The 54,886-nt window shown below is 71.3% G+C and carries 39 protein-coding genes and 1 pseudogene (1 of these 40 running past the window's edge); 21 read left to right on the top strand and 19 right to left on the bottom strand.

Annotated elements, in window-relative coordinates; all coding sequences use genetic code 11:
- The 8 genes from ABZU25_RS18020 to ABZU25_RS18055 form a co-directional block, all read left to right on the top strand.
- Window positions 1–1,015, top strand: partial view of an SPFH domain-containing protein gene (locus ABZU25_RS18020; RefSeq protein ID WP_355030469.1) — the 3' portion only. Its footprint begins 92 nt before the window's first position; only the last 1,015 of its 1,107 coding nucleotides appear in the window; its start codon lies off the left edge, out of view; the stop codon is at window positions 1,013–1,015.
- Between the two features lie 152 nt (window positions 1,016–1,167).
- Window positions 1,168–1,971 (top strand): hypothetical protein, encoded by an 804-nt coding sequence (locus tag ABZU25_RS18025; RefSeq protein WP_355030470.1) that lies wholly within the window; start codon window positions 1,168–1,170, stop codon window positions 1,969–1,971.
- 527 nt (window positions 1,972–2,498) lie between these two features.
- Entirely contained in the window at window positions 2,499–3,488 is a 990-nt protein-coding gene (locus ABZU25_RS18030; protein WP_355030471.1) for a hypothetical protein, read from the top strand.
- A gap of 227 nt (window positions 3,489–3,715) precedes the next feature.
- Window positions 3,716–4,714, top strand: a complete 999-nt coding sequence (locus ABZU25_RS18035; protein ID WP_355030472.1) for an L-histidine N(alpha)-methyltransferase — start codon at window positions 3,716–3,718, stop codon at window positions 4,712–4,714.
- A 13-nt stretch (window positions 4,715–4,727) separates the two neighbouring features.
- Complete coding sequence (locus ABZU25_RS18040) at window positions 4,728–6,230, top strand: class I SAM-dependent methyltransferase (RefSeq protein WP_355030473.1); 1,503 nt, start codon at window positions 4,728–4,730, stop codon at window positions 6,228–6,230.
- 58 nt (window positions 6,231–6,288) lie between these two features.
- Window positions 6,289–9,018 carry a hypothetical protein gene (locus ABZU25_RS18045; RefSeq protein WP_355030474.1) on the top strand — a complete coding sequence of 910 codons (2,730 nt, stop codon included), beginning with the start codon at window positions 6,289–6,291 and terminating at the stop codon, window positions 9,016–9,018.
- A complete protein-coding gene (locus tag ABZU25_RS18050) occupies window positions 9,015–9,404 on the top strand; it encodes a hypothetical protein (RefSeq protein WP_355030475.1) in 390 nt (129 codons plus the stop codon). The genes ABZU25_RS18045 and ABZU25_RS18050 overlap by 4 nt, the downstream gene beginning before the upstream one ends.
- 26 nt (window positions 9,405–9,430) lie before the next feature.
- Entirely contained in the window at window positions 9,431–11,695 is a 2,265-nt protein-coding gene (locus tag ABZU25_RS18055) for a transglycosylase domain-containing protein (protein ID WP_355030476.1), read from the top strand.
- A gap of 147 nt (window positions 11,696–11,842) precedes the next feature.
- Here the strand turns inward: ABZU25_RS18055 and ABZU25_RS18060 are convergent, their stop codons facing one another.
- Entirely contained in the window at window positions 11,843–13,690 is a 1,848-nt protein-coding gene (locus tag ABZU25_RS18060) for a thiamine pyrophosphate-requiring protein (protein WP_355030477.1), read from the bottom strand.
- A 118-nt stretch (window positions 13,691–13,808) separates the two neighbouring features.
- On the opposite strand from ABZU25_RS18060, the gene ABZU25_RS18065 reads away from it, so the two are divergent.
- Genes ABZU25_RS18065 through ABZU25_RS18075 form a run of 3 tightly spaced genes read left to right on the top strand, consistent with a single transcriptional unit; the run spans window position 13,809 to window position 18,054 of the window.
- Window positions 13,809–14,630: an RNA methyltransferase gene (locus tag ABZU25_RS18065; protein ID WP_355030478.1), complete on the top strand. Its 822-nt coding sequence runs from the start codon at window positions 13,809–13,811 to the stop codon at window positions 14,628–14,630.
- 47 nt (window positions 14,631–14,677) lie between these two features.
- On the top strand, window positions 14,678–16,129 hold the full coding sequence (argG, locus tag ABZU25_RS18070) for an argininosuccinate synthase (RefSeq protein ID WP_355030479.1): 1,452 nt from the start codon (window positions 14,678–14,680) through the stop codon (window positions 16,127–16,129).
- 38 nt (window positions 16,130–16,167) lie between these two features.
- Window positions 16,168–18,054, top strand: a complete 1,887-nt coding sequence (locus tag ABZU25_RS18075; RefSeq protein ID WP_355030480.1) for a PucR family transcriptional regulator ligand-binding domain-containing protein — start codon at window positions 16,168–16,170, stop codon at window positions 18,052–18,054.
- Window positions 18,055–18,155: 101 nt separating this feature from the next.
- Here ABZU25_RS18075 and ABZU25_RS18080 read toward each other — a convergent pair whose 3' ends face one another.
- A complete protein-coding gene (locus tag ABZU25_RS18080) occupies window positions 18,156–19,505 on the bottom strand; it encodes a hypothetical protein (protein WP_355030481.1) in 1,350 nt (449 codons plus the stop codon).
- Window positions 19,506–19,587: 82 nt separating this feature from the next.
- Here ABZU25_RS18080 and murD point away from each other — a divergent pair, with 82 nt between their 5' ends.
- The gene (gene murD / locus ABZU25_RS18085; RefSeq protein ID WP_355030482.1) at window positions 19,588–20,934 is read left to right on the top strand and encodes a UDP-N-acetylmuramoyl-L-alanine--D-glutamate ligase; all 1,347 of its coding nucleotides are present in this window, start codon (window positions 19,588–19,590) and stop codon (window positions 20,932–20,934) included.
- 27 nt (window positions 20,935–20,961) lie between these two features.
- On the opposite strand, the gene ABZU25_RS18090 is transcribed toward murD, so the two are convergent.
- Window positions 20,962–21,927 (bottom strand): hypothetical protein, encoded by a 966-nt coding sequence (locus ABZU25_RS18090; protein WP_355030483.1) that lies wholly within the window; start codon window positions 21,925–21,927, stop codon window positions 20,962–20,964.
- Window positions 21,928–22,065: 138 nt separating this feature from the next.
- On the opposite strand from ABZU25_RS18090, the gene ABZU25_RS18095 reads away from it, so the two are divergent.
- Window positions 22,066–22,290 (top strand): hypothetical protein, encoded by a 225-nt coding sequence (locus tag ABZU25_RS18095; protein WP_355030484.1) that lies wholly within the window; start codon window positions 22,066–22,068, stop codon window positions 22,288–22,290.
- Window positions 22,291–23,250: 960 nt separating this feature from the next.
- Here ABZU25_RS18095 and ABZU25_RS18100 read toward each other — a convergent pair.
- Window positions 23,251–24,237, bottom strand: coding sequence for a BadF/BadG/BcrA/BcrD ATPase family protein (locus ABZU25_RS18100; RefSeq protein WP_355030485.1), 987 nt, complete (start codon window positions 24,235–24,237; stop codon window positions 23,251–23,253).
- 207 nt (window positions 24,238–24,444) lie between these two features.
- On the opposite strand from ABZU25_RS18100, the pseudogene ABZU25_RS18105 reads away from it, so the two are divergent.
- The 5 genes and pseudogenes from ABZU25_RS18105 to ABZU25_RS18125 all read left to right on the top strand — a co-directional run.
- A pseudogene (locus ABZU25_RS18105) lies at window positions 24,445–25,383 on the top strand (MurR/RpiR family transcriptional regulator); the annotation flags it as partial.
- Window positions 25,384–25,559: 176 nt separating this feature from the next.
- Window positions 25,560–26,309, top strand: a complete 750-nt coding sequence (locus ABZU25_RS18110; protein WP_355030486.1) for an SIS domain-containing protein — start codon at window positions 25,560–25,562, stop codon at window positions 26,307–26,309.
- 26 nt (window positions 26,310–26,335) lie between these two features.
- The gene (gene ngcE, locus ABZU25_RS18115; protein WP_355030487.1) at window positions 26,336–27,772 is read left to right on the top strand and encodes an N-acetylglucosamine/diacetylchitobiose ABC transporter substrate-binding protein; all 1,437 of its coding nucleotides are present in this window, start codon (window positions 26,336–26,338) and stop codon (window positions 27,770–27,772) included.
- A gap of 16 nt (window positions 27,773–27,788) precedes the next feature.
- A complete protein-coding gene (locus tag ABZU25_RS18120) occupies window positions 27,789–28,697 on the top strand; it encodes a sugar ABC transporter permease (protein ID WP_355030488.1) in 909 nt (302 codons plus the stop codon).
- Complete coding sequence (locus ABZU25_RS18125; protein WP_355030489.1) at window positions 28,697–29,623, top strand: carbohydrate ABC transporter permease; 927 nt, start codon at window positions 28,697–28,699, stop codon at window positions 29,621–29,623. The genes ABZU25_RS18120 and ABZU25_RS18125 overlap by 1 nt, the downstream gene beginning before the upstream one ends.
- Before the next feature lie 4 nt (window positions 29,624–29,627).
- On the opposite strand, the gene ABZU25_RS18130 is transcribed toward ABZU25_RS18125, so the two are convergent.
- Window positions 29,628–31,325: an ABC transporter ATP-binding protein gene (locus ABZU25_RS18130; protein WP_355030508.1), complete on the bottom strand. Its 1,698-nt coding sequence runs from the start codon at window positions 31,323–31,325 to the stop codon at window positions 29,628–29,630.
- 50 nt (window positions 31,326–31,375) lie between these two features.
- Entirely contained in the window at window positions 31,376–33,103 is a 1,728-nt protein-coding gene (locus ABZU25_RS18135; protein ID WP_355030490.1) for an ABC transporter ATP-binding protein, read from the bottom strand.
- 120 nt (window positions 33,104–33,223) lie between these two features.
- Here ABZU25_RS18135 and ABZU25_RS18140 point away from each other — a divergent pair, with 120 nt between their 5' ends.
- From ABZU25_RS18140 to ABZU25_RS18150, 3 genes are all read left to right on the top strand, one after another.
- Complete coding sequence (locus ABZU25_RS18140; RefSeq protein ID WP_355030509.1) at window positions 33,224–34,933, top strand: bifunctional 3'-5' exonuclease/DNA polymerase; 1,710 nt, start codon at window positions 33,224–33,226, stop codon at window positions 34,931–34,933.
- A 114-nt stretch (window positions 34,934–35,047) separates the two neighbouring features.
- Window positions 35,048–35,539 (top strand): hypothetical protein, encoded by a 492-nt coding sequence (locus tag ABZU25_RS18145; RefSeq protein WP_355030491.1) that lies wholly within the window; start codon window positions 35,048–35,050, stop codon window positions 35,537–35,539.
- A 182-nt stretch (window positions 35,540–35,721) separates the two neighbouring features.
- Entirely contained in the window at window positions 35,722–36,315 is a 594-nt protein-coding gene (locus ABZU25_RS18150; RefSeq protein ID WP_355030492.1) for a nucleotidyltransferase family protein, read from the top strand.
- A gap of 750 nt (window positions 36,316–37,065) precedes the next feature.
- Here ABZU25_RS18150 and ABZU25_RS18155 read toward each other — a convergent pair.
- From ABZU25_RS18155 to ABZU25_RS18215, 13 genes are all read right to left on the bottom strand, one after another.
- On the bottom strand, window positions 37,066–37,713 hold the full coding sequence (locus tag ABZU25_RS18155; protein WP_355030493.1) for a DJ-1/PfpI family protein: 648 nt from the start codon (window positions 37,711–37,713) through the stop codon (window positions 37,066–37,068).
- A 31-nt stretch (window positions 37,714–37,744) separates the two neighbouring features.
- On the bottom strand, window positions 37,745–38,701 hold the full coding sequence (locus ABZU25_RS18160) for a helix-turn-helix domain-containing protein (RefSeq protein WP_355030494.1): 957 nt from the start codon (window positions 38,699–38,701) through the stop codon (window positions 37,745–37,747).
- An 86-nt stretch (window positions 38,702–38,787) separates the two neighbouring features.
- On the bottom strand, window positions 38,788–40,197 hold the full coding sequence (locus ABZU25_RS18165; RefSeq protein WP_355030495.1) for a GH1 family beta-glucosidase: 1,410 nt from the start codon (window positions 40,195–40,197) through the stop codon (window positions 38,788–38,790).
- Entirely contained in the window at window positions 40,194–42,425 is a 2,232-nt protein-coding gene (gene yicI, locus ABZU25_RS18170) for an alpha-xylosidase (RefSeq protein ID WP_355030496.1), read from the bottom strand. Before yicI ends, ABZU25_RS18165 begins: the two co-directional genes overlap by 4 nt.
- Window positions 42,422–43,309, bottom strand: a complete 888-nt coding sequence (locus ABZU25_RS18175) for a carbohydrate ABC transporter permease (protein ID WP_355030497.1) — start codon at window positions 43,307–43,309, stop codon at window positions 42,422–42,424. The genes yicI and ABZU25_RS18175 overlap by 4 nt, the downstream gene beginning before the upstream one ends.
- 1 nt (window position 43,310) lies before the next feature.
- Window positions 43,311–44,279, bottom strand: coding sequence for a sugar ABC transporter permease (locus ABZU25_RS18180; protein ID WP_355030498.1), 969 nt, complete (start codon window positions 44,277–44,279; stop codon window positions 43,311–43,313).
- Between the two features lie 67 nt (window positions 44,280–44,346).
- A complete protein-coding gene (locus tag ABZU25_RS18185) occupies window positions 44,347–45,651 on the bottom strand; it encodes an extracellular solute-binding protein (protein WP_355030499.1) in 1,305 nt (434 codons plus the stop codon).
- 78 nt (window positions 45,652–45,729) lie between these two features.
- Window positions 45,730–46,761, bottom strand: a complete 1,032-nt coding sequence (locus ABZU25_RS18190) for a LacI family DNA-binding transcriptional regulator (protein WP_355030510.1) — start codon at window positions 46,759–46,761, stop codon at window positions 45,730–45,732.
- 1,183 nt (window positions 46,762–47,944) lie between these two features.
- The gene (locus ABZU25_RS18195; RefSeq protein ID WP_355030500.1) at window positions 47,945–48,853 is read right to left on the bottom strand and encodes an amidohydrolase family protein; all 909 of its coding nucleotides are present in this window, start codon (window positions 48,851–48,853) and stop codon (window positions 47,945–47,947) included.
- Window positions 48,850–49,659 (bottom strand): metal-dependent hydrolase, encoded by an 810-nt coding sequence (locus ABZU25_RS18200; RefSeq protein WP_355030501.1) that lies wholly within the window; start codon window positions 49,657–49,659, stop codon window positions 48,850–48,852. The genes ABZU25_RS18195 and ABZU25_RS18200 overlap by 4 nt, the downstream gene beginning before the upstream one ends.
- 102 nt (window positions 49,660–49,761) lie before the next feature.
- On the bottom strand, window positions 49,762–51,393 hold the full coding sequence (locus ABZU25_RS18205; protein ID WP_355030502.1) for a serine/threonine-protein kinase: 1,632 nt from the start codon (window positions 51,391–51,393) through the stop codon (window positions 49,762–49,764).
- A gap of 119 nt (window positions 51,394–51,512) precedes the next feature.
- The gene (locus ABZU25_RS18210; RefSeq protein ID WP_355030503.1) at window positions 51,513–53,585 is read right to left on the bottom strand and encodes a serine/threonine-protein kinase; all 2,073 of its coding nucleotides are present in this window, start codon (window positions 53,583–53,585) and stop codon (window positions 51,513–51,515) included.
- An 83-nt stretch (window positions 53,586–53,668) separates the two neighbouring features.
- Window positions 53,669–54,886 (bottom strand): glycosyltransferase family 4 protein (locus ABZU25_RS18215; RefSeq protein ID WP_355030504.1); only part of this gene is annotated, 1,218 nt, incomplete at its 5' end.

Consider the following 54,886-nt stretch of genomic DNA (forward strand, 5'->3'; position numbering starts at 1 on the left):
GGACGTGGTGGAACGGCTCGGCAAGTACAAGCGCACGCTCAGCCCCGGCCTCAACCTGCTGGTGCCGTTCATCGACGCGGTTCGGACCAAGGTCGACATGCGCGAGCAGGTGGTCAGCTTCCCGCCGCAGCCGGTGATCACCTCGGACAACCTCGTGGTCTCGATCGACACGGTGCTCTACTTCAAGGTGGTCGACTCGGTCCGGGCGACCTACGAGATCTCCAGCTTCCTCCAGGCCATCGAGCAGCTCACCGTCACCACGTTGCGTAACGTGATCGGCTCGCTCGACCTGGAGCGGGCGTTGACCAGCCGGGACGAGATCAACAGGCACCTCTCGGGCGTGCTGGACGAGACCACCGGCCGCTGGGGCATCAAGGTGACCCGGGTGGAGATCAAGGCGATCGAACCGCCGGCCAGCATCCGCGACTCGATGGAGAAGCAGATGCGCGCCGAGCGGGACCGCCGCGCGGCGATCCTGACCGCCGAGGGGCACAAGCAGTCGGTGATTCTGACCGCCGAGGGCGACAAGCAGTCCGCGGTGCTGCGGGCCGACGGTGACCGGCAGGCCCGGATCCTGCAGGCCGAGGGCCAGGCGAAGGCGATCCGGACCGTGTTCGACGCGATTCACCAGGCCAATCCGAGCCAGAAGGTGCTCGCGTACCAGTACCTGCAAGCCCTGCCGCAGATCGCCCAGGGCAGCGCCAACAAGGTCTGGATCATCCCGGCCGAGCTGACCAAGGCCCTGGAGGGGATGGGTGGCGCGCTGGGTGGTTTGAGCCAGATGGTGGGGGACCTTCCCGCACCGGAGGCGGCCGAGCACGCGAGCCAGGTCGAGCGCGAGGCCGCGGAGGCCGCGCAGGCCGCGGCGGACGCCGCCCAGCAGATCCACGACGAGGTACGCGTCGCCGAGGCGCAGGCCACCGGCGGCACCAAGCCGCAGGGGCTGCCCGCGCCGGAGCCGGTGTCTCCGGCCAGCCTGACCGAGGACCCGGCCGACCAGCGCGAGCGCGCTTGATCCAGGACGCCGGCCGTCCGGCCGGGATAAATGCGAGAAAGACTCATGGGGCGCTCCGAGGCCTGCCACGATCGGTCCTAGGACGGGTGGTGACCAGGCAATCGGGGCGCCCCGGCGCGTTCCGCACCACTCGCGGACGAGCGAGGTGACGCATGAAGGATCCGGCGAATCGGATGTGGTCCTCGGCCCCGGTGCCCGGCGCGCACGACCCGGTCGCCCCGTTGGGGTCCCGCAGCACCGGTGGCGGCTTCGGCGTGTTGCCGTTCGTCGACGAGCCAACCGCGGGCGGCCCGGCCACGAACGCCAGTTGGGCGTGGTCGGTGCGCCGGTTCGCGCGGGCGGCCGTGTGGCTGCTGCCCGCGTACGCCATCCTGTACGGCGTGGTGGCGATGGCCAGTGACGGCGGGGTGGGCAACGACCCCTATCCGGCCGACGGCCGGGCGGCCTACCTGATCGGTTGGGTGGCCGCGGTCTGGCTCGGCCTGCTCGCGCTGCTGGCCCTCACCGGGCTGCTGGCCGCGACCCGCAGCCGCCGGGTGGCCGCCGCCGGGCTGCTGGTCAGCATCGCCGGCACCGTGCTGATGCTGCCCTTCGCGGGGCTCGCCGAGCAGACGCCGGTCTTCGGGACCACCGCGCGGTCGCTGGTCCTGCTCGGCGCGACGTTCTACAGCGTGGGCTGGTTCCTCACCGGGTGGGCGGTGGCCCGCTCGGGCACCTTCAGCCTCGGCGACGGCGCCATGCTGATCATCGCCGCGCCCCTTCTCGGCCTGGGCGGTGCGCTGATCGGTTCACTCCAGACGTTCGGCGCGATCTTCGTGCTGATCGCCGGCATCGGCATCGGCTACCGTTCCGGCCGCCTGATGCCCCGGGAAACCGCCCGCGACGCGGCCAGCGCCAGCCTCTCCACCCCGGCCCCGCCACCCACCGCCTCGGGCGGTCCCATTTCCGCCGCCTGATTCGTTCCGGCGAAACCCCGCCGCGGTGCCGGGCGACGGATGGCGCATAAGACGGAACGGCTTTGTCCAGGGCCGGACAGCGGCGGAAAATGGCCGTCTCCGAACTGTCGGATCCTTGACGCCTCCGTGCTGGTCGGCGCAGGCCGCTGCCGGCCATTGTCGAAGCCGCTACCGCCATTCGTCGATAGCGGCGAGATGGCTGGCGGTTCGCCACTGACGACCATTCAGTCGACGTGCGGCGGCGCGCCGTCGCTGGTGAGGGCACGGGTGGACGCCCCGGGTCGCGCCGCGGCAGCGGCTCGGCATCGGTCCAGTCGTCGTGACACCAACTCCGCCGGGCGGGGATCCACCCAGGGCCCAGGCGTGTGGCTCCGGAAAGCACACAGCCCATGCCGCCCCATCCCAACGGCGCGGGTCGGGTCCGTTTGGACATTGTCGGCGGACGCATCGCGGACGCGATGCGTCGATGGGCCGTGCCACCATTGGTGCTCAATTCCCGGCGATGTCGACATTCATGGAGCAATATCGTGGCTGCGCTTCCCCGATTGACCGTGCTGCTCTGCGATAGTGATGACGCTGCCGCGGGGCGGCTCTACCAGGAACTGACCTCCAGCCCGCTGGTGGAGCGGGTGGTGGCGGTTGGGACTCTCGCCGACGCCGCTCGCGAGGCCGGCACTGGCACATTCGACGTGATCGTCGTTGATCCGCTCAGCACCGATCTGGCGCAGGCCGGTCGGTTCGCGCTGTCCCGCTCGGGCGAGGGGGCCGCCGTGGTGCTCTACGTCGACCTGGCGCGAGTGGAGAAGCAGGCGGCGGCGTTCTACCACGGCGACCGGAGCCGCCTTCGGGACGCGTTCACGCTCGACAAGCGAACGCCGCCCGACATGCTGGCGGCGGAGGCCGATGTGGTCCTGACCAGCTGCCAGGCGTTCCGGCTGCTCGCCACCAGCAGATCCAACGCGGACCGGCTCATCGACGAGGTGCGCGACCGGGCGACCAGCAGCGGCGACGACGAGTTGGAACGGCTGGTCGACGACGTGGATCAGGCACGGATTCTGGAACACGTCCGACCCGACGCGGGCCTGGTGCGGCCGAAGGTCGCCAGCAACAGCGTCTTCCTGTCGTACCGGTTCAAGGAGGAGGACGGGTTTGTCCGGGGCCTCAGCGGATTGTTGGAGGACAACGGTTTTACCGTGATCACCGGTCGGGCCGCGGACGGGTACGTCGGAATGGCGGTGCTGAACCGGATTCGGGAGTGCGAGTTCTTCGTCTCGTTGATGACCCGGTCCCGGCAGTTCGCCGAGCCCGGAGAGAAGTTCGCGACCAGCGCCTGGCTGATCGAGGAGAAAGGAGCCGCCCTCGCCTTCAGTAAGTACATGGTGCTGCTTGTGGAGGAGGGGGTGGACGACATCGGCGGGCTGCACGGCGACTGGCAACGGCACGAGTTCACCGCGCCGACGTTCACCACGGCGGCACGGGCCGCCGTGCAGCAGTTGCGCAACCGCAGCGGCCGGTAAGACTGAGTCGTGCCGGGACGATTTCACACTTCGGTCACAGAGTTGACCGTTCGGTTGAATAACGCAGTCTGATGGCCAATGGCGGTGGGCCTTTATGTCTGCTAGTCCTAGCGGAGGAGGTGCTGTGCTTGCAGATCGTGAAACAACTCAGCCGTAAACAAGCCATTGTCCAGCGTCATTGCCCTACCATCAGGTCGACGGCAGCTCTGACTTCGTCGGAGGACGTTGTGGCAGAGACGATCGGCGAGGCGGGCACGGGTGCCAACCCACGAGCGCAATCAGGTCCGCCGGGTGACCCGACCCGGTGCCGGCCACCGCACTTCGAGTGTGAGCGGCACCGCCGCGCCGCGCTGGCGGCCATCCACGCCGGTCAGCTGCCACTCAAGTTCGCGTACGCCGGAAGCGCCGCCCACACCCACGACGCCTACGCCCGCACCGACGACTACCTGAGCATGCTCGCCTCCGCCCGCCACGAAGCCGAAGCCCTGCTGGCTGCGCAGACGCTGACGGCCGGCGCGCTGGCCGTCGCGGAGATCGGCCCGGGCAACGGCAAGCGCAGCAGCGCCTTCCTCAACCGGCTGACCACTCTTGGCCACCCCTGCCGGCGCTACCTCGCGTTGGACTTCAGCGCCACCCTGCTCGCCATCGCCTGTCACCGGTTGGCCCACTTCGCGGGCGGCCAGATGAGCGTTGACTCTCACGTGTGGGACATCGAGTCTGGCGCTTCGCAGGGCGTCGAACGGTGGCGGCCGGGGCCTGAGCCGGTGGTCGCCTGCCTGCTCGGGCACACCCTCGGCAACCTGGAATGCCCGACCGCAGCCCTGGCCAACATCCGCGCCTCACTGCGCCCGCGCGACGTGCTCGTGCTGAGCGTGGTGGTGGGCCGGCCGGACGAGCCGGCGGAGACGGTGCTGGCGCCGTACCGCTGCCCGGAGTTCCGCGACGCGGCCCTGGAGCCGCTGCTCGCCGCCGGCCTGCCCGAGGTCGACCTGGATTTCGTGCTGCGCTGGGGGGACGGCGCGGTGACCGGCGAGGCGGTGCTCCGACGACCGGGTGTCCTGGATGGCACCCTGCTGCCGGCAGGCCATCGCATTCGCTGCTTCCAGTCCCGCAGGTTCAGCTATCCCGACGTCATTGCCGCCGTCAGGGACGCAGGTTGGCGCATCCGGCACGCCGCGTTGGCGTCCGGCAGCCACCATTTGGTGATCACGGCGTCGCGATGGTGAGGGAGTGGCGGACATGACCGAGCGAAAGGTGGCGCCGGAGAGGGTCACACCCGCTGACCTGATCGACCGGGCGCGTCGGGCCAGCCTCTTCTATCGGGCCTCCTACGAGGGGACCGACCCCAACTGCGTGCGGCTACCCGGCGCGGCGATGGACGAGTTGGTGCAGGGGCTGGTCGCCGGGGTGCACGACGAGCTGTGCCAGATCGTCCCGTACACCACGGCCGGTCGTCCCGCCGATCCGTTCTCCCGGGCGATGTTCCGCCAGCTGGCGCGGCGCGTGACGGTGCGCCGCATGTACCTCGTGCCGGGCGAGGACGTGGGCACGGGGGAGATCGACGAGCAGTTGGCAGAGGACCGTGAGCACGATCTGGACGCGGTCATGGTGCCGGTCTTCATCGCGGGCGAACTCCCGTTGGTGCCGATGACCGACATGTGGCTGATCGACGGCCAGGTGGTGGTCCGGCAGGAGGTGGGCGGGGACGGTCTCGCGTCCTGGGTGGTCAGTGGCCACTCGGAGGAGGTGACTCGGGCCCGCCTGCTCTGGGATCGTCTGATGAGCCGGTCCTGCCTGCCCGACCGTGGCCGGCCTCGGCGGCCCGGCCCCGAGCTGACCCGCTGGCTGCTCCAGTCGGCAAACATGCTGTACGCGATGGCGCCGATGTCCTGCGGGCCGTCGCACCTGGACAAGACCAACTGTTCCTGGTATCACCAGTCGTGGCAGTACCTGCGCCTGTTCGACATGGTCAGCAGCCCCCAGTGGCACGCCGAGTTCTACGCGCAACAGTTGGCTCAGGCGATCCGCGGGGGCGCGCGCCGGGTGATGATCAGCGGCACCGCCGACTACACCCTCCTCGCCTTCCTGCTGGAGGCGGTGCGGTCGGCGCTCGGCGGCATCCCCCCCGACCTGGACGTGCACGTGCTCGACAAGTGTCAGACACCACTGCTGGCCTGCGACTGGTACGCCAAGCAGATCGGTGCCCGGGTCCAGGTGCACCAGGCCGACGTGACCTGCCCCGACGCGGTTGCTCGGCTCGTCGAGGGCGGCCGATTCGACCTGGTGCTGGCCGACGCGTTCCTGACCCGGTTCAACCGCGCCTCGGCGGACGCGGTGATCGGCAGCTGGTCCGCGCTGCTGAACCCGGGTGGTTCGGTGATCACCACCGTCCGGCTGCATCCGGGCAACGAGTGGCCGAGGGACGACGAGGACCAGGACGGCCGCCACCGGGTGTCGGATCTCGTCGACGATTTCGAGCTGCGGTTCCGGGAGCGGGCCACCGGTTGGCGTGGACTGCTCTCGGTGGAGCTTGACGATCTCGCCGAGGCGGCCCGCCGTTACGCGACCCGGATGGCCAGCCACGACCTCGGTGACGCCGAGGAGGTGCGGGCGGCGTTCAGCCGGGGTGGCTTCCAGGTGTCCGATTCGGACGTCAAGGCCGTCGACGGTGAGCTGGTACGGACCCAGTACCTCCGACTGCGGGTGGACCTGCCCTGCGACAGCGGAGGGACTGGCGGTTAGCATCAACATGTCGTGGTGACCTCGTTGACCCACGGTGATCGCCGAAGGGGGGGGGTCGGTGCCCGACTATTCGCCCTGGCCGGCCGTCAAGGCTCTCAGCCCCGAGGTGGGCGCGTACGAGTTGCTCACCGCGGCCCACAAGGACCTCAACGCGCAGACCGCCATGCTGGACGAGCGGCCCGCCGCGCTGCGGGTCGTCAGCGCCTCGACGGAGTTCCGCGACAGCGTGGGGCACGAGCTGGTCATCCGGGTGGAGGCGATGGGGCAGCCCACCGAGGTGCGGCTCTCCGAGAAAGACGTCCGGGCCACCGCCTTCGGGGACGGCAAGCACGGCGTGACGCCGCTGGTGCTGCTCTCGTACGCCCTGCAGAAGGATCCGTTCGCTTCCGGCTGGCGGCCCCGCCGAGTCGGGCACGCCGAGCCGCCCTCGGCCAGCGCGATGGCGTACTACTCCCGGCTGGACCGGTTGACGGACAGCTCCACCCAGGTCGAACGGCAGCTCGAGGCGGGCCGGGACGTGGTGGTGATCGGCGAGCACGGCTGCGGGAAGTCGGCGCTGGTTGCCAACGTCGCCGACAAGCGGCTCGCGGCCGGCGACGGCGTCGTGTGGCTCAACCTCGCCGACCCGGCCGACGGTCCAGAGTCGATCGTGTTGGCCCTGCTGGAGCAGTCGCGCAGTCGTACCGGCTGTTACCTGCTCGTCCTGGAGAACCTGCACGCGAACCCGCTGGTGCTCAACGAGTTGTTCGACTGTGTGACCCGGCTGCGCTCGGACTTCGGGCTCCACGTGCAGGTGCTCGCCACGAGCTGGAAGTCGGCCGGCCCCAACCTCGCTGGCGGTGAACCCACCCGCGAGCTGCGACAGGTCCTGGCCGAGGGACGGCCGTTGATCAGCCAGCTGCTTGTGGAAAACAGCATCAGCGAGGCGCACTGGCCGACGATCCAGCAGCTGGCACAGGATGACGTGCACATCGCGTTGACCGCTATCGACCTCTACGGCACCCGCGGCACCGTGCCGACCGAGGCGGACCTGGAGGCGTATTACACCCGGCAGATGACCGGCGACGACCAGCGCGAGGTGCTGTATCGCGTGGCCTGCCTGGGCGTACTGGAGTTGCAGATGGCCACCCGGGAGGCGGGTCCGTTACTGGCGACGCTGCAGCGGTTGCGCGACGACGGCCTCATCTACCAGATCGACGGCGCGTACCTGATCGGCTCCCGCCGCCGAGCGCAGCTCGTGATGAACCACGCCCGCCAGCACTGGGAGGCCGATCGCCGGTGGAACAGCCCTGAGCGCAACGTGTGGCTGCATCTACAGCGCGGCGGGGAGCGCCTGATGAAGGCGACGCTGAGCCGGCTGGACCAGTTGGTCTCGCCGGACACGGCGCGGACCGAGACGCTGCACCTGCTGAGCACCTGGGAGACGCTGATCCGGCTCGGCCGGACGTTACGGAAACGAACCGCCGACGACCCGTCCTGGGGGGACAACTCCGGCGCCGCCGTCTTCGCCGCGAGCGCGCTCAACCAGCTCAACCATGTCGACTCCTGGTTGAAGATCGCCGGTGGGGTGCGGACCCGCTGGCACTACGACGTGCCCGGCTGCGGGCTGCCCGAGCCCGTGGACCGGGTGACTGCCGACTGTGCGGACTTCGACCAGATCCGGCAGTCGATGGCGACGGAAGACGCGATCTTCGGGGCGGCGCCGCACCTCGCCGGCATGCCCGCCGAGCAGCTGGACACCGCGCGGATGTACCGCAACTGGGTGCTCGGTCTCCTGCTCGGTTTCGAGGGTTCCGCGCCGGCCGTCCACCAGGATCAGAAACGGATCGACCGGCTGGTCGAGGTGGCCCGCGAGGCCCAGGAGGAGGACGGCAACTTCTACCCGGCGCGGGTGCCGTGGGTGACCGCCCGGGTGGTCCTCGGTCTGTGTCAGGCCAACCTGCGGGTGGACCACCCGGTGGTCCGGGACGCCTGCAACTGGCTCCTGCGGTCGGTGTCCGAGGGTGGGCCGTTCGACAACTGGTGGCGCAGCGGCACCGGAACGTGGAACCGCGAGGAGGCCACCACCGCCATGTGTCTCAGCGCCCTCGTGCGCGCCGGGGTGCCGATGCGGCCGGAGATGAAGACCGCGCACGCCCGGCTGATGGGGCGCGAGGGGGAGTGGACCACCGAGGGGCGGGAGATCGACATGGCTCAGGTGCTGGAGGCGACGCTGCTCTGCACCGGCGCCGCCAACGGCACCAGGGAACACCTGAAGACGCTGTTCCACCGAATGACCACCGAGCGGAAGAGCCGGGCACTGCTGTCCACCGCGCCCGAGGAGCGGCTGCGCATTCCCTTCGTGGCCGCCCAACTCGCCGACATCGTGTGGCGGATCGTGCAGTTGGAGAGCCTGAAACTGTTCGGCGACGTCATCAATCAGGGTCGGCCGGAGCCGTCCGAGCTCTCGGAAGTGGCAGTGGCGCCACAGACTGTCGAGTCGTCCTCCACCGGGGCGACCCTGACCAGGCGCCATCTGCGTGCCTGGCAGCGGGGGTGTGAGCAGATCGAGGGGACCATCCGCGACCGGATCACCAGGCGCGACGGACCGGTGCGGACGCCCGCGGTGGAGAAGGTGATCAGCGAGCAGTTGGCCTACCGTGCTCAGCTCACGGAGCTGGCCAGCCGGCTCGACGAGCATGCCGACCGAGAGTTGTTGGAGCAGATCGACGCCCTCGGTAGCACGGTCTGCGGTGTCGCGTGGCCGGATCTGCCGTGGCCCGACTTCGGGCCGGAGGAGGACGCGTGAGCATCGCGGTGCCAGCGCCGTCGACGCTGAACTTCCTGGCCGGGCTCTTCGCCGGGGCCGGGATCAACATGCTCACGTCCGTCTCCACGGGCCCTCCGGGCACTGACGTCTCCACCGGCAAGATCGCGCTGGATTCGGCGCTCTGGGTGGTCGCCGCCGGCTTCCTGACCTGGGCGGCGCACCTGTTCCAGGCGGCCGAACGCGACGCCGACCTCTACATCGATCGTGACTTCAGCGAGCCCGAGAAGCAGGAGATCCGGCAGGAGTACCTGCGCCGGGCGCTGCGGCGCGCACGGCTGCCGTTGGCGATGACGGTTCTGGCGCTGGTGTGCGCCGTGCTCCTGTTGCCCGGTTTCATCCGCTGGAGCGGCGTACTGGGTGGTTGACGGTCGGCCCGCTGCCACGGTTGTCGGTGAATTGCCTGACAATTGCCGCCCAGGCTGGCCGATTTCCGAACTTCGTGGCAATCCTGGGGAACATGGCCGCCTCCCGATCGCCGCTGTCGCGGCTGTTCACCGTGCTGCTCGCCGGCGTGTTGGCCGGGCTAGCCCTGGCAGTCGCCGCGCTCCCGGGCAACCTGTTGCTCGGGCTCAGCGCCCGCGCCGCGCTCGGGTCGTACGCCGCGTTGCCGGACTCGCTGAAGACCCCGGCCACCCCGCAGCGCTCGTACCTCTACGCCAACGACGGCAAGACGTTGATCACCACGTTCTACGACGTGAACCGCACCGACGTCCCGTTGTCCGAGATCGCCCCGGTGATGCGGCAGGCGATCGTGGCGGCCGAGGACCGGCGCTTCTACGACCACGGTGGGGCGGACCTGCGCGGCCTCGCCCGGGCACTGGTCGCCAACGTCAAGGGCGGCGGCACCGAGCAGGGCGGCTCGACGCTGACCATGCAGTACGTCCGTAACGTCCTCAAGACCGACCCCACCCGCACCGCCGAGGAGCGCGCCGCCGCCACCGACCCCACCGTCGGGCGCAAGATCCAGGAGATCCGGTACGCGAGTGCACTGGACAAGAGCCTCGGCAAGGACGAGATCCTCGACCGGTACCTGAACATCGCCTACTTCGGCTCCGGCGCGTACGGGATCGCGGCGGCCAGCCAGCGGTACTTTGGCAAGCCGCCGGCGCAGCTGACCCTCGCCGAGTCGGCAGTGCTCGCCGGCCTGGTGCAGTCCCCGGACGCGTACAGCCCGATCAGCGGCGACAAGGACGAGGCGCTGGCCCGCCGGTCGTACGTGCTGGACTCGATGGTCGCCACCGGCGCGATCACCGCCGCGCAGGCCGCCCAGGCCAAGGCGGAGCCGTTGACCCTGCACCCCACCGCCCAGCCCAACGGCTGCACCGCCGTGTCCCAGGGCCACGACGACTGGGGTTACTTCTGTGACTACCTGCGGCGGTGGTGGGTCGCCCAGCCGGCGTTCGGGGCGACCGTCGCGGAGCGCGAGCAGGCCCTGCGCTCCGGGGGCTACACAGTGGTCACCTCGCTGGACCCGAAGATCCAGGCCACCGCGCAGCAGCAGGCCACCAAGGTCTACTCCTACGACAACAAGCGCGCCCTGCCGATCGCGGCGGTCCAGCCGGGTACCGGGCAGGTGTTGGCGATGGCGGTCAACCGGCACTACAGCCTGGCCGACAACCCGGGCGGGCAGCCGAACCACCCCAACACCGTCAACCCGTTGATCTCCGGCGGAGCCAGCGTCGACGGGTACCAGGCGGGTTCGACGTTCAAGCTGTTCACCATGCTCGCCGCGCTGGAGTCGGGCCGTACCCTCTCCACCGGCTTCGACGCGCCCGCCAAGCTGCCCACCCGGTACGCCGCCGAAGGCCCGGGTAGCTGCGCCGGCCACTGGTGCCCGGCGAACGCCAACCCGGACTGGATGGACGGGTACCGGATGATGTGGGACGGCTTCGGCCGCTCGGTGAACACCTACTTCGTCTGGTTGGCCGAGCAGGTCGGCCAGGACAAGGTCGTCGAGATGGCGCAGCGGCTCGGCATCACCTTCCGCGCCGACTCGGACGCCGCCTTCGCGAAGAACAACGCCGCGAACTGGGGTTCGTTCACCCTCGGCGTGGCCGCCACCACCCCGCTGGACCTGGCCAACGCGTACGCCACGGTGGCCGCCGAGGGCACCTACTGCACCCCGGTGCCGGTGGTCTCGGTGACCGCGGCGAACGGGGAGAAGGTGCCGGTCGGGCAGCCGTCCTGCAAGCGGGTCCTCGACGCCGACGTCGCCCGTGCCGCGACCGACGCCGCGCGCTGCCCGGTGGGCCAGCAGTCGGCGTTCGGGCAGTGCAACGGCGGCACCGCCACCGGGGTGAACGACATCCTCGACGGCCGGCCGGTGGCCGGTAAGACGGGCAGCTCGGAGCAGAACTCCACCGAGACGTTCGTCGGTTTCACCCCGCAGGTCGCGGTGGCCGGCATCGCCGCCAACCCCGACGACCCGGCCGACTCGGTGGGCTCGGCGGTACAGGGCAAGGTGATCGACGCGGTGGCCCGGGTCATCGCCACCGCCGTGCAGGGACAGCCGGAGAAGGCGTTCGTGGCGCCCAGCCACGAGTTGGCCGGCGACCCGCACCGCCCGGTGGAGCGCCCCGCGGTCCCGGACCGTCAACAGCCACCCACCGAGGACCCCCGCTCGGCCCTGCAACGCTGGCTCGACCGCCGCGGCTGACCCCCTGAACCCCGCACCCCGCGCCAAGATCCGCGCAACTTCCCGGATGGTGCTGCCTGCGGCGCGCGGGAGGCAGCACCATCCCTGATGTTGCGCGGATCTTGGTGCGGAGGTCGCTCGCGAGGTGGACAGGGCTGACGCAGCCGGTCAGCCCTTGCGGCGACGGGGGCGGTAGCTGGCCAGGGTGGCCGGTAGGCCGCGTCGGACGATCCCGGCCCAGTCGGTGTCACCGCGCAGCACCGCCGCCGCGGTCTTGCGGGCCTGTTCGACGGTGAAGTGCGGCGGCAGCATCAGCTCGGCGGGATCGACCAGGGCGTTGATGACCACCGGTCGATCGGCGGTGAGCGCCCGCTCCCAGACCGCCGGCACCTGCTCCGGAGAGTCGACAAGCTCACCGTGCAGCCCGAGCACCTGGGCCCACTGGTGGTAGGCGATGTCCGGCAACTGCTGGCTGTCCGGGAACATCGGCGTCCCCTCCGTGGAACGCTGCTCCCAGCTGACGAACGCCAGATCCCGGTTGTTCAGGACCAGCACCACGAATCGGGGGTCGGCCCAACTGCGCCAGTACTTCGCCACGGTGATCAGCTCGTTGACGCCGTTCATCTGCATGGCGCCGTCACCGATCAGCGCGACGAGCGGTCGGTCCGGGTGGGCGAACTTGGCGCTCAGCGCGTACGGCATGGCACCGCCCATGGACAGCAGGGTGCCGGACAGGCTGGCCAGCATCCCGGGGCGGACCTGGAGGTGACGGGCGTACCAGGCGGTGGTGGTGCCGCAGTCGACGGCGAGCAGCACGTCGTCGGGCAGCCGCTCGTTGAGGGTGTGGAAGAGCAGTTGCGGGTTGACCGGGTCGGCGGTCTGCTCGGCCAGGTCGCGTTGCACGTGACGCCACGCGGAGGTGGCCTCGGCGATCTCCGCCCGCCAGGCGGTCGGCCCGGGTCCGGGGCCCAGCTCGTTCAGCAGCGCCCGCAACGTGGGGCGGGCGTCGCCGGTGAGGTTCACCTCGGTCGGGTACCGCAGCCCGAGCTGGGTGCCGTCCAGGTCGATCTGCACCGCGCGGGCCTGTCCGGGCGGCGGGTAGAACTCCGAGTACGGCATGTTGCTGCCCACGATCAGCAGTCGGTCGCAGCCGGTCATCAACTGCCAGCTCGGTCGGGTGCCGAGCAGCCCGATCGCCCCGGTGACCCAGGGTTCGCGATGGTCGACGACTGTGAAACCGAGCAGGGCGGTGGCCACCCCGGCGCCGAGTCGATGGGCGATCTCGCGGACCTCCTCCTGCGCGCCCAGCGCGCCCTGCCCGACCAGCATGGCCACCCGCTGTCCACCGCTGAGCACCTCGGCGGCCCGGCGCAGGTCGGCCTCCGGCGGCACCGTGGGAGTGCTGCTCGGCACGTTGCTGGTCTGGTAGTAGCCGTGCGCGTGGGGCGGGTTCGGGATGGCCGGCTCGTCCTGGATGTCCAGGGGGAGGATCAGGGCGGTGACGGTACGCCGGGCCAACGCGGTGCGGCACGCCCTGTCGACAAGGTGGCGTACCTGCGCCGGGTGGTCGAGCTGAGCGAGGAATGCCGCTGCCACGTCCTTGTAGAGGGCGAGTAGGTCGACCTCCTGGTAGTAGCCGCCGCCCTCGGCGGTGGTCGCGGTGTGCCCGACCAGGGCGATCACCGGTTGGTGGTCGAGCTTGGCGTCGTACAGGCCGTTGAGCAGGTGGATGGCGCCCGGCCCGCTGGTCACCAGGGCGCAGCCCAGCGGCCCGCCGCCGTACTTGACGTGTGCCGACGCGGCGAAGCCCGCTGTCTCCTCGTGGCGGACCTGGATGAACTGGGCGCGGCCACTTGTGCGTTGCAGCGCGGACGTGAGGCCGTTGATGCCGTCCCCGGGGTAGCCGAAGTAGCGGTGTACGCCCCAGCTGAACAGTCGCGACACGATGTGGTCGGCGACGGTGGGGTGCCGGGGTAGAGCGCCGGCTTCGCCCGCTTCGGCGTGCTCTGTGCTCACCTGGCTGGTCCTTCCCGTCGGGTCCGGTACTCCGCCGGTCGTTCCCCTTCTCGTCCGGACAAAACACCCCACCGGTGGGCATCGGTGGGCGAGGTGCGCCGTCCGGCAGAATCGTCGGGTGCCCGTCCACCAGATCACCGACCCTGACGACGACCGCATCGCCGACTACCGTGCGCTGACCGACGTCGAACTGCGCACCCGCTGGGAGCCGCCGCACGGCCTGTTCATCGCCGAGGGGGAGCTGGTGCTGCGCCGGGCGTTGCGGGCCGGCTACCCGGCCCGGTCGTACCTGGTCGACGCCAAGCGGATCGACCAGCTCGCCGACCTCGACACCGGCGACGCGCCCGTCTACGCCGCGACGCAGGACGTGCTGCAACGGGCCACCGGCTTCCACGTACATCGGGGGGTGTTGGCGTCCTTCCATCGCCGGCCGCTGCCGACGGCGGCCGAGGTGCTCGCCGCCGCGCGTCGGGTGGTGGTCCTGGAGGACATCAACAACCACACGAACCTGGGTGCCGTCTTCCGGGGCGCCGCCGCACTCGGCATCGACGGGGTGTTGTTGTCGCCGACCTGTGCCGACCCGCTCTACCGGCGCAGCGTCCGAGTCAGCATGGGCGAGGTCTTCGCGGTGCCGTACGCCAAGTTCAGCCGGTGGCCGGCGGGCCTGGAGCAGGTGCGGGAGGCCGGCTTCACGGTGCTGGCGTTGACCCCGGCGGCGGAGGCGTTGCCGATGCAGCGGCTCTCGGCGGCCCAGCGGGCGCGGGCGGCGTTGCTGTTCGGTGCCGAGGGCCCGGGGTTGACCGGCGCGGCGCAGAGCGCCAGTGACGTACGGGTGCGGCTCCCGATGCGACGCGGTGTGGATTCGTTGAACGTCGCAGCCGCCGCGGCGGTCGCCTTCTGGGAGCTGGGTCGCGACGACCCGCTGGACGACAGCGATTAATCCACTCCGGCTTGCATGTCCATGCGCTCTGTTGCATAATTTTCCCCGTGTCCAAGGTTCTCACCTCCCTGCCCACCGGCGAACGTGTCGGCATCGCCTTCTCCGGCGGCCTCGACACCTCGGTCGCTGTCGCGTGGATGCGCGACAAGGGCGCCGTGCCCTGCGCCTACACCGCCGACATCGGCCAGTACGACGAGCTTGACATCGCTTCGGTGCCCGGCCGCGCGCTCAGCTACGGCGCCGAGGTCGCCCGGCTGGTCGACTGCCGCGCCGCCCTCGTCGAGGAGGGCCTGGCAGCGTTGACCTGCGGGGCCTTCCACATCCGCTCGGGCGGACGGGCGTACTTCAACACCACCCCGCTCGGCCGGGCCGTGACCGGGACCCTGCTGGTGCGGGCGATGATCTCCGACGACGTCCAGATCTGGGGCGACGGCTCGACGTTCAAGGGCAACGACATCGAGCGGTTCTACCGGTACGGCCTGCTGGCCAACCCGCAGCTGCGCATCTACAAGCCGTGGCTCGACACCGCCTTCGTCACCGAGCTGGGTGGGCGCAAGGAGATGTCGGAGTGGCTGCTAGAACGCGGCCTGCCATACCGGGACAGCACCGAGAAGGCATACTCCACCGACGCCAACATCTGGGGCGCCACCCACGAGGCGAAGACCCTCGAGCACCTCGACACCGGCATCGAGACGGTCAACCCGATCATGGGTGTCCGGTTCTGGGACCCGTCGGTGGAGATCCCGACGGAGGACGTCACCATCGGCTTCGACCAGGGCCGCCCGGTGACGATCAACGGCAAGGAGTTCGGCAGCCCCGTCGACCTGGTGCTGGAGGCCAACGCCATCGGCGGCCGGCACGGCCTCGGTATGTCGGACCAGATCGAGAACCGGATCATCGAGGCCAAGAGCCGGGGCATCTACGAGGCGCCCGGCATGGCGCTGCTGCACGCCGGGTACGAGCGGCTGGTCAACGCCATCCACAACGAGGACACCCTGGCGAACTACCACAACGAGGGTCGCCGCCTGGGCCGCCTGATGTACGAGGGCCGCTGGCTGGACCCGCAGGCGCTGATGCTGCGCGAGTCCTTGCAGCGCTGGGTCGGCACGGCGGTCACCGGCGAGGTGACAGTGCGGCTGCGTCGGGGCGAGGACTACTCGATCCTGGACACCACCGGCCCGGCCTTCAGCTACCACCCGGACAAGCTGTCGATGGAGCGTACCGAGGACTCGGCATTCGGCCCGTCGGACCGGATCGGTCAGCTCACCATGCGCAACCTGGACATCGCCGACTCGCGGGCGAAGCTGGAGCAGTACGCCAACCTCGGCATGGTCGGCGGCGCGACCCCGCAGCGGATGGTCGGTGCCGCGCAGGCGGCCTCGACCGGGCTGATCGGTGCGATGCCGGAGGGCGGCGCGGAAGCCATCGCCTCCCGGGGTGTCACCTCCGCCGACGACGAGGCACTCGACCGGGCCGCCATGGAGTTCGGCGTCGACTGAACGAACCCGCGCCGACCCTCAGTGACGTCGCCCGACGAATGTCGAGATCCGGCGTCACGGAGGGTAGCGTGTCGGCCGTGTTCCCTACCGTGCGTGAGGTCCTCGCCCTGGACCCGGTCCGCCACGGCGCACCGCGCATGGTCGCCGGGGACGCCGGGCTGGACCGGCCGGTCCGCTGGGTGCACGTCGCCGAGGTGCCGGACATCGCCACCCTGCTCGGCGGCGGCGAGTTGGTGCTCACCACCGGCATCGGCCTCCCCGGGGACGACGCCGGGCTACGCGCGTTCATCGGGGACCTGGCCGACGTCGGCGTCTCCGGGCTCGTCGTCGAGTTGGGCCGCCGCTACCTCAGCGGGGTACCCCGGGTGATGGCCGCCGCCGCCGAGCGGCGCGGGCTGCCCCTGGTGGAGCTGCGCCGCGCCACCCCGTTCGTGCGGATCACCGAGGCGGTACACGCCCTGATCGTCGACGCGCAGCTCACCGAGCTGCGCGCCACCGAGGAGATCCACCAGCGCTTCAACGACCTGTCCGTCGAGGGCGCCGACGCCGCCGAGGTGATCCGGCAGGCCGCCGAGCTGTCCGGTTGCCCCGTCGTGTTGGAGAACCTGTCCCGTCAGGTGCTGGGGTACGACCCGGCCGGGGAGAGCGCCGAGCCGCTGCTGGACGGCTGGGAGCAGCACTCCCGGCGGATCCGACCGGCCGGTCGGACCGCGTACGACAGGGACAGCGGCTGGCTGGTGACCGTCGTCGGCGCCCGGGGGCAGGACTGGGGGCGGCTGCTGCTGCGCTGGCCGGCCAGCGGCGACGTGCCCAGCGCCCAGTCCAGCGAGCCGACCGTCGGCCCGCCCACCCGGTTGACCATCCTGATCGAGCGGGCCGCGTCCACCCTCGCGCTGGGGCGGTTGATCCGCCGCGACGCCGAAGGGCTGGAACGGCAGATTCATCGCACCCTGCTCACCGCGCTCCTCGACCACTCCCGACCGGTGGACGAGGTCGCGCTGCGGGCCAAGGCGCTCGGCGTGGTGCTCGACCGCCGGCACCTGGTGGGCGTGATGGTCCGACACCGGGCTGAGGACCCGGCCGGGGAGAGCGGCCCGGAGGCCGCGCAGGCCCGGCTGCGGGACCTGTCCGAGGCGGTCGGTCAGGCGCTGCGCGAGGCGAAGCTGACCGCGCTCACCAGCGCGGTCGACGACAATTCGGTGGGTGTGCTGCTGGCCCTGACCGACCCGGCCGCCGAGGACCGCGCGCTGTCCGCGTTCGCCAGCGCACTACGCCGAGTACGCCTCGACGCCGGCACGGGCCGGGCGACGACCGGTGCCGAGGCGTCCCGGACCGGGTCCGGCGCTGCCGGGTCCCGGGCGCTGTCCGGGGCCGACGCGTCCAGGTCGGAGTTGGGCGTGGAGGTGTCCCGGACGGCGTCCCCTGTCGAGACCGGCCGGCTGGCTGATCCGACCCGAGGGGCCGGAGGCGGCTCGGGTGGGGTGATCGTGGCTGCCGGATCCGGGGTGGGCAGCCTGCGCGAAGCCCGACGGTCGCTGGTCGAGGCGCGGCAGATCGCCGAGGCGGCCAGCCGGGATCGGCGTGACCTGCCGGTCTTCCGACTGCCGCACGTCGGCCTCGCGGGGCTGCTGCATCTGCTGCGCGACGAGCCCCGGTTGCAGACCTTCGTGGAGCGCGAACTCGGTGCCCTGCTGGAGTACGACGCCCGCCACCCCCGGGAGCGGCTGCTCGACACCCTGCGCACGTACCTGGAGCAGGGTCGCAACAAGTCCGCCGGTGCCGCCGCCGCCCACCTGTCCCGACCGGCCTTCTACGAACGCCTGGCCCGCATCGCCCGCATCCTCGACGTCGACCTCGACTCGGTAGAGGCATCCCTGTCCCTACACGTAGCGCTACTAGCCCTACAAGCAGTCCGCACCCCCTAACCTCCACCCCCTTGCTCGCGTTGATCAAGAGGTTTGCGTCAGAAATCCCGCTCTCGGTGACGCAAACTTCTTGATCACCAGAGGGTGGGGGAGGGGTGGGGTTAGAGGAGGGGGGTCAGGGCCTTGGCGTAGGTGGGGGGGATGTGGTTGGGGCCGCCCGGGGTGAAGACGTCCGAGTGGGCCACCGCGGACCAGGCTGTCGCCGGGACGGCTTCGACCAGGGCTCTGATCACCGGGGCGTCGCGCCACTGGTCCTGTTCGGCGAGCAGACCGAGGGCCACCACCGACTCCTCGACCTCGCCCACGCACTCGAACGGCTTGTGCCCGTCCACGCCCAGCAACTCGCGGTAGCCGGGGATCTGCTCCGGGTCGGCGAGCAGATCCCCGCCGAAGATGTGGGTGATCCGCTCACGCGGCATGAAGGGTGCCATGGCCAGGAAGACGAAGCGGCACTTCGGGCAGTCACGGCACCAGCGCTCGCTCGCGTCCCGCAGCTTGAACGCGGCGTTGCAGCTGGTCACCACGTCGTCGTAACGGGTGAACTCGGCGAACAGCCGGGCGATGTGCAGCTCGGAGAGCGAGCGCAGCAGCGAGAAGTACGGTTCGGTCAGGCCGGCGTGCTCGGCCAGCGACGCCCGCAGCAGCCCCTCCGCCTCGACACCCTTGGACCACTGGTGGTTGATCTCGTGACCGTCCCAGACCAGGTTCGGGTCGGACGCCGAACGCTCGTTGGACATCACCACCGGACCCAGCCCGTGCAGCACCGCGGTCGCCACCGCGATCAGCGAGTTGATCGCGGTCACCGGGATGTGCCCGTTCAGCGCGCCGGCCGCGTTCAGGTCGAACAGCACCGGATCGATCCGCCGACGGGCGGCCAGCGGGATCAGCCCGGACGCCTCGTTCACCGAGACGATCACGTGGTTCGGGTTGACCGAGAACGGCACCGGGTCCAACTCGGCCCGGCGCAGCGCCTCCAGGCTGACGATCGAGTCCTTGCCGCCGCCGACCGCCGAGAGCGGACGACGGTCGGAGTCGTCGTGGACGCGTGGAGCCTCCGGCGAGCCGGCCGGCACCTCCGGGCGCAGTGCAAGCACGTGGGGCAGTTGGTTGCGGTACGCGTACTCGGCGAGGCCCTTGGTGTAGACGGCCGTGACGTAGTCGACGGTGGCCGCGCCCAGCGGCGCCGGCAGCACCAGCCGGGGCGGCGCGGCGGTCTTGTAGTAGCTGACCCCGGCGACCAGGTGCAGCACCTCCAGCACCCGCCCGAGGGTTGCCACCGTCTCGTCCGACGGCGGCTCCGCCGGCAGGGGAAGGGTGATCACCTCGGTGAACCGCTGCTCACCGGCCGGACCGGTCAGCGCGTAGTCGAACAACACCTCACCGGTGGCGAAGTCGATCGAGTAGGACGGGAAGGTGAAGGCGTCCATCCGCCGGAGCTGCTCGTTGGGCACACGCCATACTAGGCCCTGGTTCGTCCGGCCGTGTCCGGACCGGGCCCGCCCTGCCGCCGCCGCGACCCCCGAGGAGAGCCCAGTGCGCCTGTCTGACCTGCGCGGACGTACCGTCGCCGTCTGGGGCACCGGCCGGGAGGGACGGGCCGCTGTGACAGCGATCGCCGCGCACGGCCCGGCCGAGCTGGTCGCCGTCGACGACAGCGCGAACTTCCTCTCCCTGCCCTGGGACGGCCCGCTGGCCGAGGCGGCGCCGCTGGTCACCGGTGAGGCGGGCTTCGAACGCCTGGCCGCCGCCGACGTGGTGGTCCGCTCCCCGGGCGTGCCGCAGACCCACCCGTGGCTGGTCGAGCTGCGCCGACGCGGGGTCATGGTCACCCAGGGCACCGCGCTGTGGATGGCCGACCACGCCGCGCGCACCATCGGGGTCACCGGCAGCAAGGGCAAGAGCACCACCTCCAGCCTGATCAGCCACCTGCTCACCGCAACGGGCCGGCCGAACGTCTTCGGCGGCAACATCGGGGTGCCGACCCTGGACCTGCCGGACGCCGAGCTGTACGTGCTGGAACTGTCCAGCTACCAGTGCAGCGACCTCACCGACTCGCCCCGGGTGGCGGTCGTCACCGCGCTCTTCCCCGAGCACCTGGACGCGCACGGCGGGGAGCGGGAGTACTACCGGGACAAACTCAACCTGCTCGCCCACGACCCGCAGACGATCGTGGTCAACGGCGGGGACCCCCGGCTCGCCGCCGAGTTGGGTGAGCTGCCGGCGGTGCGGGCCGGTCGCCCGGACACCACCCACGTCGCCACCGGCGCCGACGGCACGCCCTGGTTCCACCTCGGCGACCAGCCGCTCTTCCCGCGCGCCGTACTGCCACTGGTGGGCCGGCACAACGAGGGCAACCTGTGCGTCGCGCTCGCCGTGCTCGACGCGCTCGGCGTCGACGTGGTGGCCGGCAAGGACCACCTCGCCGTCGCGGTCGCCGAGTTCCAGGGGCTGGCCCACCGGCTCACCGAGATCACCGACCCGTCCGGGTTGACCTTCGTCGACGACACCCTGGCCACCAGCCCGTACGCGGCCATGCACGCCATCGACGCGTACGACGGACGACCGTTGACCGTGATCGTCGGCGGCAACGACCGAGGGCTGGACTACACGCCGTTGGCCGAGCACCTGGCCGAGCGGGAGCTGACCGTGATCGGCATCCCGGACAGCGGCACCCGCATCGTCGAGGCGCTCGCCGGCCTGCCCAAGGTGCGTACCGAACTGGTCGACGACCTGGTGGACGCGGTCCGGCTGTCCCGGGAGGTGACCCCGGCCGGTGGGGTGGTGCTGCTGTCCCCGGCCGCCCCCAGCTACGGGCGGTTCCGCAACTTCGAGCACCGCTCCGAGGTCTTCGCCCAGGCCGTGGCCGACACCGCCGGCTGAGCCCTGGCTCAGCGGACGCCGCCGGCGTCAGCGCGGGTGCAGCCGGGAGTGCAGGGCGCGCATCGAGCGGATCGCCGAGCGGATCTCCTGGAGGTAGCGCCCCGGCGTGAGCGTCTGCTCGGGTAGCACCGCCAGGTCGGCCAGCGCCGGGTCCACTCCGACCGTGTCGATGCCGCACCCGTACGGCAGGGCCAGGGTGCGCAGCGCGTCGCAGTGCTGGAACGGCACGTAGATCGGAGCGGTGACCATCAGTATCTGGTCGCCCGGGGCGACCCGCGCGTGCCCGGCCCAGAAGCGCTGGGTGTCGGCCGTATGAGCGCGCCGCCGCTGCGGTTCGCTGGATGGCGCGGCCAGCACCCGTACCGGTGGTAGTCCCGCCGGCCGGTAGGTCCGCGACGACCAGGAGTGGTGTGGGTGACCGGCGTCGACGCCGGCCTGCTCCGTGGGGGCAGCCACCCCGAACACCCGCCGGACCGCCGTGTCGAGCACATCGACCTCGGTGTCGTCGGCGGGCAGGCCAGCATCGGCCAGCGTGCGCCGTTCCCAGTCCGACAGCGGTCGGAAACTACCAAGCACGGCGACCTCGCCGGTCACCCGCAGGCCGGCGCGCAGCAGGTGCGCGGCGTAGGCGACCCGGCGCACGCAGGCGTGCCCCAGACCGCCGAGGACGACCAGGTGGGCGTACGCCGGTCGGGTCGGCGGCACCGGCCGGACCAGGCCGAGCGCCGCCGCCGCGATGAGCACCAGCTCGGTGGCGTCGGGGTCGAGGTCCGGCTCGCGGGCCTCGGGCCGCTCCCGGCCACCCCGGAAGTCCCAGTGTGTCGCCGAGAACTCGTCGAGAAACCGCAGTACCTCGGTCAGGTCACCGTCGGGCCAGGTACCGCCGAACCGGGCGACCAGACCCCGGATCGGGTCCGCGCCCACCCACCGGGCGACGCCGGCGGCCGGGTCGCCCGGCGCACCGACAGGCAGCGGTACGGGCAGCTCGGGCACCGCAGGATCGTACCGGGGCGCCCTTGTCGTCCCGTCGTACGCTGGCCTCAGCCGGCGCCCGGGAGGTACGTCGATGTCCGATCTGCTCCGCCGACCCCGTGCCGGCCGGATCGCCTCGGCGGGTACTCCGGGGTGCTGGTGGCCATCGAAAGCCGCCGCGACCTGGTGGCGTTCACCCGGCACTTCGCCCGCAACAGCCTGGCACTGGTCGGCTTCCTGACGGCGTACCACTTCTTGCAGGACACCTCGACGGACGCCGCGCTGGCGGCTGGCTGGGTGGCGTTCGCGGTGCTGGCTGTGGTGCTGCACACGGCGAACGCCGGTGGCGTGGCCCGGCGTCGCGGCGCGCCGGCCGCCCGATGAGCAGGCCTACCTGACGTGACGCAGTGGCGTTTGTCGAGATTGCCGACGGTGGGAGGCGCGGGACTGAACGGTCGCCAGCAAGCCCGAGGCGAGTGTCCGAAATTGAACTTCTCGGTGTCGATCGTGCCAAGGTTGTCCCGGACTTGAAGTCCGGGCCTGGCTTGTCGTAGAAACCCTTCAGCACCAGAGCGTGGAGTGGAGAGAATCAATGCGCCTCGCGCGGCGGGCGCCTTCCTCCTGGCACAGCGACGATTCGCCCGAACCACCGGTCGAAGAGGTCCGCTGAACAGGCGTGGCACCCTGTGCTGCCGTGCCGCCGCCGGCCTGCTGGCCACCCCCGCCGCCGCCGACATCTACCGGGGCACCAAGACCGCCCAGAACCCCGCTCGTCGGGCAGGAGGACGCCTCGTCGGAGGTGGTCGACGGCTGCGGTCACTTTCGGCCCTTCCGCCCGGGCGGTGTGTCCGGGATTGATCAGTGTCGCGATCCTGCTGCGGCAGGTGCTGATGCAGGGCGACGCCCCCAAGTGGGTGCTGGCGTAGGGGCTGTTCGCGCTCGGTCAGCCAGGGCTACGCCGGCGATTACGCGCGGCTCTTCGCGGGGGCTGGGCATCGCGGTGCTGCCGGTACTCGCGATCTACGTGGCCTTCCAGCGACAGGCGCAGCCCGGCCTCACCGCCGGCCAGCTCAGGCAGGTCGTGCCGCCCCGCCCGCGCTCCCGCCCACCTCCCGCACCCTCGCGCACGCCTCGTGCGCCCAAGATCCGCGCAACTTCGGTGAAACTGCTGCCTCAGCGCCCCGTGAGGCAGCAGTTTCACCGAAAGTGCGCGGATCTTGGGCGTCGGCCGTGGGGTGGTCGAGCAGCGGGTGCGGGGCGGCCTCCTGGCGTCCCCGGCTCCCCGGCTCCTGGCGTCCCGTGTTCTGGTTTCGCCTTGCCGGGCGCGGTGGCAGGGGCGGCGGGTCAGGTGGTCGGGAACAGGCGGGCGTGCAGGGCGGCCGGGTCGGTGACCTCGGGCAGGTCGCGGGCGGCGAGCCAGGCCGCGGCGGCGGCACCGTCGCCGGCGGTGCGCAGTGGTGCGTTGGGCCAGTGCTTGGCGAGTTCGGTTCGGACGGCGGTGGCCAGCGGCGTGTCCGCGGTGAGTAGTCCGCCGCCGAGTACGACGGGTGTCGTCGCGTCGGCGGGGCGGATTCGGCTCACGCTTTCGGCCAGGTGGGCTGCGGCTTCGGCGATCAGTGCGACGGCGACGGGTTCGCCGTGGCCGGCGGCGGTCACTACCAGTGGCGCGAGTTGGGCCAGCTCGACGGGGGCTCGGCGGGTGACGGTCTGGATGATGGCGTCCACTGTGGTGCGGGGGCGGGCGGCGATGTCGGCGTTGCCCAGCAGTGCGGTGAGCACCGCCGTGGCCAGTGCTCCGCGTGCGCGGCCGACGTCCAGGTCGGCGAGCAGTCGGCGTACCGACTCGCGGCCGAGCCAGAAGCCCGAGCCGGTGTCGCCGAGGAGCCAGCCGTGACCGTCGGCGATCCGGTCGAGCCGCAGGTCGTGGACCTGCGCGGTGATCGCGCCGGTGCCGGCGATGAGTACGGTTCCGTCCGGTGCGGCGCTGCCGGAGGCGTAGGCGACCAGGGCGTCGCCGTGCACCGCGTACGGGCAGCGTAGGCCGGCGTCGTGCCAGGCCCGGTCGAAGGCTGCCCGGCCGGCGGGGTCGGCGAGCAGCCGGCCCGCCCCGGCCAGCCCGATGGTGCCGGCGACCACCTGTGCCGGGTCGAGATCGGCGAGCGTCTCGCGGAGCGCGGTCAACAGTTCGGCGGCGGCCCGGTCGGCGCCGTGACTGGTGGGGTTGCCGCCGCCGGCGCGGCCGGTGCCGACTCGTTGCCCGGTGAGGGTCAGGGCGGTCGCCCGGGTGGACGTGCCCCCGACGTCGAGGCCGATCACGAGGGCGTCGGACATCGGCACGGGGCTCCTCGGGTGGCGCGGCGGATCGGGCCTGTTCATGCTGGTCGGCGACGTCTTGTGGGGCAAGTTCGGGCGGGTGCAGCGGGCTGTGCAGCAGGTAACAGTTTGAAAACTTCGACCACAGTCTTGACACGGAGGGGCCTTTAGTAAGAACTTTTACCACTAACAGTTAACAGTCTTTTCGGAAAGGTGAGGCGACCCATGGTTGATCACGAGGTGGACACCGTCGCGGGGACCGCGGTGGTCGACGCCGACGCGATCGATCGAAGGATCTCCGCCTCCGACGGGGTGCTTGCCCGCGTCCGCAACGGCCTCGGCGAACTGACCGGCGCGCTGCGTCGCGTCGCCGAGCATGTGTTGAGCGACCCGGAGGCCGCTGCCCGATCCACAATTGTCGAGCTGGCCGAGCGCAGCGGCACCTCCCCGGCGACCATCACCCGCTTCTGCCGGGCGATGGGCTTCGAGGGGTACGCCGACCTGCGGCTGGGCATCGCCTCCGAGACCGGTCGGGCCCGCTCGGCCGGCTGGACCGTCGACATCGGACGCGAGATCCAGCCGAGCGACCCGCTCGCCCGGGTGCTCGGCCAGATCATGGCCGCCGACACCCGCGCCATGCACGACACCGCCACCCTGCTCGATCTGAGCGAGGTGGAACGAGCCGCCGTGGCGATCGCCGGGGCCAGTAGGGTGAACATCTTCGGCGCCAGCGGCAGCGCGCTGGTCGGCGAGGAGATGCAGTTCAGCCTGCACCGCATCGGCGTGGCCGCGTGGGCGTGGAACGACGTGCACGAGGGGCTGGCCAGCGCCGCGTTGCTGCGCAGCGGAGACGTGGCGCTCGGCATCTCGCACACCGGGCAGACCCGGGAGACGATCGAGATGCTCGCCGAGGCGGGCAGCCGGGGCGCCACCACGCTCGCGCTCACCGGCTTTCCCCGCTCACCGTTGGCCGAACTGGCCGACATCGTGCTGCTGACGGCCAGCCAGGCCACCACCTTCCGGCCGGACGCGCTCTCCGCCCGGCACCCCCAACTGGTGGTGCTCGACCTGCTCTACATCGCCGTCGCCCAACGCACCCACGACCGCGCCCACGCGGCCTTCCGGCGCACCGCGCAGGCCGTCGACGGCCACAAGGCAGCCAAGAGGCTGTCGGGAAACCCCGCGGCGAGCGAGGCGGAGTCCAGCCGGCGATCCGGCAAGGCGGAGGTCGGTGCGGATACCGGTGTTGTATCCGGACCGACCTCCAACGCGGCCGGTCGTGGGCTGGGCCCGCCGCAGCCGACGCGAGGTTTCCCGACAGCCTCTGAGGGAGCCCTGTCATGATCAGCGCCCAGGGGTACGCGGACGCCGTCCGCCCGGTGCTCGACCGACTGCTCGACTCGGAGGCCGACGGGATCACCCGGGCCGCCGACCTGATCGCCGACAGCCTGCGCGACGACGGGGTGCTCCAGGCGTTCGGCGCCGGGCACTCCGAGACGTTCGCCGCCGAGCTGGTCGCGCGGGCCGGCGGGCTGGTCCCCACCAACCGGCTCTCGGTGCGGGACCTGGTGATGCACGGTGACGCGCCGCGTGACGTGCTCGCCGACCCGAAGCTGGAACGCGACCCCTCCATCGCCCACCAGATCTACGCGCTCGCGGCGCCGCAGCCGCGTGACGTGTTCGTGGTGGCGTCCCAATCCGGCATCAACGGCTCGGTGGTAGAGCTGGCGGCGCTGGTCACCGAGCGCGGTCATCCGTTGATCGCGGTCACCTCGGTCGAGCACACGGCACGGGTCGCTCCACGGCATCCGTCCGGTCAGCGGCTCGCCGACCTCGCCGACGTCGTGCTGGACAATGGCGCGCCGTACGGCGATGCACTGCTGCCGCTCGAGGGCGGCGGCGCGGTCTGTGCGGTCTCCTCGGTCACCACGGCGCTGCTGGCGCAGCTGCTGACCGCGGAGGTCGTACGACGGTTCCACCAGGCCGGAGAGGTGCCCCCTATCTACCTCTCCGCCAACGTCCCCGGCGGGGACGAGCACAACATCGCCCTCGAGTCGCGGTACGCCGGGCGTCTCCGGCGTACCGCCTGACCCGAATTCCACAAGGAGAGACGACGATGTCGATTACCCCCGAATACCCGGCCGCACTCGACCGTCGCACGGTGCTGCGTCGCGCCGCCGCCGTGGGCATGCTCGCCACTCCGGCCATCGGCCTGCTCAGCGCCTGCGCGACCAGCGGCGGCGGCAAGGAGAACGAGCAGGTCGCCGGCGGCACCAAGAGCGAGAAGAACCCGCTGGGCGTCAAGGAGGACGCCGCGATCGAGGTGGTCATCTTCAACGGCGGTTACGGCGAGAAGTACGCCACCGACGTGCACGAGCCGCTCTACAAGACGGCGTTCCCCAAGGCGGAGGTCAAGCACCAGGCCACCCAGGCCGTCTCCACGGTGCTTCAGCCGCGGTTCGCGTCCGGCAACCCGCCGGAGTTCGTGAACAACTCGGGCGAGAAGCTGATGGACTTCGGCGCGTTGGTCGCCGACGGCCAGCTCCAGGACCTCACCGAGCTGTGGGACGCCCCGTCGGTCGACGACCCGGCGAAGAAGGTCCGCGACACGGTCGTGCCGGGCACCATCGAGGCGGGTTCGTTCAACGGCAAGCCGTACGTCCTGTACTACGTCTCCACCGTCTTCGGCATCTGGTACTCGGCCAAGCTGTTCAAGGACAACGGCTGGGCGCCGGCGAAGACCTGGGACGACTTCATCGCCCTGCTCACCTCGATCAAGGCCAAGGGCATCACCCCGTACGGTTACGCCGGGGCGAACGCGGCGTACTACCAGTGGAACGTCATCCTCACCCAGGCCGCCAAGATCGGCGGCACGGACGTGCTGAAGAACATCGACAACCTGGAGGATGGCGCCTGGAAGCAGGACGCGATCAAGCAGGCTGCCACGGCGTGGGCCGAGGTTGGGGCGAAGTTCAGCGACAAGAGCTTCGAGGGGCTCAAGCACACCGACGTGCAGTTGCGGCAGAACCAGTACAAGGTCGCCCTGTACCCCAGCGGTGACTGGCTGGAGGGTGAGCAGAAGCAGGACACCCCGGCCGGCTTCGACTACCAGCTCATGCCGGTGCCGAGCCTGACCGCGTCGGACAAGCTGCCGGTCACGGCGTTGCGGGCCACCGCGGGTGAGGGCTACTTCGTCTCGGCGAAGAGCAAGAACCCCAAGGGCGGCCTGGAGTACATGCGCCAGATGCTGTCGAAGGCGGGCGCGAAGGGCTTCACCGAGGTGGTCAAGGCCCCGACCGTGGTCACCGCCGGCTCGGAGGGCTTCTCCTTCCCGCCCGGTGTGGCCAGCTCCCAGGCCGCGCTCAAGGCGGCCGGTCAGGACGTCTTCAACCTGTACTTCGACGGCTGGTACAAGGAGCTCGACACGGAGGCGCGGGCCGCCACCAACGAGCTGATGTTCGGCCGGATCAACGCGGACGCCTTCGTGGAGCGGATCCAGAAGCGCGCCGACGCGATCAAGAAGGATTCCTCCGTCACCAAGTTCAAGCGCTGATCGGAGCGTAGGGGTCATGCGGCAGGGCAAGTATCCATTCGTGATCGGGTTTCTGCTCCCCCCGGTCGCGCTGTACGTGACCTTCGTGATCTGGCCGTACGCGCAGGCGTTCCAGATCTCGATGACCAACTGGCGGGGGCTGTCGGCCCCGCAGTGGGTGGGCTTCGACAACTACCGGAGGCTGTTCGACGACGACGCCTTCTGGAAGGCGGTCCAGCACCACGGCGTACTGCTGCTTGCCCTGCCGCTGATCACCATTGCCATCGCGCTGTTCTTCGCCTTCCTGCTCAATGTGGGCGGCAAGAGCAGCGGCGGTCAACGCCAGGGGGTCTGGGGGGCGAAGTTCTACCGGGTGGTGTTCTTCTTCCCCCAGGTCCTGGCGGTGGCCATCATCGCGGTGCTGTTCCAGACGGTGTACCGGCCGAACGAGTCCGGCCTGATCAATGGCGTGCTGATGAAGGTCGGCCTGGACCCGGTGCTCTTCCTGATCAAGCCGAACCTGGCCCTGTGGTCGATCATCGCGGTGCTGGTCTGGCAGGCGGTCGGTTTCTACGTGGTGCTCTTCTCGGCCGGGATGGCCTCCATTCCCGGTGAGATCTACGAAGCCGCGGAGATGGACGGGGCGAGCAGGGTGACCCTGTTCTTCCGGGTCACCCTGCCGCTGCTCTGGGACACCCTCCAGGTGGCCTGGGTGTATCTGGGCATCGCGGCGTTCGACGCGTTCGCCATCGTGGCGGTGCTCTCGGTGGACGGGGGCGGCCCGGACGGCGCCACCACCGTGCTGGCGGTGGAGATCTACCGGAACGCGTTCGTCTACCAGAAGTACGGCTACGCCTCGGCGATGGGCGTGGCGCTGTTCTTCCTCACCCTCACGTTCGCGGCGCTGACGCTGCGGCTCACCAAGCGGGAAAGCGTGGAGTACTGATGAACCCGCAGTCGACGCTGCCGCCGACACCGGCGGCGCTACCGCCGAAGACCGGCGACCCGAACGCCAGCGGTGGGCGGGGGAGCAAGGGCCCCCGCTCGGAGGTGCGGTTCTTCGCCGGTCTGGGGCACATCGCGCTCGCCGTGTGGGCGGTGATCGTGATCGTGCCGATCATCTGGACCTTCCTCGCCGCGTTCAAGAACACCACCGAGATCTTCAGCAGCCCGTGGACGCTCCCGGCGGAGCTGCGCTGGGAGAACTTCGGTCGCGCCTGGACCAAGGCGAACGTCGGCAGGTACTTCCTCAACAGTGTCATAGTGGTCGGGTGCGGCACGTTTCTCACCATGCTGCTCGGCTCGATGGCGGCGTACGTGCTGGCCCGCTACCGGTTCTGGGGCAACCGGGCGGTCTACTACCTCTTCGTCTCCGGGCTGGCCTTCCCGGTCTTCCTGGCCCTGGTGCCGCTCTTCTTCGTGGTGAAGCAGCTGCACCTGTTGGACAGCCACCTCGGGTTGGTGCTGGTCTACACCGCGTACTCCTTGCCGTTCACCGTGTTCTTCCTGGCCGCGTTCTTCAAGACGCTGCCGACGTCGGTCGCCGAGGCCGGGATGATCGACGGTTGCGGGCACACCCGGCTGTTCTTCCAGGTGATGATGCCGATGGCGAAGCCGGGCCTGATCAGCGTGGCGATCTTCAACATCATCGGCCAGTGGGCGCAGTACCAGCTCCCGTTGGTACTGCTCACCGACGAGAAGAAGTGGGTGCTCACCCAGGGCATCGCCGACATCTCGGTCAACGCCGGCTACGAGGCGGACTGGTCCGGGCTGTTCGCCGCGCTGACCCTCGCCATCCTCCCGATGATCATCGTGTACGCGGTCTTCCAACGCCAGATCCAGGCCGGCCTCACCGCCGGCGCCGTCAAGTAGCCGGTCACCTCGGGCGCTCGTCGGCCTGACTGTGCCAGGAGTGCCAGAGCGCCGCGTACGCCCCGCCGGCAGCCACGAGGTCGTCGTGGCTGCCGATCTCGGTGATCCGGCCGTCGGCCAGCACGGCGACCCGGTCGGCGTCGTGCGCGGTGTTGAGCCGGTGCGCGATCGCGATGACGGTCCGCCCGACCAGCACGGCGGCCAGCGCCCGTTCGGTACGGCGGGCGGTGCTCGGGTCGAGCGCGGCGGTCGCCTCGTCGAGGATCAGCGTGTGCGGGTCGGCGAGCACCAGCCGGGCCAGCGCGAGCTGCTGTGCCTCGGCGGCGCCGAGCTGCCGGGCCCCGTCGCCGAGCTGGGTGTCCAGGCCGTCGGGCAGCTCGACACACCAGTCGGCACCCACGGTGACCAGCGCGGCGCGCATCTGCTCGTCCGACGCGTCGGGCGCGGCGAAGGAGAGGTTGTCGCGCACCGAGCCGATGAAGACGTGGTGTTCCTGCGTGACCAGGGCGATCCGCCGCCGACGTTCGGCGGGGTCGAGGTCGGTGACCGGGCAACCACCGATGCTGACCACGCCCTCGCGGGGCGCGTCGATCCCGGCCAGAAGCCGAGCCAGCGTGGACTTGCCGGCGCCCGACGGACCGACGACGGCCAGCCGCTCACCCGGCTGCACCTCCAGGTCGATGCCGTGCAGCACGTCCGGCCCGCCGGAGTAGGAGAACCGCGCCCCGCGTACGACGACCCGTTCGCCCCGCGACGTGGCCGCCTGACCGGGTGGCTCCGGCAGGACCATGCCGACGCCGAGCACCCGGGCGTACGACGCGAAACCGCGCTGCGCCTGCTCCGTCCACTGCAACAGCCGGTCCATCGGGTCGATCGCCTGTTGCAGGTAGAGCGCGGCGGCGACCACCGCGCCGAGGGTGACCAGGTCCCGGGAGAGCAGGTAGCCGCCGACGAGCAGGACCAGGGCGATCGGCAGCGGGTAGCTGGCCTCGACGACCGAGAAGAACACCGTACGCAGCGCCAGGGTCGCCCGTCGGGCCTGCCACACCCGGGTGATCCGGATGGTGCCGTGCCGGATCCGGTCGTCGGTCAGCCGCAGCGCCTCCACCGTGCGGGTGCCCTCGGCGGTGGTGGTGAGCGTCTCGGTCAACTCGGCCGCCGCCGCGCCTTCGGTGAGGTAGGCGGGACTGGCCCGCCGCAGGTACCAGCGGGTGGCCGCCACGATCGACGGGAGCCCGGCCAGCGCCGCCAGGCCGAGCAGCGGATGCAGCAGGAAGACCGCCCCGAACAGCAGGGTCAACTGCACCGAGGCGATGACGATGGTGGGCACCACGTCCCGCACCGTGGTCCCGACCGTCGACACGTCGACCGAGCTGCGGGTGGCCAGGTCGCCGGAGCCGGCGCGCTCGACGACCGAGACCGGCAAACCGAGAGTCCGGGAGACGAACTCCTCCCGCAGCTCGGCGACGGCCCGTTCGCCGAAGCGGTGCCCGGCGTACTGGGCGTAGCGGGAGAGCAGCGCGCTGACCAGGACGCAGCCGGCGATGGCCAGCGCCAGCCGGTCCACGGTGGCCACCTCCGCGCCGGCGGTGACGCGGTCGACGATGGTGCCCAGCAGCCACGGCGGGGCGAGCCCGGCGACCGCGGCCGCACCGTGCAGCGCCAGCACGACGCCGACCGCCCGGCGATGCCGACTGATCATGTCCCGCAGGGCGCGACGTACGGTGCCTCGGTCGGCCACCGGCAGCCGGCTCACCGGTAGACCTCCTCGGTGTCGGTGGGCTGGTCGAGATCGGCACTGCCCCGGGCCACCAGGTGCCGGTAGTCGGCGTCGGAGTCGAGCAGGTCGGCGTGGCTGCCGGTGGCGGTGATCCGGCCGGCGCTCAGGTGTGCGACCAGATCGGCCCGGCCGAGCAGCAGCGGCGAGGTGGCGATCACCACTGTCGTCCGCCCGGCCCGAGCGGAACGCAGCCGTTCGGCGATCCGCGCCTCGGTGTGCGCGTCCACCGCCGACGTCGGGTCGACGAGGATCAGCACCTCCGGCTCGGCGAGGAGCGCCCGGGCCAGGCGGACCCGTTGACGTTGACCGCCGGAGAGGGTCCGGGCTCGGGCGTCCAGTGGGGTGTCCAGCCCGGCCGGCAGGGCGTCGACGATGTCGTCCGCCGAGGCGGTCCGCAGGGCCATCCGGATCCGTTGGTCGTCGGCCCCGGGGCGCAGCACGTCCCGCAGTGTCCCGGCGAAGAGGTACGAGTCGTGGTCGGCGACCACGATCCGGGAGCGGACCTCGTCCAGGGCGACCCCGGTCAACGGCACGCCACCCCAGGTGGTGTCGCTGACGGCGTACCGGCCGAGCCGGTCGGCCAGCGCCACGGCCGCCGCCGGGTCGTCGGCGGCCACCCCGGTCAGCCGGCCGGCGGGCACGGTCAGGCCGGTCTCCGGGTCGTGCAGGTCGGCGGGGCCGGCCGGTGCGGCCAGGCCACCCGGCCGGCGGGCGTCGGGCACCGAGCCCGACCACCGACGACCCGGGCCACCGACCTCGTCCGGTGTCACGTTGAGCAGGTCGGCGATCCGTCGGGCGGCGACCCGCCCCCGGATCAGCTGGTGGCTGCCCTCCAGCAGGAACCAGACCGGCACGATCAGGGTCGCCACGTATCCGTAGACGGCGACCAGCTCGCCGATCGTGACGGCACCGGTCACCGCCATCCGGGCCGTCAGCCACACCACCGCGGCCAGGAACAGCCCGGGGATGGCGACGGTCGCCGCGTCGATCCAGCTGTTCACCGCGCCGACCCGGTAGCCCTCGGCGCGCAGGGCCTGGGATCTGGCCGCGTACCGCCGGGCGAACAGGTCCCGGCCGCCCACCCCGGCGAGCACCCGCAGCCCCGCCACGATGTCCCCGGAGCGGGCGGTGAGCGCGCCCTGCTGCCGGCGGTAGACCGACTCGGCCCGCTCCAGGCGGCGCAGCAGGGGCCCGACGACAAGGCCGACCGCCGGCACTCCCAGCAGTACGCAGAGCGCCAGCAGCGGGGAGATCGACCAGAGCACCACGGCGATGATCCCGTACGCGACGACCGCGCCGACGCCCGGCCCGGTCAGCGTCAGCACCTGCGCGGTCCAGTCGATGTCGGAGCCGCCGATGGTGGACACCTCGCCCGCGCCGACCCGGCGGGGCAGCACCGCGCCGATCCGGGACAGGTGGCGCAGCAGCACCTCCGCCGAGCGCGCCTTGGCGTCCTCCCGAATGAAGGTCATCGTGCGGTGCCGCATGATGCCGAGGTAGGACAGGCCCACTCCCGCGACGACGATCGTCGCGACCCAGAACGCCAGGGCGCGGGTGTCCCCGGCGCGCAGCCCGTCGTCGACGGCGCGGTAGATCAGGTAGGGCCGGGCCGACAGCCCGACCATCCAGGCCGTCCCGAGCAGGCTGCCGCGCAGCACCCGCCAGGGTTGGCAACGGACCAGCCACCACAGGTATCGCATCGGACCCCGGGTGTCGGGAGTGCCAGGATCGGAATGCGGGATCTGCGGGGGCACCCGACCACGCTACCGACCAGCTCGGCCGCCCGACCGACCCAACGCTGGTGAGGTGCGCCTCCGTTTCTGTCGGAAGGGGGAGGCAGAATCACGTTCGTGCTGGTGGCGGTGGTGTCCGACGAGCGGGGCGGGGGTGTGCTGTGCCCGCTGGGTGCCGACGGTCGGCCGACCGGCCCGGCCGAGGTCGTCGTCGACCTGGTCGCGGCGGTTGCCGCCCGCGAGGCCGCCGAGCGCCCGCGTTGGGTCTGGTCCGCCGCCACCTCCGCCTACCCGCCGCTGCTGCGTGCCGGCGTCCGGGTCGACAGGTGTCACGACGTGGAGTTGACCGAGGCGTTGCTGCTCGGGCAGGCGGGCCGCTGGGGTGAGCCCCGCTCGCTGGCCGCGGCCTGGGCCCGGTTGACCGGCACGCCGGTGCCGCCCGACCCACCGCCGCGCGCCGCCGCGCCCCCCGGGCACGGCCAGGGCGCGCTCTTCGACACGCTGCCCGGCCCGTCGGGGCCGGGCATCGACGCACTGATCCAGGTGTACGCCGACCAGCTCGCCCGCATCGCCGCGACCGAGCACCCCGGCCGGTTCCGGTTGCTGGTGGCCGCCGAGTCGGCTGGCGCGCTGATCGCTGTGGAGATGGGTGCCGCCGGGTTGCCGTGGCGTGTCGACGTACACGACGAGATCCTGCACGAGCTGCTCGGCGAGGCGTCCCCGGTCGGTGGCCCGCCACGCCGGCTCGCCGAGCTGGCCGCCCGGATCGCCGACGCGTTCGGCGTCCGCCACCTGCACGCCGAGTCCCCGGCGGAGCTGTTGAAGGCGTTCGCCCGGGTCGGGGTGGAGCTGCCCAACACCCGGGCCTGGGTGCTGCGCGGGGTCGACCATCCGGCGGTGCCGCTGCTGTTGGAATACAAGGAGCTCTACCGGATCTGGACGGCGCACGGCTGGTCCTGGCTTGAGCAGTGGGTGCGCGACGGGCGGTTCCAGCCGGAGTACGTGCCGGCTGGGGTCGTCTCCGGCCGCTGGGCGACCCGGGGCGGTGGCGCGTTGCAGATCCCGAAGGTGATCCGCCGGGCGGTGGTGGCCGATCCGGGCTGGCGGTTGGTGGTCGCCGACGCCGGCCAGTTGGAGCCGCGGGTGCTCGCCGCGGTGTCCGGCGACGCGCGGCTGGCGGCGGCGGGCGGAGCCGGCGACCTCTATGCCGCGCTGGCCCGCGACTCGTTCGGCGGCGACCGGTCCAAGGCCAAGGTGGCCCTGCTCGGCGCGATGTACGGGCAGACCGGCGGCGCGGCGGTGCCCGCGTTGGCGGTGCTGAAGCGCAGCTACCCGACGGCGTTCGGTTACGTCGAGGCGGCGGCGCGCACCGGCGAGGCGGGTGGGCTGGTGCGGTCGTGGCTGGGGCGGACGTGTCCGCCCGGTTCGGTGGGGTTCGGTGATCCCGACGACGCGCCCTCCGATCCGGACGGGGCGGCTGACCCACGCGGCCCCCGGGCTCGTGCCGCGCGATCCCGGGGCCGGTTCACGCGCAACTTCGTCATCCAGGCGACCGCTGCCGAGTGGGCCTCCACGTTGCTGGCCACGCTGCGTGCGGAGTTGGCCGGCACCGATGCGGAGCTGGTCTTCTTCCAGCACGACGAGGTGGTCGTGCATGCGCCCGCCGCGCAGGCGGAGGCGGTCGCCGAGGCCATCAGCCGGTGCGGCGAGCAGGCATCTGCGCTGCTCTTCGGCGCGACCCCGGTCCGGTTCCCGCTGGATCTGTCCATCGTGGACTGTTACGCCGACGCGGCCTGACCGGCGCGGGCCCCCGGGTGGCCGCGCCGCCGGGCGAGGGGTTCCTCGCCGCAACGCCGGCTCGGTTAGCCTCACGGCGAGCGTCACGTCGACGTCGTAACGGGGGAATGTGTCATGGTCGCTGGAATTGCCCGTCATCTGGCCGGAATGGCTGTCGCCTGGTTGGTGGTTGTCGCGGAGGGGGTCGTGGGCTACCTCGGCCTGCTGGCGTACGCGCTGGCCACCGGGTCCGACGTGGGCGGCCCGCTGGCCGGGCCGATGTTCGTGGTGATCGCCGCGCTGCTCGGCGCCGTTCTGCTTCCGCTGCTCTTCCTGCCGGCGGTGGCGGTCGCGGAGGCCGCCGGCCGGCGGCGGGGGACCGGCCGGGTGGCGGCGCTCGCCGCACTCGTCGCGGTCGTGCTGGCCGCCGCGTACGCCGTGGTCGGGGCGATTGCCACGCAGGTGTCCGCTGCCTATCTGCCGCTGGTCGCGGCGGTCGCCGCGCTGCTGGTCCTCGCTCCGGTCGTGCTGTACGCGCTCACCGCGCGCGGTGTCGGCTGGGTGGCCCGCCGGGTGCCCCGGCGGCGGGGCGGTTCGATGGTCGCGCTGTCTCCAGAAGCGGGCTGACCGCCGCGCCCCGGCGAGCGGACCTCTTGGCAGAGCCGCCGGGCGTGTAACGGTTGTGCTATTTCTCCTTTTCGCCCCGCTACTCTCGGCCGGGCCTCCTCGTTGCAGTGTCCGTAGGAGGGGGCGGATCGGTTGCGGTCGCTCCCATGCTTGAGGGGGCGCAGCTGAACGGGATCGCAGGAATGATCATCGCCGCGGGCGGGGGACGACGGATCGGTGGTCCCGAGGCGCTGCTGCACCAGGGCGAGAAGCCACTGGTCAACCAGATGATTCACACGATGACCGAGGCGGGCTGCGAGCAGATCGTGGTCGTGCTGGGTGCCGCCGCCGAGCAGGTCCGGGAAACCGCCGATCTGGGCAGCGCCACCGTTGTCATCAACAAGGCGTGGGGCACCGGGGTCGGTTCCTCCATCCGGGCCGGCTTGGCCGCCATGGACGACGAGGGGATCGAGGCGGTGGTGGTGGTGCCGGTCGACATGCCGGGGCTGACCGCCGTCGCGGTCCGACGGGTGGCCGCACTGCCGTACCCCGATGTGTTGGTCTGCGCCACCTACGACGGGCTGCGCGGCTACCCGATGCTCTTCGGCCGCCGGCACTGGCCGGGCATCGCCACCCTGGCCAGCGCCGACGTGGGTGCCCGACCCTACCTGCTGGCGCACAAGGACCAGATCGTCGACATCGCCTGCGACTCGGTGGCCGACGGCAGCCGGGTCGACACCCCGGAGCTGATGGAGCTTTACGGGCTCACCGTCCCCCCCCAGCGGGTCGGGGTCTAGGGACGAGTTGGTAGCGGCTGCGGGCGGGTGTTGAAATCCCCAGCCGGTACGGCTGCGGTGCGTCGCCCATTCGCCGGTCCAGGCCGCGAGACCGGGCACCCATCCGTACGTGCTCTGCTCGGCCTTGACCTCCCACTTTGCGGTGTTCATCGCGGCGAAGGCGTCGAGAACATCGCGGCCGACGCAGACCCAGGAGATTGCTCGGGTTGATGTCGGAGTGAACGAGCGTCCGGCCTTTCACCTCGGGCAGGGCGAACCCGAGTCGGCCCGCCGGGGTAACCAGGTCCCAGGCGGGGCCGGCGTGACCTGGAGGGCTTCCAGAGTCACTAGACGAGAAAGTCCTTACTCGGGACGGGGCTGCGGGTGCAGCGAAGGGCGCTCGCCATCCGCTGTGGCTGGCCCAGCATCCGCCCCCCACCGAGGTGACCGACGGTCACCGCCGGCCGCCGGCTGCGCGGTTCGGCCCCCCACCAACCAACGGTCGCGCTCGAAATGCCACAGTCGAGGCGGCCTTGACGAAGACCATGCCGGATGGGCTGACGACGGTTGACGCGACCTCCGCGTGGTTGCCCGTCGGAGCCGGGTGCACGCCGATGATGCCGCCGACCCGCTCGGCTATCTCCGTCACGACCGAATCGGGGCAGAGCAGACCATTCGCTGCGCATGGGTTACCTCCCGCTGTTACTTGCCGGGCTGCGGCGGGTTGGGCGGGCACCAGGACTCGGCCTGGAGGGGCCGCAGACCGACGGGTCACCGTGCCACTCTGCCGGCGCTCTCGTACGCCGCCGCTCGGGCGAGCACCTCGGGGGTGGCGCGGGACGGGTGGCCGCTGTCGAAGGGTGGCTGTGGGTCGTACTCCATCCAGAGCTGGACGGCCTCCGCGGTCGTCCGGTCGGTGAGGAGTTCGACGAGTCTCAGTCCCATGTCGATGCCGCTCGACACACCGGCGGCAGTGATGATCCGTGCGTCCAGTTCTTCGACGACCCGCTGGCCCGTCGGCTCGGCGCCGAAGCGGGCCAGTTCCCCCGCCACCCGGTAGTGGCTGGTGCTCCGTCGTCCCCGCAGGAGTCCGGCTGCTCCCAGGAGGATCGAGCCGGAACACACGGAGGTCGTGAACGTCGTCGTCTCATGGATCCGCCTGATCCAGCCCGGTAGGGGCCCGGCGAGAGCCTGGATCGTCCCCGGTCCTCCCGGGACGACGAGCACGTCGGTCGCCACCACGTCGTCGAACGCGGACTCGGCCACGAGGGAGACCGCCCCACAGTCGTCGCGCACGGGCCCGGGGCGTTCGGCGACCAGGAGCACGTCGATGCCCGGGGTGAGGGCCAGTGGCTGGTAGACGCCGATGACGTCCAGCGCGGTGAAACGCTCGTACAGCGGGATGACGACGTGGGTCACCGGAAGCTCCTACAGTCGGAAATGGCTGCGGTCAGAGGGTCGAGAAGCGTGCGCGAAAAGCGCCAGGGGTGGTGTTGAGCCGTTCGCCGAAAACACGGCGCAGCGATTCGGCGGATCCGAATCCCGCCCTGGTCGCCACGGCGTCGAGGCCGAGGTCGGACTGCACCAGCAGGCGTTTGGCGGTCTCCAAACGAAGCTCGGTGAGGTAGCGCCCGACGGTTAGTCCCGTCTCCCGTGCGAAGAGACGCTGAAAGTGCCGGGGCGACATGGCGAGCTGCGCGGCAAGGTCGTCGACCCGATGTGTCGCGGCCGGATCGGCGTCGAGGGCACGCTGAGCGGTGGCCACCCGCTTCTCGGTGGCGCGTTCCAACCACACCGGGCCGGAGAACTGAGCCTGGTGTCCGGGCCGGTGCAGGAACATCACGAGCCAGCGGGCGATCTCCTGGGCGACTCGTGCCCCGTGGTCGGCCGCCACGACGGCCAGTGCCAGGTCGATTCCTGACGTGACACCACCCGACGTCCAGACCGGGCCGTCGTGCACGTAGAGGGCGTCGTGATCGACGGTGAGGTCGGAGAATAGCCGACCGAGGTCCCTGGACAGGGACCAGTGGGTGGCCACCCGACGACCACTGAGCAACCCGGCCCGCGCGCACAGGAACGCCCCGGAACAGATGGACAACAACCGCGTGGGGCGGCATTCTCGCAGCCAGGCGAGGAGGTCGGCGTGCCCATCCTCGGCCGCCGCCGCTCGGCCGCCCGGCACGACGAGGGTGCCGGCCCTGACCGGCTCTCCGAGCGCGGTGGCCATCATGACCAGGCCGCTCTCGGACACCACCTCGGCCTCCGCGCCCGCCAGCCGCAGGTCGTACGCGGGGTGCTCACCACGTGCCGCCCGGTACCGGTTCGCCCCCGCCAGGACCTCCCACGGCCCGGTGACGTCGAGGGATTGCATGCCCGCAAAGGCGACGACGGTGACGCGCTCAACCATGCCCTGAGTCTGCCGGCGGAGCCATCGTGGCGCCATGACGCCGTACCCACGGAAAGTGACACGGGGTTCCCCCCGTGGCGGGTGCTTCAGTCCTGCGCCGAGTCCAGCTTTCCGGTGGCGGCGAGCCGCTGGTACCAGTGGGCGCTGTCCTTCCAGGTGCGGACCTGGGTGTCGTAGTCGACGCGGATGATCCCGAAGCGGCGGTCGTAGCCGTAGCCCCACTCGAAGTTGTCAAGCAGCGACCAGACGAAGTAACCGCGCACGTCGGCGCCCTGCGCGCGGGCGTCGGCCATCGCGCCGATGTGCCGACGCAGGTAGTCGGTCCGCCGGTCGTCGTGGATCCGCCCGTCGGCCGACACCACGTCGTCGAACGCCGCGCCGTTCTCGGTGATCATCATGGGCTGGCTGGGGTATTCCTGGTGCAGGCGCAGCAGCAGCTCGGTAAGGGCGGGCGGGTCGATGTTCCAACCCATCGCCGTGTACGGGCCGGGCTGCGGCAGGAAGTCGACGTTGTCGGCGGCGACCCACGGCGTCGAGGCCGAGGCGCCGTGCCCGTCGGCGTCGGAGCGGGCCGACACGCCGTCCCAGGCCCGGACCAGGGTGCTGGAGTAGTAGTTGACCCCGAGCACGTCCAGCGGCACCGCGATCAGCTTCTCGTCACCCGCGCGGACGAACGACCAGTCGGTGACGGATGCGGTGTCGGTCAGCAGATCGGCCGGGTATTCCCCGTCGAGCATCGGGCCGAGGAACGCGCGGTTGGCCAACGCGTCGATCCGCCGCACCGCGTCCCGGTCCGCCTCCGAGCCCGACGCTCCCCGGATGACGTGCAGGTTCAACGTCACCGACAGCTCGGCGGCCGGAGCCAGCTCCCGGACCACCCGACCGGCCAGCCCGTGCGCGAGGTTGAGGTGGTGCACCGCGGCCAGCGCCGCCGCCGGCTCGATGCGACCCGGAGCATGCACACCGGAGGCGTAGCCCAGGTACGCCGAGCACCACGGCTCGTTGAGCGTCGTCCAGGTGTGCACCCGGTCGCCCAGCGCACCGACGATGCCTGCCGCGTACTCCTGGAAGCGCAGCGCGGTCTCCCGCGCCGCCCAACCACCGGCGTCCTCCAGTTCCTGCGGCAGGTCCCAGTGGTACATGGTGGCCACCGGGCGGATGCCCCGCTCCAGCAGACCGTCCACCAGCCGCGCGTAGAAGTCGATGCCGGCCTGGTTGAAGCGGCCCGACCCGCCCGGCTGCACCCGCGGCCAGGAGATGGAGAAACGGTACGCGCTGAGCCCGAGGTCGGCGATGTGCCCGAGGTCGTCGGCCCACCGGTGGTAGTGGTCGGCGGCCACGTCGCCGGTGTCACCGTTCAACGTCCGACCCGGTGTGTGGCTGTAGGTGTCCCAGATGGACGGTCCGCGCCCGTCCTCCGTGACCGCGCCCTCGATCTGGTACGCCGCCGTCGCCGACCCCCAGACGAAGTTCTCCGGGAAGTGGTGTTGCGTCATCGTTCCGTCCCCTGGATCTCGCAGCTGTAGTCCGTCGAGGTGCCGGCAACCAGTTCGACACTGGCCGTCGCCGCCTCGTAGCGCACGTCGAACTCGGCGCCCGGCCCGTCCCCGGGTGACGGTACCCGTACCCGGGTCCGCTGCCCCTCGGCCGGTGCGTACAGCCGCAGCCGCACATCGTCGGCCCACTCGTAGTCCGGTCGGTCGGTGCGGGAGCCGAACGGGATGACAGCGCCGGGCCGGGCCAACACCGGCAGGCTGTCGATCGCGTGCTTCTCGGTGACCCACGCCGGGCCGGTGACCTGAGCGCCGCTGACCAGGTGCGTCCAGGTGCCGGCGGGCACGTAGTAGGTGACGGTGCCGTCGGCGCTGAACACCGGCGCGACAAGCACGTCCGGGCCGAGCATGTACTGCCGGTCCAGGTGCGCCGTGGCCGGATCGTCCGGGAACTCCAGGAACATCGGGCGCATCACCGGCGTACCGTCGCGGTGCGCCTCCTGCGCGGCGGCCGCCAGGTACGGCATCAGGCCGAGCTTGAGCCGGGTGAAGTGCCGCAGCACGTCGACGGCCTCGTCGTCGAACGCCCACGGCACCCGGTACGACCCCGAACCGTGCAGGCGGGAGTGCGAGGAGAGCAACCCGAAGGCGACCCAGCGCTTGAACACCGCCGGATCGGGGGTGCCCTCGAAGCCGCCGATGTCGTGGCTCCAGTAGCCGAAGCCGGACGCGGCCAGGGACAACCCGCCGCGCAGGGACTCGGCCATCGCGACGAACGTCGACTCGCAGTCGCCGCCCCAGTGCACCGGGAACTGCTGCCCGCCGGTGGTGGCCGAGCGGGCGAACAACACCGCCTCGCCCTTGCCGCGCTCGGTCTCCAGCAGCTCGAAGACCGCCTTGTTGTAGAGGTAGGAGTAGTAGTTGTGCATCCGCTGCGGGTCCGAACCGTCGTGCCACACCACGTCGGTCGGGATGCGCTCACCGAAGTCGGTCTTGAAGCAGTCGACGCCCATGTCGAGCAGCGCCCTGAGCTTGCCGGTGAACCAGCGCACCGCGTCCGGGTTGGTGAAGTCGACAAGCGCCATGCCGGCCTGCCACCTGTCCCACTGCCAGACCGAACCGTCCGGGTTACGGACCAGGTAGCCGGCCTCGCGGCCCTCCTCGAAGAGGTACGACCGCTGCGCGATGTACGGGTTGATCCAGACGCACACCTTCAGGTCACGCTCGTGCAGCCGGCGCAGCATCCCCTCCGGGTCCGGGAAGGTCGCCGGATCCCAGACGAAGTCGACCCAGTGGAACTGGCGCATCCAGAAGCAGTCGAAGTGGAACACCGACAGCGGCAGCCCGCGCTCGGCCATCCCGTCGACGAACTCGGTCACTGTCTTCTCGTCGTACGAGGTGGTGAACGAGGTGGACAACCACAGCCCGTACGACCAGGCGGGAATCCGGGCCGGGCGGCCGGTGAGCGCGGTGTAGCGGCGCAGTACGTCCTTCGGGGTGGGCCCGTCGATGACGTGGTAGGTGAGCGACTGCCCCTCGACGCTGAACTGGGTCTGCGCGACCACCTCGGAGCCGACCTCGAACGACACGTGCTCCGGGTGGTCCACGAACACCCCGTAGCCGGCGCTGCTGAGATAGAACGGCACGTTCTTGTACGCCTGTTCGCTGGCGGTGCCCCCGTCGGCGTTCCAGATGTCGACGGTCTGCCCGTTCTTCACGAACGGGCCGAAGCGCTCACCCAACCCGTACACCGTCTCACCGACACCGAGGGCGAGCCGCTCGTGCACGTGCCGGCGGCCCTCGGCGTCGGTGACGACGCCGATGCTGCGCTCGGTGGACGCGGTGACCACGCGGTCGCCGTGCAGGAACTCGACCCGCCACCCGTCGATGAGCGCGACCCGCGCGGTCAGCTCACCGGTGGTCAGCGTCGCGCTGATCCCGGTGACGTCGACGGTGATCGGGTGCGTCTCGTCGGTGCTCAGCCCGAAGTGCGGCTCGCGGGGCAGTCCACCGGTGTGGTGGGCGATGGTCACCCCGATGACGCCGGGGGCGGGGGAGAAGAACCGGACGGTGACCAGGGGCCGGTTCAGGGTGTCGCCGCGACCGGTGATCTGGCCGGCCGGCGCGAAGACGGTGAAGCCGCGCTCGTCCGGCTCGACCGATTCCACGACGCCGGGGCGTAGGACGCTGACACCGGGGCGCAGTTGCCAGTACCCGTCGGTGAACTTCACTTCTCGGCTCCTGCCGTGATGCCGCGCGCCAGGGTGCGCTGGAAGATGAGGAAGAAGAGGATGGCCGGGACCAGGCTGATGAGGGCGCCGGCGTTGGTGGTCGGGGCGTCCATCAGCCGGTCGCCCTGGAGCGACGCGAGCGCCACCGGGATGGTCTGCGTCTGGTTGTCGATCAGCATGACCAGCGGGATGAGGAACTCGTTCCACGTCCAGATGAAGAAGAAGATGAGCAGCACCGAGAGGGTGGGCCGCAGGTTGGGGAAGACCACCCGCCACAGCACCGTCCACTTGCCGGCGCCGTCCAGCGCCGCAGCCTCCAGCAGCGAGCGGGGGAACGTGCCAAGCACCGAGGCGAGCAGGTAGGTGCCGAACGCGCTCTGGATCACCGTGAAGATGATGATCACCGCGAGTCGGGTGTTGTAGAGCCCGACCTCCTTGGCCGCGTAGTACAGCGGGTAGATCAACGCCTCCTGCGGCAGCATGTTGGCAAGCAGGAAGAGACCGACGATCCAGAGCCGGCCGCGGACGCGGCCGATGCCCAGGGCGTACGCGTTGAGCAGTGACACGGCGACGCCGAGCACGGCCACGGAGCCGGCGATGAGCGCCGAGTTCCAGAGCTTGAGCGGGAAGTTCACCTCGGTCCAGTACGTGCGCAGACCCTTTGTGTAGAACTCCGTCGGCCAGCTCAGCGGGCCGGCCGACGAGTAGTCACCGGGCGACTTGAACGCGTTGAGCAGCATGAACGCGAACGGCACCAGCATGACCAGCGCGCCGAGGACGACCAGGGCGAGCACCACCCAGCGGCTGACGCCGCGGTGGTGGCGGTCGGGAACGGGCCGGGCTTGCTTCACCCGCGTGGGGACCGGTGTGATCGTCACGGCCATGTCAGAACCCCCGGTCCCGGCGCTCGCTGCGGGCCTGCATCCAGATGAAGACCACAGCCACCACAACGATGATCAGTGTCAGCACCGTGGAGATCGCGGAGCCGTAGCCGACCTGCAACTTCTTGAAGAACGTGTAGTACGCGAAGTACGACGGCACGTTTGTGGCGTTGTCCGGGCCGCCCCGGGTCAGGGCGAAGATCGGCCCGAACACCTTCAGCGCGGCGATGGTGCAGGTCAGAGCCACCACGAAGGTCTCCGGCCGGATCTGCGGGAGGGTGATCGCCCGGAACCGGTGGACCCAGTTCGCGCCGTCGACCTCGGCCGCCTCGTACAACTCGGGGTCGACCCGCTGCAGCGCCGCCATGAACACGACCACCGGGTAGCCGATCTGCACCCAGATCATCACCGCCATCACGGCCGGCAGGGCGGTGCCCGGGTCGCCGAGCCAGTCGTGGCGTAGCGCGCCGAGACCGACCGCGTCGAGCAGGCTGTTGAACGCCCCGTCGGGGCGCAGGATCCAGCCCCAGACGATGCCGGCCACCACGACGGGCAGCACCTGCGGAAGGTAGAACGCGGCCCGCAGCGCGGCGGCGGTGCGCGGCTTGAAGCGCCGACCGATGACGTCGAAGAGCACAGCGGCGAGCAGCAGCCCGAGCACTGTGGGCACCACCACCATCGCCACGAGCATCCAGACGGTGTTGCGGAACGACGCCCAGAACACGTCGTCCTGCAGCAACTGCCGGTAGTTGTCCAGGCCGACCCACCGGGGGTCGCCGATGCCGGACCACTTGGTCAGCGACAGGTAGAGGGTGCCGACCAGCGGCGCTCCGATGACCAGGACGAAGAGCACCGCTCCGGGGAGCAGGTAGAGCCAGTACGCCGCGTTGCGGCCGCGGCGTCTGCGGCTGGGCGCGGGCGGGGTGGGCGTCGCGGCCGGCGGTGTGGCGGCGACGGTCTCGGAGACTGCCATGGAAGATCCTTCCCGGCGGGGCGGGCGGGCGGGCCGGTCGTGCCGGTCGCGCCCGCCGCTCGCCGTGTCACTTGCCGGTGATCTCCTTGACGCCATCGGCGTACGGCTTGGCGATCGTGTCGAGGACCTGGTCGGGAGACTTGGACCCGTTGATCAGGCCCTGGAAGCCGGAGACCAGCACGTCGTAGTAACCGGGGACCGGCCAGTCCGGGTAGAAGGCGAGCCCGTCCTGCTTGCTGACCGTGTTGAAGTCCTCGATCAGCTTGCGGTCCTTCGGGTCGCTGATCTTCGACGCGTCAGCGGCGACCGGGACACCACCGTTGTTGCCGATCAGGTCCTGGATCTCCGGACGCAACGTGATGTCGATGAAGTCGTACGCCAGGCTCTTGGCCTTGCTGTTCTCCGGGACCACCCACAGGTTGCCGGAGGAGCCGGCCTGCAGGGTGTTGCCGGGGAAGAGGAAGGTGTCCCAGTTGGCCTTCATCTCGGTCTTGAACCGGCCGTACCACCAGCTACCCGAGACGATCATCGGGACCTTGCCGCCGATGAAGGCGGTGCCCATGTCCTCGGCCTTGAGGCTGGCCGAGTTCTTGGCGACGTAGCCCTTGCGCACCCACTCGGCGAAGGTGTCCGCACCGTACTTGAGCGGGTCGGCCTTGAAGTCGACAGGGTTCTTGTAGAGCTGGTAGTTGTCGACGAACTGCCTGTCGCCCTTGGACAGGGCGAGTTGGTAGAAGAGCTGCCCGGCCGGGTACTCGGCGCCGGCCATGCCCAGCGGGGTGACGCCCTTGCCGACGAAGGTGTCCATCGCGGCGGTCATCTCGGCCATGCTGGTCGGCACCTTGACGCCGTTCTGCTGGAACAGGTCCTTGTTGTAGTAGACAGTGACGTACTCGCCGTAGTTCGGCACGCCGAACCACTTGCCCGAGCCCATCACACCCTTGTCGCTGTACCGGGCGGTGGTCTGCAGGCTGGAGCTGAGCTTGCCGGCCCAGCCGCGCTTGTCGGCCTCGGCGCTCAGGTCGGAGAGCAGGCCCTGGGTGGAGAGCAGGCCGGCGGTCGCGTTGCCCTTGTTGTACTCCATGATGTCCGGGCCTTCGGACGAGTTGATGATCATGCCGGCGTTCTGTTGGATCTGCTCGAACGCCTTGCGCTCGAAGCGCACCTCGACGCCCGGGTGCTCGGACTTGAAGATCTCGATCGCCCGGTCCCAGCCGACCCCCATGGCGCTGTTCTCGCTCTCGTAGTGCCAGAGCTTGAGGGTCTTGGCGTCGCTGTCGTCCCCGTTGTCGCCACCGCCGCAGGCGGCCACGGTGGTCGTCGCGGTGGCCGCCAGGGCGATCGCGGCGACGAGCCGATGGAATCGCTGCATTACCATCCTCCTCGTTGAGTATCTAGCCGGTACTTCACGAGGCCCGTCGTCGCGTTGCCGCGCGGCGGCGGGCCGTTTCTACTTGTCAGCCCCCATGATTTGGCGGCTTCGTGGTGCGGCCGTCGAGCCCCGGATCTCCAGCGAGCACGGCAGCAGTTGCTGGTGGAGCCGATTGCCGGCGCCGTCCAGATGGCGCACCAGCGCCTCGATCGCCATCCGACCCAGTGCCGAACCGGGCGACGTCATCGCGGTCAGCGCCGGGGTCGCCAGTTCGGCCACCTGCGGCGAGGTGACCATCGAGACGACGGAGACGTCGTCGGGCACCGACAATCCACGGCCGGTCAGCTCGCCGAGAATGCCGAAGATCGCCGTCTCGTTCATGGCCAGCACTGCGGTCAGCTCCGGGGCCTGCGCGAACGCGTCGGCCAGGGCGGCCCGCCCGCCCGCCGCGCTGTCCTCGGCCGCGATCATCACCGGGTCGAGGCCGTGTCCGGTCATCGCCGCGACAAAGGCGTCCCGGGTACGCAGCGCGGGCCCGTAACCACTGGCCAGCGTCGCCGCCGAGTGGTTGACGTAGACGATCCGCCGGTGCCCGAGGCCGACCAGGTGCGCGACGGCCTCCCGGACGGTCTGGTCGAAGTCGATGTCGACGTAGGAGAGGGCGCTGGTGTCGCCGGTCCGACCGATCAACACCAGCGGTACGCCGGCCTCCTGGAGCACTGTGACCCGTTCGTCGGCGAGTTGGACCTCCATCAGCACGACGCCGTCGAGCATCCGCTGGGTGGCCAGCCGCCGCAGGTCGTCAAGATCGCCACCGCCGACCGGCGACAGCACCAGGTGGTAGCCGGCCGCGCTGGCCGCCGACGCGGCGCCGGTGACGAAGGCGGTTTCGGTGGCGCCCAGGCCGCGCTCGTCCATCGGCATCAGCAGGCCGAGGATCCGGCTGCGCCGGCTGGCCAGGCCACGGGCCATCGCGTTGGGCTGGTAGTCGAGTTCCGCCATCGCGGCGAGCACCTTGTTACGGGTGGCCTGGGAGATCGGCCGGGCGCCGGTGAGCACGTACGAGACGGTGCTGACCGAGACCTGCGCGAGGCGGGCGACGTCGTGCATGGTGGCCACGCGTACCTCCTCTGGCCGGGGGTGGGACCGCTCCCGCCTGTCCGTCGAAACGTTTCGACGAAGCGGTTCGACAGGACGCTAGGCCACCTGTTACGGCGACGTCAATAGCCGATGTCGAAAACAATTCAGCGGTCACGCGACACCCCCGCGCCCGTCCCTCCTCCGCGCCGCGCGCCTCCGCGCGGCGCGCCTCCGCGCCGCGCGCTGTGTCCCGGTGCTTTTCGCGTTGTAGCGTCGCGTGCTTCCGCCCTGTAGCGCCGCGCCCTGGTGCTTTTCGCGTTGTAGCGTCGCGTCTTTCCGCCCTGTAGCGCCGCGCCCCGCTGCCTGCTCCGTGCCGAGCGGCCCGCGTCTTTCGCCCCGCGTCCCCGTGCCCTTCGCTCCGATGCGGGCGCCCCGCGCGTGCGTCCCGGAGGGGTGCTCCTCAAGATCGCGCTCGATCCTTGTTGTAGTCCCCGGGCGGTCACGGAGGCCACTACAACAAGGACCGAGCACGATCTTGGAAGCAGGGGCAGGGGCAGGGGCAGGGGCAGGGGCAAGGGGCGCGGCGCGGCGCGGTAGGCGCGGCGCGGCGCGGTAGGCGTGGTGGGCGCGGCGAGATCAGCGAGCAAGATCCGCGCAACATCAGGGAAGTTGCGCGGATCTGGCGCGGATCTTCACGCGGGGCGCGGGGCGCGGGGTGCGGGGGTGCGGGGCGCTGCGCGGTGCGGTGGGCGTGGTGGGCGCGGCGAGATCAGCGAGCAAGATCCGCGCAACATCAGGGATGTTGCTGCCTCCCGCGCGCCGGAGGCAGCAACATCAGGGAAGTTGCGCAGATCTTGGCGCGGGGCGCGGGGCGCGGGGCGTGGGGCGTGGGGCGCGGGGGTGTGGGGGTGTGGGGTGTGGGGGTGTGGGGCGCGGGGGTGTGGGGCGGGGTGCGGGGTGCGCGCGATGCGGGGCGGGGCGCGGGGGTGCGGGGTGCAGGGGTGCGGGGGTGCGCGATGCGATGCCGTGCGCGGGGCGGGTGCGGGGGTGCGCGCGATGCGATGCCGTGCGCGGGGCGGGGTGCGGGGGTGCGCGATGCGATGCCGTGCGCGGGGCGGGGTGCGCGGGGCGCGGGGGTGACGAGGGGTGACGAGGGGTGGGGTGGGGTGCTGAGGCTGGGGGGAGGTGCAGAGGGCTGGGCAGGATGCGCGGGTCAGGTCAGGTCGAACAGCGCGGCGGCGTTGTCCCAGCAGACCGCGCGCAGCCAGTCGTCGCCCAGGTCCAGCCGGGCCAACCCGGTGAGTTGGTCGGCGTACGGGTAGGGGATGTTGGGGAAGTCGCTGCCCAGCAGCACCTTGCCGGACAGTCCCAACTCACGCAGCCGGGGCAGCTCGTCGTCGGGGAAGGGGACGAACTGCTCGAAGAAGGGCGTGAAGGCCATTGTGGTGTCCAGCCGGACCCGCTCGTACGCCTCCGCGAAATCCAGGAACGCCCGATAGTCCGGGGCGCCGAGGTGCGCCACCACGGCGGTCAGCCGAGGATGGCGGGCCAGTAGCTCGCCGAACTGCTCCGGGCCGGTGTGCGCGGTGCCCACGGGTGCGTGGCCGGCGTGCACCACCACCGGCACACCCGCGTCGGACAGCATCCCCCACACCTGGTCCAGTGCCGGATCCGTCGGCGAGAAGCCGCCGACCTGGACGTGCACCTTGAACACCCGGGCCCCGCCGGCCAGCGCCGCCTCCACGTACGCGGGCGCGTCCGGTTCGGGGAAGAAGGTGGCCGAGGGCAGGCAGCCCGGGGTGACCCGGGCGAAGTCCAGCGACCAGCGGTTCAGATTCGCGGCCATGCCCGGCCGATGGGCGTACGCCAGGGCGCTGAACGCCCGCACGCCGAGACGGTGCAGGTACGCGACCCGTTCGGCGTCGCTCCACCGGTACCGGATCGGCCACTCGGTGCCCACCAGTGGACCGGCCGCGTCGAAGTACGCCCAGATCCGGCGCAGTAGCCGCGGCGGTAGGAAGTGCACGTGCACGTCGGCCAGCCCGGGCAGCCCCAGTCCGCGCCAGAACTCCGGCACCCGCGCGTCGGCGGCTGGCGGCGGCTCCGGCACCGGGTCGGTCATATCTCGATGTCGAACCGGCTCAGCACCGAGGGCGCGATCAGGCCGACCGTGGCGAGCGCCGAGACAACGGTCAGTGCGATGCGCATCCCGACCACCTCGGCCTTGCTGCCGACCCGCAGGGCGATGCTGTTCGGCAGGCCGATCATCATCCACATCCGCCGCTTGATCGGGATCGGCCAGAGGATCGGCACGCCCGCTCTGGTGATCATGTCGCCGAGGATGTGCACGAAGCAGCCCACGCCCAGGGCCGTGCCGATCAGCGGATAGCCGCGGCCACCCGGCAGGTTGGCGAAGGTGAACCAGGCTGCCCCGGCCGAGGCGAGGGTGATGATCACCCACCCGGCACGTTCGGCCCACTCGTCGAACAGCCCGCGCAGCGCCAGGCCGAACATGAAGAAGAGGATGGTGATGACCGCCCACTTGCCGTACGCCGCGCAGAGCGCGGTGGTGCCCCAACCGACCAGCAGGGTGAACGGCAGCGTGTGGGTCAGCGTCCGGTGCCCGTTGTTGCGGCGCGGGTCCCTGCTGAGCTTCGTGGCGTAGTAGACCCCGAGCGAGATCTTCTCCATCACCTCGGCGGCGAAGAGCGAGAAGACGCCGAAGGTGCGAGCCACCGTGGCGCCGCCCTGGTTCTTTGTCACCTTGCCCGACATGTCGAGGTCGGGAAAGAGTGCGCCACCGGCGCACACCGCGGTGCCCACCGCCAACGCGAGCGGCGACTGGTGATAGTCGGCGAACTGGTCCAGTGCCCAGGACCCGGCCAACCACGCCGCCGCGCCGGACAGCGCGTGTTGCGGTCCCATCATCTCGGCTCACCCTCCCCAGGGATCTTGAGCGCCAAAACTACGCCACTGTAGTCAGCGTCGGCGCCGCAGGGGCATCACCCGGAAAGTCCACATAGGAGCGGGTCACATCGCGGGGGTGAAGCTCTGCCGGATCATCGGCAAGTATGCCGCGTTGACCTGCCAGTCGAACTCTTTTGTCAACCACGAGACGGTGTAGGAACGTTCGGCCGAAGTGTTGGCCAGCAACCGAAAACTGTGCAGCTGATCGCCTGCGGCGTTCTCCCAACCGCACTCCCAGACCGCGCCGCCCTCGAAGATGTTCATCGCGGAGATGTCCACCCTGAGGTAGCCGGTCAGCAGCGCGTCACCGGTGGTGAGCCGCGCCTCCTCGGCCTTCCAGTACGCCACCGGGTCGGCCCGCGCCGGCCCTGCCTCGACACTGAGCACCCGGGCGCCGTCATGCTCCCGGAAACAGGTCACCGCCCCCTCGGTCCAGCGCGTCCAGCCCACCGGCACGGCAATTCGAAACCCGGTCGGGTCGTCGTGCCACGTCCAGCCCTCGCGCAGTCGGTACGGCGCGTCCGCCGGGCGCGACATCGAGACCACCGGCGTGGCCGTCGGTGGTGGTGGCGGTGGCGCCGCGCAGGCGAACGCGGCCGGTCGGGCGGTCGACGCGCCACCTCCGGACCCCGACGGTGGTGTCCGCTCGACGTGGCGGTCGACAAGTGCCAGCGTCACACCCGCGGCGACGAGCAGGGCGGTGGCCGCCCCGCCCAGGACGAGCAGGCGCCGCCTGCCGGGCCGGGTACCCGGCGTGCGAGTCGGTGTCGGCGAATCGCCGGGTGGGGTGTGCGGGTCGACCCGGTCGGGCAGGACGGCCCGGCTCGCGCTGCGTACCGCGGCCACCGCAGCGGACCGCGTCGGTCCGACCGGCCCGTCGTGGCCCGCCGCGGCACTGCGCAGCAGCGGCTCCACCTCGGCAGCGGTCAACCGCCGCCAGGGGTCGCGTTGCAGCAGGCCCCTGAGCGCGGGGCGCAACGGACCGGCGCGGCGCATCGGATCCGGTGGGTCGGTGGCCAGCGCGCTGAGGGTCGCCATCGCGCTGGACCGGGCGTACGGTGACCGCCCCTCGACCGTCGCGTAGAGCGTCGCGCCCAGCGACCACAGGTCGGTACGCGGATCCGACACCCCTTCGCGGGCCCGCTCCGGCGCGACGAACTGCGGCGAGCCGAGCACCGTGCCCGGCCCGGTCATCGCACCCTCACCACCGTCGAAGGTGGCCAGCCCGAAGTCGGTGAGCACCACCCGCCCGTCGTCGGCGACCAGCACGTTGTGCGGCTTCACATCGCGGTGCAGCACCCCGGCGGCGTGCGCGGCCCGCAGTGCGGCGAGCACCGCCAACCCGATCTGGGCGGTGCGCTGCGGGCTCAGTGGCCCCTCGGCGCCGATGATCTGCTGCACCGACCGCGACGGCACGTACTCCATCACGATCCACGGGCTCTCCCGGTCGTGCACCACGTCGTAGATGCGGACCACATTGGGGTGATTGAGCCGGGCAGCGGTGCGTGCCTCGCGCAACGTCCGCAGCCGCGACTCCTCGCGTTCGGCCTCGGACAGCCAGGACGGCGGCACGACCTCCTTCACCGCGACGTCGCGATGCAGCATCTCGTCGCGGGCAAGCCACACCCGACCCATCCCGCCGGTGCCGACCAGGTCGAGCAGCCGGTACCGACCCGCGATCAGCAACTGATGCACGGTCGCTCCCCCTCGGTCACCCCGGGTTACACGATAGCCACCGATGCCGGCAATCTCATCCGCTGAGCGGCCTCGATCCACGCCGGACGGTGGTCCGGATCATGGCCATACGGTGCAGGTCAGCGGGGTGGTCGGAAACTCTTTCGCACCACCGCCCAGTCGGCGTCGGCCGCCGCCCAGTCCTCGTCCGCGGTGATCCAACCCAGCGTCCAGGGGCCGGCTCCGGCGACGAGCTGTCGCGCGTGCAGCAGTGGCCCGTCCGGTGCCCTCCAGCGGCACTCCCACTCCGCGCCGCCGTCGCTCGCGGCGAGTCGGATCTCCTCGTACTCCGGCAGTGCCCCGGCCCCGGCCGCCGCGTCGCGGACCGCCCGCAGCCCGACCAGCGGATTGGCGGCACCGCCGGCGGCGACGCTGAACGCCCGACCGGTCGCCGGGTCCTGGAAACAGGCCACCACCCCGTCGCGGGAGTAGTGCCAGGTCGCCGGCACGGAAACTCGGAAGCCGGCGGTGTCGGCGTGCCAGACCCAGCCGGTCGGCGGCCGGAACCGTTCGCCGGGAGCCGGCGCGCGGGCCGGCACCGGCGCGCCGCCGATGTCCGGGCGGACGCAGGCAAACGGTGGTGGGGCCACGCCGCGCCCACCGGGTGGCGGTCGGTGACGGTCGGGGCCGGGACCGTACGGGCCGTCCCGGCCACCGCCGTCCGGCGGGGCGTACGGGGGTGGGCCGGAGGGGCGGGCGACGGTGTCGGTGGGCTGGTCAGCGGTGACGGCCAGCGCGGTGGCGACACCGGCCGCCACGGCCACCAGTAGTGACACGGCGACCAGCGCGGCCCGCCGCGTCGTGCGCCGCCCCTTCGCTCCGGGGAGCACCGGAGCCGCATCGCCCGGTCCGGCGGCCTGACCGGGCTGGGGTAGCGGAATTGTCGGCTCCTGATCGGCCAACTCGTCGGCCCCGGCGTGCGCTTCGCCCGTCGCCGGGTCGAGCCGGCCCGCCGACCCCGACCCCGACGCCGGCCCTGACCCCAGCCCCGACGCTGACACCGACGTCCCCGACGCCGCCGGACCAGACGACGCCGACGTCCCCGACGCCGCCGGACCAGACGCCGACGCCGCCGACGCTGACGCCGACGTCCCCGACGCCGCCGGATTAGACGACGCCGACGTCCCCGACGCTGACGCCGACGTCCCCGACGCCGCCGGACCAGACGACGCCGACGTCCCCGACGCCGCCGACGTCCCCGACGCCGCCGACGTCCCCGACGCCGCCGACGTCCCCGACGCCGCCGACGTCCCCGACGCCGACGCCGGCCCTGACGCTGACCCCAGCCCTGACGCTGACGCGCCCGATGCCGCCGGACCAGACGACGACGCCGGAGGCGGGTCGGTGTCACCGGTCGCGGCGCTGACCAGCAACCGGCGGGCCGCGTCGTGGTCGAGGCGGTCGCGCGGGTCGCGGCGCAACAACCCCGCGAGTACCGGCGCGAGCACCCCGGCGTGCGGGGCCGGGTCCGGCGGTCCGGCGGCCAGTGCGCTCAGGGTGGCCATCGCGGTGCTGCGGGCGTACGGGGAGCGGCCCTCCACGGCGGCGTGCAGGGTCGCCCCGAGGGACCACAGGTCGGCGGCGACAGTGGACGCCCCCTCGGCGGCTCGTTCCGGGGCGACGTACTGCGGGGAGCCGAACACCATGCCGGGGCGGGTCGTCACGCCGTCGCCGCCGTCGAAGGTGGCCAGCCCGAAGTCGGTGAGCATCACCCGCCCGTCGTGCGCCACCAGCACGTTCTGGGGCTTGATGTCGCGGTGCAGCACCCCGGCGGTGTGCGCGGCGTGCAGCGCGTCGAGGACGGCGAGGCCGATCCGAGCGGCGTGGGACGGCTCCAGTGGCCCTTCGGCGTCCACCAGGTCCTGCAGCGTGCGGGACGGGACGTACTCCATCACGATCCACGGGCTGCCGTCGACCGGGATGACGTCGTAGAGCCGGACCACGGCGGGATGGTTGAGCCGGGCCGCGGCGCGCGCCTCCCGCAGGGTGCGCGAGCGCAGTTCGGCCCGTTCGTGGTCGGCCAGCCACGTCGGCGGCACGATCTCCTTGACCGCGACCTCGCGGTGCAGCATCTCGTCGTGGGCCAGCCACACCCGACCCATGCCCCCGCGACCCACCAGGTCGAGCAGCCGGTACCGACCGGCGATCAGCACCTGCGCACGCTCCTCCTCAGCCGCCGTCCGGGCTACACCCTAACCAGCGGATCGGGAGTCACCTATCGGTAGTCCGACTCGGCTCAGCAGGCGGCGTGGTCGACGCGCGTCAGCAGGTTGCCCTCCGGGATGGCGATCCGGGCACGTCCACCAGCCAGTCGGGCGGAGGCGCGCCGGGCCTGGAGTGGGCCGTGCTCCCGGCGGGCCGCGGCGTAGCTGGCGGCCGTGCGGGCGGCGATCGTGGTCCACCCGTACTGTTCGCCGACCATGGTGCGGGCGCGGCGCGCCACCCGCCGGGCGAAGACCTCGTCGTCGAGCAGTTGACCGACCGCGCTGGCGAGCGCATCCGGGTCGCTGTGCGGGAACGTCACCCCGGTCACGCCGGACTCCACGATCTCGGCGAGGCCGCCGGTGCGGGCCACCGCCAGTGGCGCCCCGGCGGCTGCCGCCTCCAGCGCCACCATGCCGAACGGCTCGTAGAGGCTGGGCACCACTGTCACGTCGGTGGCGCCGAGCATGGCCGGCAGTTGGGTGGAGTCGAGGAAACCGGTGAACCGGACGGTCGAGCAGAGCGCCAGCCGTCGGGCCTGGGCTTCCAACTCGGGCCGGTACGGGCCGTCGCCGGCGATCACCACGCGCAGACCCGGGTGCCGCTCGCGCAGCCGGGGCACCGCGTGCACCAGATGCTGGACGCCCTTCTCGTAGACCAGCCGTCCGGCGTACCCGATCAACGGGCCGTCCCCGGCGAACCGGGCCCGGGCCGCCGCGACAGCGCGTGGACGGGCCCGCCAGGCCCGGCCGTCGACCCCGTTGGGCACCACGTCGACCTGGCTGGCCGGGATGTCGAACAGGGCCCTCACCTGCTCACGCATGTATCCGGAGCAGACGATCACCCGGCCGGATTCGCTGGTGAGCCACTGCTCGACGCCGTGGATGGTGCGGTTCATCTCCTCGGGCAGCCAGCCCTGGTGCCGCCCGGCCTCGGTGGCGTGCATGGTGGTGACCAGAGGCAGGTCCAGGTGCTCGGCAAGGGTGATGGCGGTGTGGGCGACGAGCCAGTCGTGGGCGTGGATGACGTCGTAGGTGCCGGCCTGGGTGGCGCGTAGCGCGGTGCGGGTGAGGGTGTGGTTGAAGGCCATGGTCCAGGCCAGCAGGGAGCTGGTGGCGAGGGGGAAGGTGACCGGGTCTTCGGGGGCGCGCAGGATGCGGACGCCGTCGGCGTACTCCTCCATGGGTGCGCCGTCGGTGTGGCGGGTGACGACGGTGACCTCGTGGCCGGCGGCGGCGAGGGCGACGGAGAG

Origin of the sequence: Micromonospora sp. NPDC005215, from assembly GCF_040607915.1 — a bacterium.
In the GTDB taxonomy this organism is placed as follows: Bacteria; Actinomycetota; Actinomycetes; order Mycobacteriales; family Micromonosporaceae; genus Micromonospora.

What these genes read in the sequence shown, in the direction of transcription:
- ABZU25_RS18025 (WP_355030470.1), top strand. Translation starts at nt 1,168, where the DNA reads ATGAAGGATCCGGCGAATCGGATGTGGTCCTCGGCCCCGGTGCCCGGC.
- ABZU25_RS18040 (WP_355030473.1), top strand. Translation starts at nt 4,728, where the DNA reads ATGACCGAGCGAAAGGTGGCGCCGGAGAGGGTCACACCCGCTGACCTG.
- ABZU25_RS18075 (WP_355030480.1), top strand. Translation starts at nt 16,168, where the DNA reads ATGTCGAGATCCGGCGTCACGGAGGGTAGCGTGTCGGCCGTGTTCCCT.
- ABZU25_RS18100 (WP_355030485.1), bottom strand. Translation starts at nt 24,237, where the DNA reads ATGTCCGACGCCCTCGTGATCGGCCTCGACGTCGGGGGCACGTCCACC.
- ABZU25_RS18110 (WP_355030486.1), top strand. Translation starts at nt 25,560, where the DNA reads ATGATCAGCGCCCAGGGGTACGCGGACGCCGTCCGCCCGGTGCTCGAC.
- ngcE (WP_355030487.1), top strand. Translation starts at nt 26,336, where the DNA reads ATGTCGATTACCCCCGAATACCCGGCCGCACTCGACCGTCGCACGGTG.
- ABZU25_RS18120 (WP_355030488.1), top strand. Translation starts at nt 27,789, where the DNA reads ATGCGGCAGGGCAAGTATCCATTCGTGATCGGGTTTCTGCTCCCCCCG.
- ABZU25_RS18125 (WP_355030489.1), top strand. Translation starts at nt 28,697, where the DNA reads ATGAACCCGCAGTCGACGCTGCCGCCGACACCGGCGGCGCTACCGCCG.
- ABZU25_RS18130 (WP_355030508.1), bottom strand. Translation starts at nt 31,325, where the DNA reads ATGATCAGTCGGCATCGCCGGGCGGTCGGCGTCGTGCTGGCGCTGCAC.
- ABZU25_RS18135 (WP_355030490.1), bottom strand. Translation starts at nt 33,103, where the DNA reads ATGCGATACCTGTGGTGGCTGGTCCGTTGCCAACCCTGGCGGGTGCTG.
- ABZU25_RS18145 (WP_355030491.1), top strand. Translation starts at nt 35,048, where the DNA reads ATGGTCGCTGGAATTGCCCGTCATCTGGCCGGAATGGCTGTCGCCTGG.
- ABZU25_RS18150 (WP_355030492.1), top strand. Translation starts at nt 35,722, where the DNA reads ATGATCATCGCCGCGGGCGGGGGACGACGGATCGGTGGTCCCGAGGCG.
- ABZU25_RS18160 (WP_355030494.1), bottom strand. Translation starts at nt 38,701, where the DNA reads ATGGTTGAGCGCGTCACCGTCGTCGCCTTTGCGGGCATGCAATCCCTC.
- ABZU25_RS18165 (WP_355030495.1), bottom strand. Translation starts at nt 40,197, where the DNA reads ATGACGCAACACCACTTCCCGGAGAACTTCGTCTGGGGGTCGGCGACG.
- ABZU25_RS18175 (WP_355030497.1), bottom strand. Translation starts at nt 43,309, where the DNA reads ATGGCCGTGACGATCACACCGGTCCCCACGCGGGTGAAGCAAGCCCGG.
- ABZU25_RS18180 (WP_355030498.1), bottom strand. Translation starts at nt 44,279, where the DNA reads ATGGCAGTCTCCGAGACCGTCGCCGCCACACCGCCGGCCGCGACGCCC.
- ABZU25_RS18185 (WP_355030499.1), bottom strand. Translation starts at nt 45,651, where the DNA reads ATGCAGCGATTCCATCGGCTCGTCGCCGCGATCGCCCTGGCGGCCACC.
- ABZU25_RS18190 (WP_355030510.1), bottom strand. Translation starts at nt 46,761, where the DNA reads ATGCACGACGTCGCCCGCCTCGCGCAGGTCTCGGTCAGCACCGTCTCG.
- ABZU25_RS18195 (WP_355030500.1), bottom strand. Translation starts at nt 48,853, where the DNA reads ATGACCGACCCGGTGCCGGAGCCGCCGCCAGCCGCCGACGCGCGGGTG.
- ABZU25_RS18200 (WP_355030501.1), bottom strand. Translation starts at nt 49,659, where the DNA reads ATGATGGGACCGCAACACGCGCTGTCCGGCGCGGCGGCGTGGTTGGCC.